The organism is Gemmatimonadota bacterium (genome assembly GCA_041390125.1).
Lineage (GTDB): Bacteria > Gemmatimonadota > Gemmatimonadetes > Longimicrobiales > Gaopeijiaceae > JAGQIF01.
In genome coordinates this window covers 230,686-288,356 of the sequence record JAWKQN010000004.1, presented here as the reverse complement: position 1 = coordinate 288,356, position 57,671 = coordinate 230,686, and the positions used below count along the sequence as shown (strand labels likewise).

General features: G+C 71.4%; 48 protein-coding genes (2 of these 48 only partly in view). 23 read left to right on the top strand and 25 right to left on the bottom strand.

What is annotated here, in order from left to right; genetic code table 11:
• Window positions 1–282 carry the 3' portion of a lipopolysaccharide biosynthesis protein gene (locus R3E98_04545; GenBank protein MEZ4422653.1) on the top strand. Its footprint begins 1,227 nt before the window's first position, so 282 of the gene's 1,509 nt are visible here — the last part of the coding sequence; its start codon lies beyond the left edge, outside the window; it ends in the stop codon at window positions 280–282.
• 440 nt (window positions 283–722) lie between these two features.
• Here the strand turns inward: R3E98_04545 and R3E98_04540 are convergent, their stop codons facing one another.
• The gene (locus R3E98_04540; GenBank protein ID MEZ4422652.1) at window positions 723–1,349 is read right to left on the bottom strand and encodes a sugar transferase; all 627 of its coding nucleotides are present in this window, start codon (window positions 1,347–1,349) and stop codon (window positions 723–725) included.
• Between the two features lie 611 nt (window positions 1,350–1,960).
• A complete protein-coding gene (locus R3E98_04535; GenBank protein MEZ4422651.1) occupies window positions 1,961–3,433 on the bottom strand; it encodes a sigma-54 dependent transcriptional regulator in 1,473 nt (490 codons plus the stop codon).
• Between the two features lie 417 nt (window positions 3,434–3,850).
• On the opposite strand from R3E98_04535, the gene R3E98_04530 reads away from it, so the two are divergent.
• Window positions 3,851–6,238: a polysaccharide biosynthesis tyrosine autokinase gene (locus R3E98_04530; GenBank protein ID MEZ4422650.1), complete on the top strand. Its 2,388-nt coding sequence runs from the start codon at window positions 3,851–3,853 to the stop codon at window positions 6,236–6,238.
• Window positions 6,239–6,326: 88 nt separating this feature from the next.
• On the opposite strand, the gene R3E98_04525 is transcribed toward R3E98_04530, so the two are convergent.
• Window positions 6,327–7,253 (bottom strand): response regulator, encoded by a 927-nt coding sequence (locus tag R3E98_04525; protein MEZ4422649.1) that lies wholly within the window; start codon window positions 7,251–7,253, stop codon window positions 6,327–6,329.
• A gap of 471 nt (window positions 7,254–7,724) precedes the next feature.
• On the opposite strand from R3E98_04525, the gene R3E98_04520 reads away from it, so the two are divergent.
• Both R3E98_04520 and wecB read left to right on the top strand, forming a co-directional pair.
• Window positions 7,725–8,525 (top strand): hypothetical protein, encoded by an 801-nt coding sequence (locus R3E98_04520; protein ID MEZ4422648.1) that lies wholly within the window; start codon window positions 7,725–7,727, stop codon window positions 8,523–8,525.
• 17 nt (window positions 8,526–8,542) lie between these two features.
• The gene (gene wecB, locus R3E98_04515; GenBank protein MEZ4422647.1) at window positions 8,543–9,658 is read left to right on the top strand and encodes a UDP-N-acetylglucosamine 2-epimerase (non-hydrolyzing); all 1,116 of its coding nucleotides are present in this window, start codon (window positions 8,543–8,545) and stop codon (window positions 9,656–9,658) included.
• A 33-nt stretch (window positions 9,659–9,691) separates the two neighbouring features.
• Here the strand turns inward: wecB and R3E98_04510 are convergent, their stop codons facing one another.
• Complete coding sequence (locus R3E98_04510; GenBank protein MEZ4422646.1) at window positions 9,692–11,239, bottom strand: hypothetical protein; 1,548 nt, start codon at window positions 11,237–11,239, stop codon at window positions 9,692–9,694.
• A 132-nt stretch (window positions 11,240–11,371) separates the two neighbouring features.
• Between R3E98_04510 and R3E98_04505 the strand changes: the two genes are divergently transcribed.
• The 3 genes from R3E98_04505 (at window position 11,372) to R3E98_04495 (ending at window position 13,032) form a co-directional block, all read left to right on the top strand.
• A complete protein-coding gene (locus R3E98_04505; protein ID MEZ4422645.1) occupies window positions 11,372–12,277 on the top strand; it encodes a glycosyl transferase in 906 nt (301 codons plus the stop codon).
• A gap of 72 nt (window positions 12,278–12,349) precedes the next feature.
• Window positions 12,350–12,712, top strand: a complete 363-nt coding sequence (locus R3E98_04500; protein MEZ4422644.1) for a hypothetical protein — start codon at window positions 12,350–12,352, stop codon at window positions 12,710–12,712.
• A 23-nt stretch (window positions 12,713–12,735) separates the two neighbouring features.
• Entirely contained in the window at window positions 12,736–13,032 is a 297-nt protein-coding gene (locus tag R3E98_04495) for a hypothetical protein (GenBank protein ID MEZ4422643.1), read from the top strand.
• A gap of 31 nt (window positions 13,033–13,063) precedes the next feature.
• Here R3E98_04495 and R3E98_04490 read toward each other — a convergent pair whose 3' ends face one another.
• The 10 genes from R3E98_04490 to R3E98_04445 form a co-directional block, all read right to left on the bottom strand.
• Complete coding sequence (locus R3E98_04490) at window positions 13,064–14,674, bottom strand: GMC oxidoreductase (GenBank protein MEZ4422642.1); 1,611 nt, start codon at window positions 14,672–14,674, stop codon at window positions 13,064–13,066.
• A complete protein-coding gene (locus tag R3E98_04485) occupies window positions 14,671–15,102 on the bottom strand; it encodes a hypothetical protein (GenBank protein MEZ4422641.1) in 432 nt (143 codons plus the stop codon). The genes R3E98_04490 and R3E98_04485 overlap by 4 nt, the downstream gene beginning before the upstream one ends.
• Window positions 15,099–15,986: an NAD(P)H-binding protein gene (locus R3E98_04480; protein MEZ4422640.1), complete on the bottom strand. Its 888-nt coding sequence runs from the start codon at window positions 15,984–15,986 to the stop codon at window positions 15,099–15,101. The genes R3E98_04485 and R3E98_04480 overlap by 4 nt, the downstream gene beginning before the upstream one ends.
• Before the next feature lie 8 nt (window positions 15,987–15,994).
• Window positions 15,995–17,026 (bottom strand): glycosyltransferase family 2 protein, encoded by a 1,032-nt coding sequence (locus R3E98_04475; GenBank protein ID MEZ4422639.1) that lies wholly within the window; start codon window positions 17,024–17,026, stop codon window positions 15,995–15,997.
• Window positions 17,027–17,098: 72 nt separating this feature from the next.
• The gene (locus tag R3E98_04470; GenBank protein MEZ4422638.1) at window positions 17,099–18,613 is read right to left on the bottom strand and encodes a hypothetical protein; all 1,515 of its coding nucleotides are present in this window, start codon (window positions 18,611–18,613) and stop codon (window positions 17,099–17,101) included.
• Window positions 18,613–19,518 (bottom strand): hypothetical protein, encoded by a 906-nt coding sequence (locus R3E98_04465; protein ID MEZ4422637.1) that lies wholly within the window; start codon window positions 19,516–19,518, stop codon window positions 18,613–18,615. The genes R3E98_04470 and R3E98_04465 overlap by 1 nt, the downstream gene beginning before the upstream one ends.
• A gap of 16 nt (window positions 19,519–19,534) precedes the next feature.
• A complete protein-coding gene (locus tag R3E98_04460; protein MEZ4422636.1) occupies window positions 19,535–20,599 on the bottom strand; it encodes a Gfo/Idh/MocA family oxidoreductase in 1,065 nt (354 codons plus the stop codon).
• 24 nt (window positions 20,600–20,623) lie between these two features.
• On the bottom strand, window positions 20,624–21,619 hold the full coding sequence (locus R3E98_04455) for a lysylphosphatidylglycerol synthase transmembrane domain-containing protein (protein ID MEZ4422635.1): 996 nt from the start codon (window positions 21,617–21,619) through the stop codon (window positions 20,624–20,626).
• A complete protein-coding gene (locus R3E98_04450) occupies window positions 21,616–22,608 on the bottom strand; it encodes a glycosyltransferase family 2 protein (protein ID MEZ4422634.1) in 993 nt (330 codons plus the stop codon). Before R3E98_04450 ends, R3E98_04455 begins: the two co-directional genes overlap by 4 nt.
• A gap of 12 nt (window positions 22,609–22,620) precedes the next feature.
• Entirely contained in the window at window positions 22,621–24,018 is a 1,398-nt protein-coding gene (locus R3E98_04445) for an FAD-dependent oxidoreductase (protein MEZ4422633.1), read from the bottom strand.
• A gap of 472 nt (window positions 24,019–24,490) precedes the next feature.
• Between R3E98_04445 and R3E98_04440 the strand changes: the two genes are divergently transcribed.
• The 9 genes from R3E98_04440 (at window position 24,491) to R3E98_04400 (ending at window position 35,512) form a co-directional block, all read left to right on the top strand.
• On the top strand, window positions 24,491–26,107 hold the full coding sequence (locus R3E98_04440) for an NAD(P)/FAD-dependent oxidoreductase (protein ID MEZ4422632.1): 1,617 nt from the start codon (window positions 24,491–24,493) through the stop codon (window positions 26,105–26,107).
• 16 nt (window positions 26,108–26,123) lie between these two features.
• Entirely contained in the window at window positions 26,124–27,296 is a 1,173-nt protein-coding gene (locus tag R3E98_04435) for a glycosyltransferase family 1 protein (protein ID MEZ4422631.1), read from the top strand.
• Window positions 27,293–28,555 carry a glycosyltransferase family 4 protein gene (locus R3E98_04430; protein MEZ4422630.1) on the top strand — a complete coding sequence of 421 codons (1,263 nt, stop codon included), beginning with the start codon at window positions 27,293–27,295 and terminating at the stop codon, window positions 28,553–28,555. The genes R3E98_04435 and R3E98_04430 overlap by 4 nt, the downstream gene beginning before the upstream one ends.
• Window positions 28,552–29,526: a GDP-mannose 4,6-dehydratase gene (locus tag R3E98_04425; GenBank protein ID MEZ4422629.1), complete on the top strand. Its 975-nt coding sequence runs from the start codon at window positions 28,552–28,554 to the stop codon at window positions 29,524–29,526. Before R3E98_04430 ends, R3E98_04425 begins: the two co-directional genes overlap by 4 nt.
• Before the next feature lie 7 nt (window positions 29,527–29,533).
• On the top strand, window positions 29,534–30,271 hold the full coding sequence (locus R3E98_04420; protein ID MEZ4422628.1) for a polysaccharide deacetylase family protein: 738 nt from the start codon (window positions 29,534–29,536) through the stop codon (window positions 30,269–30,271).
• Window positions 30,268–31,305 (top strand): glycosyltransferase family 2 protein, encoded by a 1,038-nt coding sequence (locus R3E98_04415; GenBank protein ID MEZ4422627.1) that lies wholly within the window; start codon window positions 30,268–30,270, stop codon window positions 31,303–31,305. Before R3E98_04420 ends, R3E98_04415 begins: the two co-directional genes overlap by 4 nt.
• A 108-nt stretch (window positions 31,306–31,413) precedes the next feature.
• A complete protein-coding gene (locus R3E98_04410; GenBank protein MEZ4422626.1) occupies window positions 31,414–33,333 on the top strand; it encodes a diguanylate cyclase in 1,920 nt (639 codons plus the stop codon).
• Window positions 33,334–33,672: 339 nt separating this feature from the next.
• Window positions 33,673–34,308, top strand: a complete 636-nt coding sequence (locus R3E98_04405; GenBank protein ID MEZ4422625.1) for a sugar transferase — start codon at window positions 33,673–33,675, stop codon at window positions 34,306–34,308.
• 40 nt (window positions 34,309–34,348) lie between these two features.
• Entirely contained in the window at window positions 34,349–35,512 is a 1,164-nt protein-coding gene (locus tag R3E98_04400) for an aminotransferase class I/II-fold pyridoxal phosphate-dependent enzyme (GenBank protein MEZ4422624.1), read from the top strand.
• 67 nt (window positions 35,513–35,579) lie between these two features.
• Here the strand turns inward: R3E98_04400 and R3E98_04395 are convergent, their stop codons facing one another.
• On the bottom strand, window positions 35,580–36,761 hold the full coding sequence (locus tag R3E98_04395) for an HD domain-containing protein (protein MEZ4422623.1): 1,182 nt from the start codon (window positions 36,759–36,761) through the stop codon (window positions 35,580–35,582).
• Window positions 36,758–38,800 carry a hypothetical protein gene (locus R3E98_04390; GenBank protein MEZ4422622.1) on the bottom strand — a complete coding sequence of 681 codons (2,043 nt, stop codon included), beginning with the start codon at window positions 38,798–38,800 and terminating at the stop codon, window positions 36,758–36,760. Before R3E98_04390 ends, R3E98_04395 begins: the two co-directional genes overlap by 4 nt.
• 178 nt (window positions 38,801–38,978) lie before the next feature.
• Between R3E98_04390 and R3E98_04385 the strand changes: the two genes are divergently transcribed.
• A complete protein-coding gene (locus R3E98_04385; GenBank protein MEZ4422621.1) occupies window positions 38,979–39,500 on the top strand; it encodes an SRPBCC family protein in 522 nt (173 codons plus the stop codon).
• A 40-nt stretch (window positions 39,501–39,540) separates the two neighbouring features.
• Here the strand turns inward: R3E98_04385 and rho are convergent, their stop codons facing one another.
• Window positions 39,541–40,683, bottom strand: coding sequence for a transcription termination factor Rho (gene rho / locus R3E98_04380; GenBank protein MEZ4422620.1), 1,143 nt, complete (start codon window positions 40,681–40,683; stop codon window positions 39,541–39,543).
• A 448-nt stretch (window positions 40,684–41,131) separates the two neighbouring features.
• Here rho and R3E98_04375 point away from each other — a divergent pair, with 448 nt between their 5' ends.
• Together R3E98_04375 and R3E98_04370 are read left to right on the top strand one after the other, a co-directional pair.
• Complete coding sequence (locus R3E98_04375) at window positions 41,132–42,787, top strand: hypothetical protein (GenBank protein MEZ4422619.1); 1,656 nt, start codon at window positions 41,132–41,134, stop codon at window positions 42,785–42,787.
• The gene (locus tag R3E98_04370) at window positions 42,774–43,676 is read left to right on the top strand and encodes a polyphosphate kinase 2 family protein (protein ID MEZ4422618.1); all 903 of its coding nucleotides are present in this window, start codon (window positions 42,774–42,776) and stop codon (window positions 43,674–43,676) included. Before R3E98_04375 ends, R3E98_04370 begins: the two co-directional genes overlap by 14 nt.
• Window positions 43,677–43,680: 4 nt before the next feature.
• Here the strand turns inward: R3E98_04370 and hutI are convergent, their stop codons facing one another.
• The gene (gene hutI / locus R3E98_04365; protein MEZ4422617.1) at window positions 43,681–44,892 is read right to left on the bottom strand and encodes an imidazolonepropionase; all 1,212 of its coding nucleotides are present in this window, start codon (window positions 44,890–44,892) and stop codon (window positions 43,681–43,683) included.
• 47 nt (window positions 44,893–44,939) lie between these two features.
• Here hutI and R3E98_04360 point away from each other — a divergent pair, with 47 nt between their 5' ends.
• Entirely contained in the window at window positions 44,940–46,301 is a 1,362-nt protein-coding gene (locus R3E98_04360) for a formimidoylglutamate deiminase (GenBank protein MEZ4422616.1), read from the top strand.
• Window positions 46,302–46,413: 112 nt separating this feature from the next.
• On the opposite strand, the gene hutU is transcribed toward R3E98_04360, so the two are convergent.
• From hutU to R3E98_04340, 4 genes are all read right to left on the bottom strand, one after another.
• Window positions 46,414–48,075, bottom strand: a complete 1,662-nt coding sequence (gene hutU, locus R3E98_04355; GenBank protein ID MEZ4422615.1) for a urocanate hydratase — start codon at window positions 48,073–48,075, stop codon at window positions 46,414–46,416.
• Entirely contained in the window at window positions 48,072–49,604 is a 1,533-nt protein-coding gene (gene hutH / locus R3E98_04350; GenBank protein MEZ4422614.1) for a histidine ammonia-lyase, read from the bottom strand. The genes hutU and hutH overlap by 4 nt, the downstream gene beginning before the upstream one ends.
• Entirely contained in the window at window positions 49,601–49,888 is a 288-nt protein-coding gene (locus R3E98_04345) for a hypothetical protein (protein ID MEZ4422613.1), read from the bottom strand. The genes hutH and R3E98_04345 overlap by 4 nt, the downstream gene beginning before the upstream one ends.
• A gap of 81 nt (window positions 49,889–49,969) precedes the next feature.
• Window positions 49,970–50,215, bottom strand: a complete 246-nt coding sequence (locus R3E98_04340; protein MEZ4422612.1) for a carboxymuconolactone decarboxylase family protein — start codon at window positions 50,213–50,215, stop codon at window positions 49,970–49,972.
• 225 nt (window positions 50,216–50,440) lie between these two features.
• On the opposite strand from R3E98_04340, the gene R3E98_04335 reads away from it, so the two are divergent.
• The 3 genes from R3E98_04335 to R3E98_04325 all read left to right on the top strand — a co-directional run bounded on the left by R3E98_04335 (window position 50,441) and on the right by R3E98_04325 (window position 54,501).
• Window positions 50,441–51,115: a helix-turn-helix domain-containing protein gene (locus R3E98_04335; GenBank protein MEZ4422611.1), complete on the top strand. Its 675-nt coding sequence runs from the start codon at window positions 50,441–50,443 to the stop codon at window positions 51,113–51,115.
• Window positions 51,116–51,259: 144 nt separating this feature from the next.
• On the top strand, window positions 51,260–53,530 hold the full coding sequence (gene ppk1, locus R3E98_04330) for a polyphosphate kinase 1 (GenBank protein ID MEZ4422610.1): 2,271 nt from the start codon (window positions 51,260–51,262) through the stop codon (window positions 53,528–53,530).
• Window positions 53,531–53,574: 44 nt separating this feature from the next.
• Window positions 53,575–54,501, top strand: a complete 927-nt coding sequence (locus R3E98_04325; GenBank protein ID MEZ4422609.1) for a zinc dependent phospholipase C family protein — start codon at window positions 53,575–53,577, stop codon at window positions 54,499–54,501.
• Here R3E98_04325 and R3E98_04320 read toward each other — a convergent pair.
• The 3 genes from R3E98_04320 to R3E98_04310 all read right to left on the bottom strand — a co-directional run.
• A complete protein-coding gene (locus R3E98_04320) occupies window positions 54,482–54,874 on the bottom strand; it encodes a hypothetical protein (GenBank protein MEZ4422608.1) in 393 nt (130 codons plus the stop codon). The genes R3E98_04325 and R3E98_04320 overlap by 20 nt on opposite strands.
• Before the next feature lie 131 nt (window positions 54,875–55,005).
• Entirely contained in the window at window positions 55,006–57,063 is a 2,058-nt protein-coding gene (locus tag R3E98_04315; GenBank protein MEZ4422607.1) for a hypothetical protein, read from the bottom strand.
• Between the two features lie 244 nt (window positions 57,064–57,307).
• Window positions 57,308–57,671 carry the 3' end of an ATP-binding protein gene (locus R3E98_04310; GenBank protein MEZ4422606.1) on the bottom strand. The gene runs 2,195 nt beyond the window's last position, so the window shows 364 of its 2,559 coding nt (coding positions 2,196–2,559); its start codon lies beyond the right edge, outside the window; it ends in the stop codon at window positions 57,308–57,310.

The window sequence follows — 57,671 nt, the reverse complement described above, 5'->3', positions numbered from 1 at the left end:
ACGCGCTTCCTGGGGCTGGCCCGCGTCGCCCACCGCCTCGAAGTGCCCTTCTGGTCCGCTTTTCCCTGGCGTCCCCTGGCCCTCTCGCTGGTGCTGGCCACCGGCACCTCGCTGGCGCTGTACCTGCCGCTCCGGGGGCTGGAGAGCCCGGCGCTGAGGCTGGCGATCGGAGTGCCCGTGGTGGCCGTGCTCTACGGCGTCCTCGTCACGACGACCCGGCTCGTGCCGAAGGAGGAGACCCTGGAGCTCCTCCGCAAGCTGCGCCTGGTGCGCCGGTCCTGACCGCCGATCCCCGGAACGTCGTGGGACTGGTGCAGGTCCCCGCGCAGCTCCGTAGCCCTCCGCCGCTCCGCAGGTCCTGGCCGTATCCCGAGCCGGCCCCGAACGGCCTCCCGTGACCCCCGCAGCGCCACCCGACTCCCGTCCCGCTTCTCCCGGGTCCGGTCTGCGGACCGTCCCCGCCCCCTGGGATCACGCCCCTGCCGCCGACCCGCCCAGGCCGCGCCTGCGGGGGGGGGCGGCAGGCGAGGGGGGCGGGCGCGCACGGCCCGGGCGGCGGCTCGGCGGGCACAGCCGACACCCCCGAGCCCTTCCCGGATCCCCATCCACGTCCCGCGGCCCGGCCACCCGAGCGCCCGGAAACGCCGAAGGACCCGGCGCCCCGTATCGGGCACCGGGTCCTTCGGACGGACGGGGGCGGGACCGGGGAGCCCCCGGAGCGGCTAGCGCGACCCCTTCCCGAACAGCATCACGGGGATCGTGCGGACCATGATGCGGAAGTCGTTCCAGGCGGAGCGTTCGGAGATGTACTCCAGGTCCAGGTCCACCTTGCGGGCCACGTCCTCGATGCACTCGTCGTACTTGTGGTTGACCTGTGCCCAACCGGTGATTCCGGGCAGAACGCGTTGCCGGGCGGGATACTGCGAGACCTCCTGGCGGAGGCGTCGGAAGATGTCGGGCTGCTCCGGCCGCGGACCGACGAGGTTCATGTCACCCCTGAGGATGTTGAAGAGCTGCGGCAGCTCGTCCAGCCGCGTGCGCCGCAGGAACCGCCCGAGCGGGGTGATCCTGGGGTCGTCTTCCTGGGCCCAGACCTGCGGGGCATCCTGCTCGACGCGCATCGTGCGGAACTTGAAGATCGTGAAGACCTTGCCCCCCCGATCCCGCCGCCGGCGATCGTGCCCGCTGCGGTTGTCTCCCCGTCGATCGATCCCGTTGCGCTGGTCGAGCCCTACACGGGGCTGACGGTAGAGGACGGGACCCGGCGAGGTGACCTTGACCAGGAAGGCGATCAGCAGCATCAGGGGCGCCGCCACGATCAGCAGGAGCCCGGCGGCGATCACATTCACGATCCGGCGGGCCCGCTCGTGGGTCGCGGGCTGGGGATCCGACCCCAGGGGCCGGACCGGCCCCCGTGCCCGCGGGAAGAGGGGGCGCAACTCCGTCGGGGATTGCGGGGCCCAGGGGCCACGTTCGGCCCCGGTCCGGGAGCGCGCGGGGGAGGCCAGTACATCCATTGGCGATCCGTCCTCTCGTGTGCGGTCGACTCGGTCCAATCGTCTCGACCCTCGGTAACCTCAACGCGATTTCGGAGGACCGATCCGGTCACGGCCTCCGAGGGGTCGGGCTGGTGCAAGCGCCGTGCGGAGGGAGCGCGGAGGGAGCGGATCGCGCGATAACGGCGTGGTTGAGCCATATCCAGACGTTTCCCCTCGCCCCCCCGGGTGCGGGATCCGTGCATTCGTGCACCGATCCGTGTGGCTCCCGCACGACACGGGAGGGATCCGCGCACGCATGGACGGGGAAGGGACCCGCGCGGGCGGGGCGCCGCTGGACACCGTTCCCGACGACGAACGGGTCCGGACGATGAACGGGCTCCGGCGTGATGCCGGAGCCCGTCCAGGGTCGCGCCCGCCTGCGCCATCCAAGCCCCCTGCGGGGGGCGACGGAGCCTGGCGCGTCAGTCGCCGCGGGTGAGCAGGTCGTGCCGATCCAGCCCGTGCTTCTGCATGAGCCGATAGAGCGTGGTCCGGTCCACCCCGGCGATCCGGGCGGCGTCGGACATGTTCCCGCGCGCCGTCCGCACGATGCGCTGGAGGTAGCTCTTCTCGAACTCGGCCAGCACCTGCTCGCGCGCCGTGTGGTAGTCCTGGTTGAGCGGGACCTCGCGCAGCAGGTTCCCGCCCGTGGAGACCTCGCCGCCTTCGGCGCGATCGATGAACGGGATCTGGTCGGCCTGGATGTCCACGCCCGGCTGGAGCAACACGACCGAGTGCTCCATCACGTTGCGCAGCTCACGGACGTTCCCGCGCCAGGGGCAGTCGAGCAGCGCGTCGATGGCCTCGTCCGTGAGGCGTGGCGCTTCCTCGTTGGCACCCCGGTGCTGCTTCCAGAACTGCTTGAGGAAATGCTCCGCCAGCACCGGGATGTCCTCCGGACGCTCCCGGAGCGGCGGGATGTGGATGGGCACCACGCGCAGGCGGTAGTAGAGATCCCGCCGCAGCTTGCCCTTCTCCACCGCGCCCATCGGATCCTCGTTGGTGCCGGCCAGGAAGCGCACGTTGACCACCGCGTCGGTGGAGGTGCTTCCGAGGCGGCGCACGACGCCGTCCTGGATGACGCGCAGCAGCTTGGCCTGGATGGGCAGCGGCATCTCCGTGAGCTCGTCCAGGAAGAGCGTGCCCCCGTTGGCGGCTTCCAGCAGGCCGATCTTCTCCTTCACGGCACCCGTGAACGCACCCTCCACGTGCCCGAACATCTCGGACTCGAGCAGCGTCTCGGGAAGCGCGGCGCAGTTCAGCGGAATCATCTCCCGGCTGCTGCGGCGGCTGTTGTGATGGATGAACTGGGCGATGACCTCTTTGCCGGATCCGCTCTCGCCGGTGATGAACACCGATGCATCCGTGCGGGCCACCTTGCGCGCCAGCTCCACGACGCGCTGGAAGGCCGCCGACACGCCGAGCAGGGTGATCTTCCCTTCCGGACCGACCGCCTTGAGCGGGTCGCTCTGGCCCGCCCGGCTCTCCCGGGCCACGGTGACCGCGTGGGCGGCCCGCCCCATCAGGATCTGGAGGTGTGTCGCCGAGAACGGCTTGGGGATGTAGTCCCAGGCTCCCGCCCGCAGCGCCTCGATCGAGGACTCCACGCTCGGGTTGCCGGTCATGACGATGACGATGGAGTCGGGATTGGCCTCGAGCGCGGAGCCCAGGATCTCCATGCCCGGCACCTGGGACATGTAGAGGTCGAGGAGCACGAGGTCGAAGGGCCTCCGCCGCAGGAGCTCCTGCGCGTCGTCGCCCCGACCACACATCTCCACCTGGTAGCCTTCGGCGCGGAGGAGGCCGGCGCAGCTTTCCCGGAGGGTATGCTCGTCGTCGACCACCAGGACGCTGATCGAGCTCTTGACTTCCGCGTCGACGAGCTGGTTCGCCATTTCTCCCGATCCCGCAGTCCCCAGGGGACGCGGCGAGGGTCGGCCGGGGCCCACGCGCGTCCGGGTCGCTGTATCTTCCATGATCCTCTTCTGCCGAGCCGACGGTAAAGAGGTCCCGACAGAACCCGGAACGACCCCTGGATCGGGGGCATCCGGCGCCGGACCTCGGAGCCGTGGTGGCATTTGGCAACAACTGTGCCGCGCCCCCGCAACACGACGGACGGAACCCGGGATGCTCCGGCACGCCCCGGCGTCCGGTCGGGGGCGATACTTTCGCCGTTCCAGGGGATCCGCGCACCCCCCGCGGATCGCGGTATCCAGATTGCTGAAGCGGAACGGGTCGGTCGGAGCCGGGTGAAACACCGGACCCCCCGACGAGGGTACGCATCAAGCGAGAAACTCCAGCTGGCAAAGGCCATGTCCGAATTGCTACCCGCCGGGTCCCACGGGCCCATCCATCCGGCGCCGCACGACCCCCGCCTTGCCGGGCCGGTCTTCGACGCCGGGCAGGAGGAGGAGGGAGGGGTCTCCTGGCGGCGCTACGTATCGGCGGTGATGCGCCAGAAGTGGCTGCCGGCGGTGACGCTGCTCGTCGGTGCCCTGGTCTCCGTCGGGGTCTGGATGTGGATCCAGCCGGAGTACACGGCCTCCGCCAGCCTCTGGGTGGAGCCCGAGACGGATCCGCGACGCGGGCCCATCCAGTCCCAACAGCTCCTCCAGGAGTACGCCTGGGTGGACCTGTTGACGTCGCCGCCCGTGGTCGAGCCGGTCGTGCGGCGGCTGCGCCTGTACATCCTCCCGGCGACTGCCGCCGACTCGGCGGTCGTGGCCGGGCTGAACATCTCCGAGAGCCCCCTCACGGGGACCTTCCGTCTGTCCGTGGATCCGGCCGGGGAGCGCTACACCCTCGCCCGGGACGACGGCGCGGTCCTGGAGGAAGGCAGCACGGACCAGCCGATCGGTCGGGCGCTGGGCTGGGATTGGCGTCCCGGACCGGGGCAGCTCACCGCGAACCGGATCATCGACTTCACCGTCCGGGACCCGGTCGGGGTGGCGCGTGAGCTCGGTGGACGGCTGACTCCGGAGGTGCGGGGCCCTGCCTCGTTCATCCACCTGACGTTGAGGGGCAACGACCCCCGCCTGGTCTCCCAGATCGTCAACGGGGTGGCCGAAGAGCACGTGCGCATGGCCACCGAGCTCAAGCGTGCCAAGGCGGACGATCTCACGCGCCAGCTCGCCGAGCAGCGGGACCGCGTCTACCAGGAGCTCCAGGAGAAGGAGCTGTCGCTCGAGCAGTTCCGGATCCAGACCATCACGGAGCCCAACGAGCGGGCCGTGGTGGCCCCGGGGCTCCAGATGACCCAGGGCCCGGTGATGCAGGACTTCTTCACCAAGCGCCTGCGGCTCGACCAGATCGACCAGGATCGCCGCCGCATCCGCGCCGCCATGGCCGCGACGCCCCTGAATATCGAGGCGCTCGAGTTCGTGCCGGCCGTGCAGAACTCGCGGCCGCTCATGGGCGCGATGTCGGAGCTGACCACCGCGAAGGCGGACATGCGCACCCTGCTCTACCGCTACACGCCCGAGGATCCGCGCGTGGTGGAGAAGCAGAACATCGTCACGACCCTGGAGAACCAGGTCATCCCCACCCTCGCCGGCCAGGTGCTCGAGGGGCTGGCCGCGGAGGAGCGCCATCTGCAGCAGGATGTCGACCAGGCGTCGGCCAGCCTGCGCAGCATCCCGGAGCGCCAGCTCCAGGAAGACCGGCTGACGCGGGACGCGACGAGTGCCCAGGCCTTGTTCCAGGACATCAACAACCGCTACGAGACCGCCCGCCTGGCCGCAGCCAGCACGGTGCCCGACGTGCGGGTGTGGAGCCGCGCCAGCCCCATTGCCACCCCGATCCCGGACCAGCGCCTCAGCCTGGTGATGGTGATCCTCCTGGGCAGCCTGGGCGTCGGCCTGTTGGGCGCCATCCTCCTGGACCGGATCGATCCACGGGTCCACTATCCGGAGCAGGTCACCTCCGAGATGGGCCTGAGCATCCTGGGTGCCGTTCCCCCCATCCTGCGCGAGCCGGGCAAGAAGGGCGAAGAGAACACGCTCCAGGTGGTGGAGGCCTTCCGCGAGCTGCGCCTCAACCTGCTCTACGCGTACGGAAGCGCCGGCCCCGGGCCGTTGTTGCTGACGATCACCAGCCCCGGGAGCGGCGACGGGAAGTCCCTGATCACCGCCAATCTGGGTGTGGCGTTCGCCGAGCTGGGTCGCAAGACGCTCATCATCGACGGCGACACCCGTCGTGGAGACGTGCACCAACTGCTGGGGCGGTCGCGCAAGCCCGGCTTGACGGACTACCTGGCCGGGAACGCGTCCCTGTCGGAGATCATCCAGAAGACCGAGTACGAGTCGCTGGACGTGATCAGCTCCGGCTCGCGCCTGGCGCACGCGCCCGAGCTGCTGGGCTCGTTGGAGATGCGTGAGCTGTTCGCGGACCTGCGCACGCAGTATGGCGTGATCCTGGTGGACAGCTCGCCGCTGGGCGCCGGCAGCGATGCGTTCCTGCTCGGGACCCTGACCGGAACGCTGGTCATGATCCTGCGCACCGGGGCCACCAACCGGGAGCTCACCCTCGCGCGTCTGGCTCCGCTGGCGCGTCTGCCCGTGCGCATCCTGGGAGCGATCCTCAACGACGTGCAGCCGGGCGGCGTCTACCGCTACTACACCTCCTACCTGCCGGGCTACGGCGCCACGGAGGAGGGGGACGAGTCGGGCCGGCACGCCCTGTCGGCGGCCAGCGAGACCTGACGCCTCGGGGCGCGGCCCCGATCCGCACAAACGACGACGGGCCCGGGAGCGCTGCTCCCGGGCCCGCGGCGTTTCGGGCCAACGGCAGTCACATGCGGTCGTATCCGAAGATCCGGCCGGCCTCGCCCTGGTCCTGCCCGCGGCGGAGGGCCAACGTGGCGCGCGTGAGCAGGTCCACCGGGATGACCGCATCCTCGTCCGAGCCGGAGACGGCGTAGACGCCCGCCCGCAGCCGCAGCGGCCGCTGGAAGACGTCCTCGGTGCTCGTGTCCAGCCGGTCGAGCAGGCGTTGGGCGAGCCGATTGGCCCCGACCTCGTCGGTGCCCGCCGCCACCACCACGAAGTCGGTCTCGCCCAACCGGCCCAGCGTATCCGAGAGCCGCGTGGTGGCCGTGATCCCCACCGCGATCTGCTCGCTCACGCGCTCCGCGGTCTGGCGGTCCCAGGTGGCGCTCTCGGTGTCGCGATCCGGACCCACGACCACGCACGCGACCGGACGCCGGTAGCGGGCGGCGTCCGCGGTGACCTCCCCCACCCGGCGCAGCACACCGCGGATGTTGTAGAAGCCGGTGGTCGGATCCAGCAGGCCCTCTTCGCGCGCTGCGTCGGCATCCAGCTTGGCCGCGACGAAGGCGCGCAGCTGGGGCACGAGCTGGCCCTGCTCGAACGGGGGCTCCAGGACCGCCCAGGCGCCGACCTCGAAGCTCTCGACCCGCGAGGCGGGGTCGAGCGGACGGTCGGAGACCATCGCGATGGGCGTGCTGGAACGGACCGTGGGGATGCGCTCGAGCGCCCGCACGACGTCCGGTCCGATGCCGTCGGGGAGCACGAGTCCGATCAGCAGCAGATCGGGACGCACCTTGCCGAGCAGCTCCAGGGCCTGCCGGGCCCCGCCCGCCCGGAGCACGGCGAAGCCGTGATTGCCGAGCAGGTCGACCAGCGTCGACGACAGGGACTCGTTTCCCTCCACGACCAGCGCCAAAGGCGTCCGGTCGAACGTCTCGTTCTCGGCCATGCGAGTCTGTACGGGGGTGGGACCCCACCGCTCACCCACGGCAGGTATCCGGTGCGCCTGCATCTTCCATGCGCGCCCGCCCCTCCGCCAGACCCCACGGGCCGGACCCCGGAATCCCGCCGGGCGGCGCGGAAGAGGTGCCCGGCGCGCCGCACGGCCGGCCCCCGGGCGTTGCCCCCGGCGTGGCGGCGGAGCGAGACTCTGTTGCGGCGACGCCACCACACCGGGGGCGTTCCCCGCCACCGACGGGCCTCCCGTGGCACGGATCCTGTTGCGTCGGCGTGGGTTTCGTCGAGGCCGGACCCCCGGCCGGGCTCCGGCCTCGAACTTGACCTGTGGCACCCGCGTTCCCCGCTACCGCGGGGGGAGAGGCCGTACGTCGGATCGGAACGTCCGACCGGACGTCGGACTACAGGAGACGGGTCGCTCCAACCGGCCACGGGTCCATCTGCACGGAGGATTGCAGCGAACATGACCAAGCACGGGGCCTTCGCCCTTCTGGCGCTCCTCGTCGGCACCTGGCTCGCGCCCACGGCGGCGTCCGCCCAGAGTCCGGCCCTCGCGGCGCAGATGGGCGGCCTGCAGCTCTCGCGGAGCGACCTCGAGACGCTGCTCGAGCGCAACCGCCAGGTGGTGGGCTCCTCCGCCTACTCGGGCTCCATGCGCGAGCGGGCACGCAAGGACATCGAGATGATCCTCCAGCGGCTCGACGAGGGCGACTTCCGCATCGGCGACCGCATCGTCCTGCTCATCGAGGGCGAGTGGCCCACCGCCGACACCTTCGTCGTCGAATCCGGCCCGCAGATCACGCTGCCCATCCTCGGCGTCATCCCGTTGAAGGGCGTGCTGCGCGCAGAGCTCGAGGAGCATCTCACCACCGAGCTCGCGCGCTTCATCCAGCAACCGATCGTCCACGCCGAGTCGACCATCCGCCTGATGATGACGGGACAGGTCGGCAGCCCCGGCTTCTACAACGTGCCGTCCACGCTGCTGGTGGGAGAGGCGCTCATGCGCGCCGGCATCCAGCAGACGTCCAACCTGGACGGGGTGCGGATCACCCGCAGGGAGGTGGACCGCGAGGTCGACATCTGGGAAGGCGACGCCCTGCAGGACGCGCTCGCGCAGGGCATGACGCTCGACCAGATGAACCTGAGGGCAGGAGACCAGTTCGTCGTGCCTGCCAAGGTCAGCTCCGCCGTGTGGGGGCGGGTGGCGCGCGGCGCAATCGTGCTGGGCAGCTTCCTGATCTTCGGCGTGCGCATCTTCTTCTGACGTCCACGCACGGATCCATGCCGCACATCCTGCACGTGGCCGGCGCTCGGCCCAACTTCATGAAGATCGCGCCGATCGTCGACGCTTTCGGTCGGGATCCCGACTTCCGGCAGACGCTGGTGCACACCGGCCAGCACTACGACGAGGCCATGTCCAAGGTCTTCTTCGAGGAGCTGGGGATCCCGCGGCCGGACGTCGATCTGGGTGTGGGCTCGGGGTCCCATGCGGTCCAGACCGCGCGTGTGATGATCGAGTTCGAGAAGGTCGTGTCCGAGACGCGTCCGGACCTCGTGCTGGTCGTGGGCGACGTGAACTCCACCGTGGCCTGCGCGCTCGTGGCGGCCAAGTTGGGGATTGCCGTCGCTCACGTCGAAGCGGGTCTCCGCTCCTTCGATTGGGGCATGCCGGAAGAGATCAACCGGGTCGTGACGGACCGGCTCTCCGACCTGCTGTTCACCACGGAAGAAAGCGGCAATCGCAACCTCGCCGCCGAAGGCGTTCCCGCCGACCGCGTGCATTTCGTCGGGAACGTGATGATCGACACGTTGCTGACGCACCGCGACCGCGCCCTGGCCACGGGCATCACGCAACAGCTCGACGTCGCGCCGGGCACCTACGGCGTGGTCACGATGCACCGGCCGTCGAACGTGGACCGGGAGGAGACCCTGGCTCCGATCGTCGAGGCGCTGGCGGAGGTGGCCCGCACGCGGCCCGTCCTCTTCCCCATCCATCCCCGGACGCGCTCGAACCTGGAGCGCTTCGGCCTGGCGGACGCGCTCGGCGGCGTACGCCTGTTGAGCCCGCTCGGCTATCTCGAGTTCCTGGGACTGGTCGCGCAGGCGGGCTTCGTGCTGACCGATTCCGGCGGCATCCAGGAGGAGACGACCGTGCTCGGCGTGCCGTGCCTGACGGCGCGGCCCAATACCGAACGACCGATCACCGTCACCCATGGCACCAACCGGCTCATCGAGCCGACCCGTGACGGGATCCTCGAGGCGGTGGCCGACCTGGGCCAGCGTGCGAAGGGAGCGACCCGCGCGCCGGAGCTCTGGGACGGCCACGCGGCCGAGCGCATCGTGGCTCGCGTGCGCACCTTCTTCGAGGCCCGCGCAGGGGCACCGGCCGGCCGCTGATCGGTCGCGCCGTGCCCCGCGTCCGTCAGCGGGTCAGGCGGGTCCGGGCAGGTCGCGCTCCGGTCGGATGCGGTAGAGCGCGAACGGTCCACTGCGCCGGACCAGCTCGAAGCGCTCCGGCGCGTCGACCACCAGGCGGCGCCACTGCTCCACCGAGGCATCCACCTCCCCGTCGAGGCTCCCGACCACGGCGTGGGTCAAGCCGAGGCTGGCCACCTCCGCGTAGACGGCCTCGTCCGTCGGGGCGCCCGCCAGCGGCGCAGCCGGCACGCCGGTCTCCCAGATGAGCGTGCGCGACTTGTAGAACGCCACGCGCACGGGCGCTCGCTCCGCTTCGGCGCGCACGGCCGCGAACATCGCCTGCACGTCCGCATCCTGCGCGATCGGCCGGGGGCCGGGACCGGCCACGACGCGCGTCAGCGTCAGGGCCACGAGGACCGACGCGACGCCGACCAGCGTCCGGCGCGCCCGAGCCGGCGACAGACGCGCGCGCAGCAGAGCCCAACGCACGCCCTCGACCATCCCGTAGGCGATGACCGGCGCGAGCGGCCACAGGTAGCGACTGGCGCGGAGCGACAGCAGCAGGAGCATCGCGATATAGGCGAAGACCAGCAGCACGCCGAAGCTCCGCCAGCGACGCGCGCCCCACAGCAGCGTCCCCAGCGCCATCGGCACCGACGCCAGCACATGGTACGCCTGATTGGCGAGCTTCCACGGGAACGGATAGAGCTGTAGCTCGAACGCGCCGCGGGAGTAGACCGCCAGGTTGTTGCGCAGGCCCCCCAGCGCCGGTCCGGTCTCCATGGGCCGCGCCGGCCGGGCGCGCGCCGCGCGCACCGCGTCCAGGACGTACTGGGGCGGCGGCGGGATGCGGCTCGCGCCGAAGACCGCGAAGACCCACCCGAACGAGACCGCGGAGGCCGCTCCGGCGAGGAACGGCTTGATGCCGTGCCGCCGCCAGTTCAACAATCCGAACGCGAAGAAGGCGGGCACGAGCGGAAGCGCAGCGATGCGGTAGAGCACCGCGGCCACCGCCAGCGCGGTCAGCGCCACCGTGCGCGGCCAGCTCCACGCCGCTTCGGTGTCCGCTCCGAACGCCACGGCCCAGAGCAGCGCGCAGAAGACCAGATCGGGGCCCGGCGTGGCCATCGCCTCCAACTGGATGAGGGCAGCCGCGGTGATCAGCGCCACGAGCGCTCCCCCCACGGGCTCCAGGCGCGCGAAGTAGGCCCCGGCCAGGCCCACGAAGGCCAGCCCCCCCACGAGCGAGAGAAGGCGGGGGATCCAGTCAGCGCGGCCGAACAGGGCGAAGAAGGGCGCCACGGTCAGCGGATAGCCGGGGGACTGCACCGGAGGCCCCACCCCCCACTGGAGCGGCGAGAAGATGTAGCCGGTGTCCGTGTAGGGCCTCCCGTCCACCAGCGCTTCGGCGTGGAGGAGGTACTGGGCGTAGTCGTCGGCCGTGGACGCGGGGCCGCGCAGGGCGTGCCAGGTCCCGAAGCCCAGCAGCAGGGCAAGGGTCACCAGGGCGAGGCGTCGGGCCGCGCGGCGCGCCTGCTCCGGATCCGGGTGCTGCGACATCCACGCTCCTTCCTGGGGGCGGCGGGCGCCGGCGGGGGGCCCGGGGTCGGTCCGGGGACCCGCCGGAATGGGGGGTACGAGACTTGCGACGAGGGTTCGCCGCAAGGAGCAGGCCCCCGCATCCCGCATCCGATGGATCCGAAATCCGACGCATCCCCACGACTTTCCGTCGTGGTCCCCTTCGTGAACGGCTGGAGCGACCTCGAGGGCTGCCTCGACGCCCTCGCGGCCCAGGACGTCCCGCTCGAGGTCCTCGTGGCCGAGCGGCACGGTGGGGGTATGGCCGAGCGCATCCGGGCCCGTTTCCCCGAGGCCGTGGTCCTGTCGGCCGCTCCGGGCACCACGATCCCCGATCTGCGCGCGCTGGCCTTCGACGCCGCCCGCGCGCCCGACGTGGCGGTGATCGAGGATCACGTGATCGTACCGGTGGACTGGGCGCGCCGGCTCCTGGAGGAGCGGGCGCGGGGATCGCGCGTGGTGGGCGGGGCCGTCGCGAACGTCGCCACGGACAGCTGGGTGGACGAAGCCGCCTTCCTCTGCGAGTACAGCCACCTGCTGCCACCCATCCCCGGGGGCCCGGTCGACGGTGTGACCGGCAACAACACCATCTACGACCGGGCGCTCCTGGAGCAGCACCGCGACGTCACGCACGCGGGCCTCTGGGAGAACCACCTGCACGACGCCATCCGCGCGGATGGCGTGGCGCTCGTGTGCCGGCCCGACATCGTGGTCGGCCACAAGATGCACTACTCGGTCGGGCTGTACCTGTCCCAACGCTACCTCTACTCGCGCTCCTATTCGGGGGCGCGGGCACAGGGCGCGCCGCTGCCGCGGCGCCTGGCGCTGGGCGCGGCGTCCATGGCCCTGCCTCCGGTGTTGTTGTACCGGATCGTCCGGCGCTGCCTCGACAAGAACGTGGATCGTGCGCTGTTGCTGCGCTCGCTCCCTCTGCTGGCGCTGTTCGTGTGCGGCTGGGCGTGGGGCGACGTCGTGGGCTCCTGGTTCGGACCCGGCGACGCGCTCTCCCGGATCCGCTGAACCGCGTTGCCCAGGGTCCTCATGCCGCCGATATTGAGCCGTGATCTCCGAGTCCCCCAGACCGAGGCTCCCGTGACCCAGGAACTCGATCGCATCCCACCGTCGCTCGCGCTCGCGTTCGCGCCGTTGCACAAGCGCGCCCTCGGCACGGCGATCGGGCTGGCGTGCGCGCTGGTCCTGTTCCTCGTCACCGCGCTCTATCTCGTCCGACAGCCGAGCCCGGGCTTCGACCTGTGGCTGCTGAACCAGTACTTCTACGGCTACACCGTCACCTGGCCCGGAGCCGTGGTGGGCGCTGCCTGGGGCTTCCTGGTCGGCTTCGTGGTGGGCTGGTTCACGGCCTTCGTCCGCAATCTCGTGCTGGCGGTCTCGATCTTCGCCGCTCGCACGCGCGCCGAGATGACCGCCACCCGCGACTTCCTCGACCACATCTGATCATGGCGGAGAGAACCCTGCACGTGACTACGCAACCGGACTCCCAAGCGCTCGAGGTCGCGCTGCGGAAGCTGAACGCGCGAGCCTGGGGCTGGGCCTTCGGGCTGATGCTCGGCTTCGGCCTCTTCTTCGCGACCCTGTTCCTGGTCCTGAAGGGCGGCGCCAACATGGGCCAGCACCTGAACCTCCTGGGCATCTTCCTGCCAGGCTATTCGGTGTCCTGGGCCGGAGCCTTCATCGGCTTCATCTACCTGTTCGTGCTCGGCTACGGGCTTGGACGCCTGGTCGGGACGGTCTACAACAAGCTCGTCGGCTCCTGACCCGAGCGGCGCGCGCACCCCGGGGACGCCCTCAGTCGCGGAAGGCGTCCCGCGCGACCCGGACCGCGTTGGCCATGAGGGTGAACGTTCCGTTCTTCGCCGGAAGGAACGGGAAGCCGATCCCGTCGACCAGATAGAGGTTCTCGATGTCGCGGCTGCGTCCGTCGGGCGTGCTGGTCCACGGCGCCTCCTCCCGCGTCATCGGAAGCAGACCGGCATAGTGCACGCTCGCTCCCATCGGGCGCACGTGGACCTGGCGCCGCGGTGCGAAGCAGCCCAGCGCGCGTAGCGCTTTGCGGACGCGCCCCACCGCCCGTTCCATGCGCTCCGCCTCCCCGGTCGGCGGACGATACTCGATCTGCAGCACCGGCTGTCCGCTCTCGTCGATGTCCCCCAGCCGGACGCGATTCTCCGGACGGCGGGTGTCGTGGAAGTTGACGTTGACCACCCCGAGCGCCGCGTGCAGCAGGTTGACGATGCGCAGGCCGCTGGCCAGGCCCACCGGGAGCTGCTGGGCCACCGGGTGGAGCAGCGCCGTCTTCAGCGTGGTGATCTGACAGTGCACGTAGTGCCGCGGATCGGCGGCCGTCAGACCCATGCCCAGCAGATGGTACTGGTAGGTCCGCGGCTCGTACGCCTTGCCCAGCATGGCGGGGCTCATGAACGGGACCAGGACCTGCCGGTTGTCCATGAGACCGCCGAGGGCCGGAGCCCGCCCGTCGCGGGCCTGGATGGACCGCAGGAAGATGCGGGCGCTCGACAGCGCTCCTGCGGCCAGGGCCACCCGGTCGGCCGGGATCCGGACCGGGGCTCCCGTGGCCAGCTCGACACCCACGAGGGCACGGGGCCGGCGGCCGTCCAGCTCGATGGCGTCCACCCGCACGCCACCCCGGTAGGTGAAGCTCCCATAGCGCCGGCACTCGGCCAACGTGGCCGAAGGCGTGTACAGCGCACCCGTCGGACACCCCCACAGACACCGACCCAGACGGGAGCAGGCGGGCCGGCCCGCGTGCGCCCGACTCAGCGTCGCGACCCGCGTGCGCCCCACCCAGCATCCCATCCGGTTCAACCGTTCCCGCTTGCGGTCGTAGGCGCGCAGCAAGCGCTCCGAGTGCTCGTCCAGCGGCAGGGGGTCCTGGAGGTGGCCGTGCACGGGAAAGAAGCGTGAGAGGTCGTCGACGTCCCCGCTGACTCCGATGCGTTGGGCCACCTCGTCGTATGCGGACTCGAGCGCGGAGACCGCGAAGGGGAAGTCGGAGAGCTCCGCCGCGTTGAGCGGGTAGCAGCCGGCCGTCCACGTCTCGGCCAACCCCCCCTGCGCGTACGAGAAGAGCGCATCGAAGCCGCGGCTCTCCACCTCCAGGCCGGGGGGGCGGCGGAAGATGTAGTCCTTCCCCGGAGGGAATCCATAGAACTCGCTGTCGTCGTCGGGAAGCACGACGCCCTCGAGACCCGCTCCCAGGAAGTAGCCGGCCGGATCCGGTAGCTGCTCCTTCAACTCCACGAGCCCGAGCTCGGGCGCGACCGGCGCCGGGGCCGGGTGGCCCACGTCCACAAGCGTGACGCGCACGCCGCGCTCCAGGAGCGTACGCGCAAAATGGACGCCGCTCGGCCCGGAGCCCACCACGATCACGTCGCTCATGGGCGCGATCTCCGTTCGCGCAGGTGGACAGGACCGAAGCGGAGGAGCGCGAGCCCGAAGCGCACGCCGGCGGCGACGCCGGTGGTGACCAGTCCCAGCACCGCCGCCGCGATCCCGGGGCCGCCCGCTTCGAACACCCGGTGATGGGGAGGCAACGTCTCGGCGAGCGCGTACAGGAGGACGAGCTTCCGCCGCAGGAGCCCACGCCGATCCAGCAGCGCCGCGTACGCATCCGCCTGCCGGGCGCCGGCCACCGATCCCCGCGCCGCCGACAGCAGCGCCCGGTCGAGGCGGCTCGGCGTGACCGCGAAGGACGGATGGGCATGGCCGGCGACGTAGGCCTCGACCAGGGCCGGCGTCGGCTCCGCGCCGGTGAGCGCGCGGCAGAGCATCGCGGCCTCGGCGGTCAGCGCCTCGTGCCCGCTCACGCCACGAGCGCCTCGGTCAGGGTCGTGTCCAGCGGGCGGAGCCGACCCACGCGCTGCTCGGTCCAGGGATGGGGCTCGGCCACCGCGTCCTCCACGAACGAGAGCAGCTGGGCGGGCGTCACGGGCGCGCGCGCGCCCAGGACCCGGGCCGCGAGGCCCACGCCGGCCTGGACGGGCCCCAGTGGGATGGGGAGTGCCGGTGCCCCGCCCCGCCCCGTGGTCCGGCGGATCCGGGTCAACAACGCGCGCATCGTCAGCGTCTCCGGCCCCCCGACCTCCACCACGTCGCCCAGCGGACCCGACTCGAGGGCGTCCAGGAGAAGCGCCGCGAGATCCCGGGCGTCGACCGGCTGGAGTCGGGCCCGGCCGCCACCGAGCAGGGGGACGACCGGAAGGCCGGCCAGCGCCGCCAGCTTCTGCAGGTTGGGCGCTCCCCGCCCCAGCACGAGCGTGGGCCGCACCACGGTCCACGCGAGGCCGGAGTCGCGCACCCGGTCCTCCGCGATCTGCTTGCTGCGCGCATACGGGTAGCGGTCCAGCCCGGCGAAGCGCACCGCGATCGTGGAGACGAAGACGAACCGGGGAACGCCGACGCGGGAGGCGGCCCCCAGCAGGGCCTCGGTGCCGGCCACGTTGACCTGTGTGTAGACCGCGTCGGGCGCCGCTCCCGTCCGGGCGGCCAGATGCAGCACGGCCTCGCAGCCCTCGAGAGCGGCCCTCCACGTGTCGGGGCGCTCGAGCGCTCCACGCACCCACACCACACCGGGGTGGGGGGGTCCGGGCTCGCGCGCCAGCACCTGCAGGGTGTGGCCCGAGCGGGCGGCCAGATCCAGGACGGCCCGGCCCACGAGGCCGGTCCCTCCGGTCACGAACACGGTGGCCACGTCCGCCGTCAGCCGACCACGTGGGGCTGGGGGCGTGCCGGTGCGGACCCGGGCTCCAGGTTCAGACGCTCGGCCACGACGTACATGGGCCGCGGTTTGATCTCGTTGAAGATGCGGCCGATGTACTCGCCCAGGATCCCGAGACAGATCAGCTGCACGCCGCCCATGAAGAGCATGGCGACCATGATGGTGGCCCAACCCTCCACCGTCACGCCGAAGGCCTTCTGCACGAAGACGCTGGCCAGGTAGAGGAACGCGAAGGCGGAGGCCGCATACCCCAGCCAGGTGGCGAGCTTGAGCGGCACGGTGGAGAACGACGTGATGCCGTCCAACGCGAACTTGAGCATCTTGCCGACGGGATACTTGGTGGCCCCGGCGAACCGGGCCTCCCGGCGATACGGCACCCCGATCTGGCGGAAGCCGACCCAGCTCACGAGGCCCCGCACGAAGCGGTCCTTCTCGCGCATGGTGCGAAGCTCGAGCACCGCCCGACGGCTCATCAGCCGGAAGTCCCCCACGTCGACCGGGATCTCGATCTTGACCAGGCGCTTGAGCAGCCGGTAGAACACGGCCGCGGTCCACAGCTTCAGGCGGGTCTCCCCTTTGCGGTCGACGCGCTGGCCGTAGACCACGTCGTAGCCTTCCTCCAGCCGCGCCACCATCTCCACGAGCACTTCGGGCGGATCCTGGAGATCCGCGTCGATGACCGCGACCGCGTCGCCGCTGGCATGGTCCACGCCAGCGGTGATGGCGATCTGATGACCGAAGTTCCGGGAGAAGCGGAGGACCTTCACCCGTCCATCGCGGCGCGCCAGGTCCTGGAGGAGGTCGAAGGTCGCGTCGCTGCTGCCATCGTCCACGAACACGAGCTCGAGATCCCAGTGCTCGAGGGGAGCCAGCGCTTCCGTGACGCGTGGGAAGAACGCCGGCAGCACGGCCTCCTCGTTGAAGACCGGCACGACCACCGACAGGACGCGGCGGTCGGCCTGCTCCCGATGGGATGCGGCCCGGATCCTCGTGGTCTGGATGTCGGCACTCATCTGCGTCCCTCTCGCCTGCCGGGGGCCCCTCCACCCGGGCCGGGCCCCGTCCGTCCGTCGGGCACCTTCACGTTAGCGGGCCGGGGAGCGCGACGCGATGTGCTCCAGCCGGCGCCACATCCACCAGACGCCTCCGCATACCGTCACGAGGAGCACGATCGGCAACCATGCGCTCGAGATGACCGGCGCACCTTCCGGTCGGGTCATGCGCAGGACCGTGAGCCAGGGCAGCTGCACCCCGTCCTGGAGCAGGAGCTGCCAGGACTGAAGCGCGGCCTCCCGGACCGAGGCGATCACCCAGGAGTGGATGAGCGCCAGCCCCGCCAGCACGGCGACGACCTGCCGGGGCATCCGCTCCAGATGGTCGACGGCGGCCAGGAACACGAAGGGAACCAGCGGGAGCAGGTAGCGGAAGCCCGTGTTCCACTGCATACGCGAGTACTGGTTCGCCGCGCAGAAGATCAGGTAGGCGAGCACGAATCCGAAGACGAACCAACGCTCCGCGCGGGGCAGGACGAGGCGGTCGCGGGCATACCACCAGGCCGGCACGAAGCCGAGCAGCAGGAGCGGCGCGAAGGGGAACATGCCCCATTCCAGCGAGAACAGGTTGAGCCAGAAGAGATCGGGCGCCGGCCACGCGAACCCACGCCAGCCCTGATCGGTGTAGTTGACCTCCGGCATCCAGTACTGGCCGGGCAGGAAGGGGTTGCCGAACATCGCCCACTGCGAGAACAGCAGGAACAGGACGGGGGGCACGCTACCCAGCACGAACGGGATCGACTCCGTGAAGGAGCGCACGAAGCCCACCTCCCTCCAGCGCACGCCCACCAGGTAGCCGTAGAGCGCGAGCAGCGGGATCACGCCGCTGTAATCGGAGGCCAGCGCGATCCCGGCCAGCACGCCCGCCCATACGCGACGATCGAAGGGCGCCGGCGCACCGGGCTCCCGAGGCCACATCAGCCAGAACGACCCGAAGGTCGCGTACATGGTGACCATGTTGTGGCTGAGGGCCGAAGTGCGGAAGAAGATGGGCGTGGCGAACCCGAAGAGGAGCGCGTAGGCCGTGGCCCGCCCTCGGGTCACGCCCCGCGTCAGCAGCATCTGGAAGAACAGCACGACCATGAGCGCCGACAGCGGCGCCATGAACAGGGCCGTGGTGATGGCGGTGGCGCCGCCGAAGCGCAGGTCCAGGCCGCGTTGGGTCACCGTCTCGAAGAAGGCCTTGCGGTTGGGGTGGTGCTCGTACGTGCGGTACTCCCCGACCGGGGCTTCGCCGCTGGCCAGGTCGCGCTGCCGCATCCGCTCCAGCACGTCCAGGGGTGCGTCGAAGAGATAGAGCGGCACCGCCGCGAACAGGGCCGCGATGACGTTGTTTCCGATGTAGGCGTGTCCGTCGGTATGGACGAAGATGTCCGAGTGGAAGCCGGCGTATTCGTCCACCCGCAGGTCATGGTGATCGACGAGGGAGAACGCCGGGTAGTGCTCCCGCTCCACGTTGGTGGCGAAGAAGGCGCTGAACAGCACCCAGGCCGCCAGGAAGAGCTGGACGGCCCGGCGTGAGCCCAGGTCCACGCGATTCAGGGACATCAGGCACTCCGTCCGGTTGCGGTTCCCGTGGCCTCGCCGAGGCACCACGCGGTCAGGAAGAGCAGGATGGCGGGGGTCGCCGCCAGGAACGGCCCCAGCGAGCGGCCGTTCCGCTGCAAGCGCTGCCCCAACAGCCGTGCCCACAGCACCAACGGCAGCACCGGAGCAGCCAGCGTGTGCAGGGCGCGGGCTGTGAGCGAGCCCGTGCGCGCCCGCGTGTACCCGAAGACGCGTCCCCAATGGAAGCGTTCGGACAAGCCGGCCGCGAAGCCGAGGCTCCCACGTCCATGTCCCACGACCACGGTGGGATCCAGGACCAGCGGTCGACCTTGCTCCTGCAAGGCCCAGTGCACGACCGTCTCGTGATAGCGGTCCTCCCAATGCGAGCGGGTCGCCTCCAGCGCCGGGCGCGCGTAGGAGACGTTCACGTCGCTCACCCAGGCACGGGGCCCGGCTGCGAAGGGAAGCTGGTAGCGGCCGTAGTCGCAGAAGTAGACGGCCCAACCCAGCATCCCCTGCACCGCCGGCTCGACGGCTCCGCCCACGGCCCCGGCGTCCGCCCGGCCGTGGGCGCGCATCACGCTCCGGGCCCAGTCGGGGCGAGGCACCGATCGATCCTCGAGAAGCGCCACCACCGCGCCGCTGGCCTGCGCCAGCCCGGCGGCGCGCCGGCGGTCGTACAGGGCGTGGCGCTCTCCCTCGTGGGTGGCGGGCCCTGCGTCCGGGAGCGCCACCGCACGCACCCCGGCCCGTCCGGCCACGCGGGCCGGAACGTCCGGCACCGTCGGGTCCCAGGGAACGAGGACCTCCAGCACCGGCGCGTCCACCTGCTGCGCCAGGGCGTCCAGGCAGCGCTCCAGCACCGCCCCGCTCTCGACCACCGTCACGACCACGGACAACTCCACCGGACCCATCCGGATGTCAGCGCACCACCGCGGGCATACGGCCCAGGGCCGGCAGCTGCACCGCCTGCCGGGTCTCGGTGCTCGCGCGGACGGCGGCCGCGATCTCCACGGCCCGCAGACCGGCATACCCGTCCGCGAGCGCCACGTCCGCGTCGCCCTGCAGGCGTCGCAGCAGATCCGCCAGCTCGTCCTTGAACGACAGGAGGGCGGTGGACGTCCAGCTCTTCAGCTTCTCGCGCACCATGATCTCGGGGTAGTACTTCTTGATCTTCTTCCGTGGCGCCCCCGGCCGATCGTGCGTGATCAGCAGGTTCTGCATGGGCGCGTAGAACCCACGCACCATGCCCAGATCGCCGTACGCCTCGACGTAGAAGCCGTAGCCACGCCACTCGTTCCAGGTGGCGAGGTACCAGACCGGCACGCCCTCGGGGCTCCGGAAGACAGCGACCGCATCATCCTCCGAGCCGTCCACCTTCCAGACCCGGTTGGACATGACCCCGTAGACGTCCGTGATCTCGCCCACCACGTACCGGGCCAGATCCGTCATGTGGATCCCGACGTCCATCATGGCTCCACCGCCCGAGTCCGGAGCCTTGTACTGCCAGTCGGCGCGGAAGTTGTGCAGGCCATCGTGCCCACCGAACACCCGCACGTGCTGCAGCTGGCCGATCTTCCCCTCGTCGACGGCCTGCTTGAGGAACTTCATGGACGGGTAGTACCGATGGTTGAACCCGACCGCGAGCACCCGACCCGCCTGCTCGGCGGCCTCGACGATGCGGCGACAGGACTCCACGGTGTTGGAGAGCGGCTTCTCGCACAGCACATGGACGCCCGCCTCGAACGCGAGCACGCACGCCTCTTCGTGATGGTGCACCGGGGAGGAGACGATCAGCACGTCCAGACCCTCGGCGAGCAGCGCCTCCAGGGAGGGCATCACGCGCCCGCCCGTGCCCTGCACCGCGGCCTCGGCGGCCTCCCGCGAGGGATCGAACACGCCGACCAGGTCCGCCCCGGGCTGCTCGTGGACCGACTGCGCGCGCAGGCGACCGATGACGCCCGCTCCCACCACTCCGAACCGCATGACGACTCCTTTGTCGATTTGTGCTCAGGCGAGCGTACCCGCCAACGCAGGAGCGGCGCCTTGGCGTCGCCCCAGCAGGAATGCGATGAGCCCGCCGACGAGCCCGCCGCTCAGGATGACGGCCTGGAAGACCAGTCCCGCCGCGAAGGCCAGGACGGGTGCGACGCCGAACGGCGCCAACAGCGCCGACAACGCCGCTTCACGGATCCCGATCCCTCCCTGGGTCACCGGGATCAAGGCCGAGATCTTGGCCATGGGCCATGCGAAGAACCAGGCGTGCAGGGCGATGTCGATCCCGCAGGCGTGGCCCAGCCATGCGTTCAGGCACACCAGCGCGGCTTGCAGGCCCAGCCCCAACGTGAAGGCCGCGGCCACCTGCACCGGCCGCCGCGCCAGCTCCCGCACCGCCCCCCGCAGACGGGCGAGGATGCGGCGGAGCCGGAACGGGAAACGACGCGCGGGCAGGAGCAGGATCGCCACCACACCCGCCACCCCGGCAAGCGCTCCCAGCCCGGCCAGCCACCAGAAGATCGTGCGGGCCTCGGGACCGAGCGCGCCCGGGATGACGAGCGCGCCCACCGCCGCGAGCGTGGCGAGACCGGCCACGTCGAGCATCCGGTCCAGCACGCTGCCCAGGAGCAGACCCGCCTTCCCGCGTGCCAGGCGGAGCGCCAATCCGGCGCGCACGGCGTCGCCGCCCACCAGGGAGGGCAGGAAGGTGTTGCCGAAGAGACCGTAGTAGTAACAGCGCACGGCGTCCGTGAAGCGGAACCCACCCCCGGCCGCATTGACCATGAGGTGCCACTTGGTGACGCCCAGGAGGTGCAGGCAGAGGTAGACCGCCAACGCCGCCGCCCAGGCGAGCGGGGGGATGCGCCCCAGCGCGTCCTTGAGCTCGTCGAACGGGAGGAACCAGAGCAGCGCGCCGAGGATCGTCACGCTCCCCAGCACCCGGAACGCCAGCCGGCGACGGCCACGTCGGCGGGCGGCAGCCACCTCCGCGGGGCTCACGCCGCTCACGGGGCCTCGTCCGCCAGGCCGTCGGCGGCGGGGCCGCGTTCACCGGGCGCGGCCATCTCCAGCACGCGGATCCGGTAGAGCAGCTCCTCCAGGAGCTTGCGGCTCGAGCTGAGCAGATCCGCCAGCAGCCCGATGAGCAACACCTGGAAGCCCACGATCACCAGGATCGCCGTGAGGATGAGCGACTGGATGTGCCCCGTGCGCTCTCCCGTGACGAAGAAGAACCAGAGGAAGCGCAGCCCGGGGATCAGTCCCGCCACGATGAACGCCACGCCCAGCCACCCGAAGACGCGGAGGGGACGGTACGTGGTGTACGCCCGTACGATCGCCACCGAGGAGGACCGGATGTAGTGGCTCATGGACTTCATGAGCCGCGAGGGGCGGGTCTGCGGATTCACGCGGACGGGAACGAACTCGACCGCCCGCCGGCGCGACCCGGCCTGGATGAGCGTCTCCAACGTGTAGGAGTAGCCGCCGTGCACGATGGTGTGCAGGGCGGCCTCACGCGTGAAGGCGCGGAAGCCGCTCGTGGCGTCGGGCGTGTGCAGTCCGGACGCCTTGCCGATCACCCAGCTCCCGAAGTTCTGGAGGCGACGCTTGATCCAGGAGAAGTGCGCCAGCTCTCCGGGGCGGCGGTCACCCACCACGATCTCGGCGCGTCCTTCGAGGATGGGATCGATCAGCGCCTGGATATCCTCGGCGTTGTACTGGTTGTCCGCGTCGGTGTTGACGATGATGTCGGCGCCGGCACGCACGCAGGTCTCCAGGCCCGCCCGGAAGGCCGCCGCCAGCCCGAGGTTCTTGGGAAAGCGCACCACGTGGTGGACGCCCAACCCCCGCGCCACGGCGGCCGTCTCGTCGCGGCTGCCGTCGTCGACGATCGCGATCTCGATCGTGTCGACACCGCGCAGCGTCTTCGGCAGATCGGCGAGCGTGGGCGGAAGCGTCTCGGCTTCGTTGAAGCACGGGATCTGGATGATCAGCTTCATCGGGCGGGCGCCTCAGTCCTCGACGACGTGGGTCTTGAACACCTCACGATACTCCGCCCAGCGGGCGTCATCGAAGCCCGTGCCGCGCAGGCAGTCCACGGCGGAATACGCCATGTACAGTGCATGGTGCGTGTTGTCGTGCGCGAACAGACCCTGGCGCCCGTAGCTCAGCAGTCCGTCCACACCCTCGACCCACTGGTCCAGCACGCCCAGCGGGACCTCGTACCCGAGCGGATAGATGGGGTAGGCCTGCCGGAGCCGACGGGAACGCACCGCGACCGGCGGACGCGCCAGCGCGAGGCCCGCCGTGGCCATGTCCGCGGCCACCCTCCGGCCCAGGGCCTCGTCGTCCATGCCCCAGACCTCGTCGTCCGGCGAACAGGGGATCTCCGCGCAGAGCACGGTCCGCCCCTTCGGCTCGGTCGAACGGAAGTAGTTCTTGGGCTCCGAGAGGCGTGTGAAGCAGACGTTCTCCTCCGGGAAGTAGTGCGCGTCGGTGGTCGTGAACTGATCCACGTCCAGCGTCAGGTACGCGAGCACCATCGCCCGGTAGTCGATCTGTCCCGCCGCCTCGAGGACCTCGGGAGGGGGAGCCGGGTCCATGATGCGGGCCACGATGGTCACCGGGATGGTGGACCAGACCTGGTCGGCCTCCACGGACACCCGCTCGCTCCCGTTCGAGGCCTCCACGGTCCAGCCGGACCCGTTGCGGGCGAGGCGCTCCACCCGCCACCCGAGCCGCAGGTCCGCCCCCAGGGCCCGGGCCTGGTCGGCATAGGCTTCACTGATCTGCCCGTAGCCCCGCCGCATGTAGTAGTAGCCCCCCTTCCCGGGCGGGCTGGCCAGCCGCTTCAGGAGCTTCTTGAAGGTGCCGGCGGTGACCCGTTTGCGCGCCTGGATGCCGGAGAGCCGCTCCGGCGGCTGCCCCCACATCTTCCGGGCATACGGGAAGTAGAAGTGCTCGCAGATGGTGGGGCCCAGGTTGGCCCGCAGCACGGAGGCGAAGGTCTCCCCCTCGGGCGGCCCGCCGGGGAGCGCCTTGGTGACCATGTCGCGGAAGGCCCCCAGCGCGAACCCCTTGTCCAGGCGCAGGAACAGGTCCAGCGGCTTGAGCGGGAAGTGGAGCCAGCGACCCCGCAGCCGGATCCGACCGTGGCGCTCGAAGAACCCGAAGTCCTCCCCGAGCATGGACTCGATGTCCGCCAGGATGGCCGGATCGCACGCGGCGTGCAGCCGGTGGCTGCCGAAGTCCACCCGTACGCCGTCCACGTCGAAGCTGCCGGCGTTGCCGCCGACCCCATCGTTCTGTTCGAAGAGGACGGCCTGGCCCTTCCCGCTCCGATGGAGCTGATAGGCGGCGCCGACACCGGCCGGGCCTCCGCCCAGGATCACCACACGAGGAACGGTCACGCGCTCGGACTCTCGGGTTCGGGGGTCGCTCAGGCGGCCGCGGCGACGCGGCACCCAGGAGCACATCGCACCGGCCGGGGGCCGGACGGGTGGGGCGGGTGCAACCGATGTGCCGCCCCGGCCGCCGCCCCCACGGAGGGCGCAGCGGCGGGCCGCCGCCGGCCATGCGATTTGACGGGCCCCGCGACGGGACACACAATTTCACCCGTCCGGCGCGCGACCTGAACCCCCGGAGAGACGCCGCCGCCCCGACCCCCGCCTGTTGCGGCCGCGCACCCCGTGTCGCGGTTCCGCGACCGGGCCGGAACCCCGTGGTCGCACCCCTTCTCCGGGCGGATGACCTTTTTCCCGGCGCTTTTTCGCGTCCCTTGCGAGGGCCCCTGGTTGGTCCGGTCCTTGCCCCGCGTCCAGGTCCGTCGGCGGATCGCCCCGAAGGTCCGGAAGTCCCTGCGAGCGAAGAGAACGAGCGTTCATGGCCTCCACACCCCCCCAGGACCCGAACGCCGAGGCGGTCAGCCGCTTCGTCGAGCCCCACCGACCGGGCGACCACACCGTGGTCGTCGGAGGAGGGCCGGCCGGCCTTACCGCCGCCTACCTCCTCTCCAAGCGGGGGTGCCGCGTCACCGTCCTGGAGGGGGACGACATCCTCGGGGGCATCTCGCAGACCGCGGAGTACAACGGCTTCCGCTTCGACATCGGCGGGCACCGCTTCTTCACGAAGATCGAGCCGGTCGAGCAGATCTGGAAAGAGATCCTGGGCTCCGAGTTCATCTCCGTGCCACGGCTCTCCCGCATCCACTATGACGGGAAGTTCTTCGACTACCCGCTCAAGGCCTCCAACGCCCTCCTGGGGCTGGGGCCGTTCCGGGCGGCCGCGATGTTCCTGTCGTACCTCAAGTGGCATTTCCGGCCGTACCCGATCGAAGAGAACTTCGAGCAGTGGGTCACCAACCGGTTCGGCAAGAAGCTCTACGAGACCTTCTTCAAGACCTACACGGAGAAGGTGTGGGGCCTGCCCTGCACCGAGATCCGGGCCGAATGGGCGGCCCAGCGCATCCAGGGGCTGTCGCTCGCCAAGGCCATCCTGTCGGCGGCGTCCCTCAACAAGCGCTCGACCAAGATCAAGACGCTGATCAACGAGTTCCAGTATCCGCGTCTGGGCCCGGGGCAGATGTGGGAGACCTGCGCGGAGAAGATCCGCGAGATGGGCAACGAGGTCCTGATGGAGCACCACGTGGCGGCCATCGAGACCACACCCGCGGAGGACGGCTCGCTCCGCGCCTCGGCGGTACGCGTGAAGTCTCCCCAGGGTGAGATGCGCATCGAGTGCGATCACGTGATCAGCTCGATGCCGCTGCGCAACCTCGTCTGGGCTCTGGACCCGCGGGTCCCGACCGACACGCGCGCCGCAGCCGACGGGCTCCGCTACCGCGACTTCCTGACCGTGGCCCTGATGCTGGACAAGGACGGTCTCTTCCCGGACAACTGGATCTACATCCACACGCCGGGCGTGAAGGTCGGCCGCATCCAGAACTTCAACAACTGGAGCAAGGCCATGGTGCCCATCGAGGGGCATACCTGCCTCGGCCTCGAGTATTTCTGCTTCGAGGGCGACGGGCTGTGGGCGTCCTCGGACGCGGACCTGATCGAGCTCGCGACGCGGGAGCTGGCCGAGATCGGCGTCGCCGAGGGCGCCACGGTCAAGGACGGGTGCGTCATCCGCATGCCCAAGGCCTATCCGATCTACGATTCGGCCTACAAGGGCCACGTGGATTCCATCCGCGCCCATATCGACCCGATCGCGAACCTGCATACGGTCGGGCGCAATGGCATGCACAAGTACAACAACCAGGACCACTCCATGCTCACGGCCATGATGGCCGTGTGGAACATGTTCGGCGCGGAGCACGACATCTGGGCCGTGAACACGGACTTCGAGTACCACGAGGAGCAGCGTCTGGAGGACCCGGAGGAGACGGCGGCCCGCGCCGCCGGCGCGCCCCGGGCCCGCATCGGGTCCCTGCCCCCCTCGGGACCACGGGCGTCCACGCGCAGCGACGGCTCCGGGGCGCGCCTGGCGCACTCCTGATCCGGGCGGCCCGGCCGTGCGCATCGGGGTCGACGCCACCTGCTGGGCCAACGCCCGCGGGTACGGCCGCTTCACGAGGGAGCTGCTCCAGCACCTCGTCGAGCTGCCGTCGGACCACCAGTTCGTGTTCTTCCTGGACGGTGCCTCCGATCCCGTCTTCCACCTGAACGGGCCCCGCACCCGCCGTCACCGGGTGCGGCTGTCCGAGGCCCCCACGCAGGCCGCCTCGGCCGAGGGCTACCGCAGCCCTCTCGATCTGCTCCGGATGACCCGTGCCGTCGCGCGCGAGCCGCTGGACGTGTTCTTCTTTCCGTCCGTCTACACGTACTTCCCGCTGCCGCTGGATCTTCCGGCCGTCACGACCATCCACGACACGATCGCGGAGCGCTTCCCCGAGCTGACCTTCGCCACCCGTCGGGCCCAGGCCTTCTGGAATGCCAAGGTCCGACTGGCGGTCCGGCAGTCGCAGCGCGTCTTGACGGTCTCCGATTTCTCCCGCCGCGACCTCGCGCCCCGACTGGGGATCGACCCGGGCCGGATCGACGTCACGGAGGAGGGCGCGGCCGCGGCCTACGCACCCGGGGCGCCGGAGGCCGTCGCCGCCGCCGCCGCCCGTCAGGGGCTGGGCCCGGACGATCGCTGGTTCACCTACGTGGGCGGATTCAATCCCCACAAGAACGTGGAGGACCTGGTGCGCGCGCACGCTGCGGTCTGCCGCGCCACCCCGCGTCCACCCCACCTGCTCCTGGTGGGCACCGTCGACGCCGACGTCTTCCACGGTTCCGTGGGGTCCATCCGCGAAACCATCGCACGCGAGGGCACCGGGGCGTGGGTCCACTGGACCGGCTTCCTGCCGGACGAGGAGCTGGCCCTCCTGCACACCGGAGCATGCGCCGTGGTCCTGCCCTCGGCCTGCGAGGGATTCGGGCTGCCTGCGGTGGAAGGAGCGGCCTGTGGAGCACCGGTCATCGCGACCACCGAGAGCCCGCTGCCCGAGCTGCTGGAGGGCGGGGGCCGGTTCGTGACGCCTGGAGACGTCGCCGGGCTGACCCGGGCGCTCGCCGACCTGGCGTCCGACCCCGCCCGCCGCGACGCCCTGGGGCGGGTGGCCCGGGCGCGGGCGAACGCGCTGTCCTGGCGTCGCGGCGCCGAGCAGGCGCTCGCCTCGCTGGAGCGGGCGGCGTCGTGAACGGCCTGCGTTTCGCGTTCCTCACGACCTTCTACCCGCCGTACAACTTCGGCGGCGACGGGATCGGCATCCAACGCCTGGCCCGCGGGCTCGTCCGTCACGGCCATCATGTGACCGTGATCCACGATGCCGACGCCTACCACATGCTGAACGGGGGGCCTCCCGGCGGGCGCCCCACACCGGAGGATGGCGTCGAGGTGGTCGCGCTGCGCAGCTCCGCGGGCGCCCTCTCGTGTCTGCTCACGCAGCAGACCGGACGACCGGTCGTGCATGGTGCGCGGATCCGGACGCTTCTGCGGGAGGGGCGCTACGATGTGGTGAACTTCCACAACGCGTCCCTGATCGGCGGCCCCGGGCTCCTGGAGTACGGCGAAGGCGCACTGCGCCTCTACATGGCGCACGAGCACTGGCTCGTCTGCCCCACCCACGTGCTGTGGCGGCACGGACGCGAGCGCTGCACGGAACGGCAGTGCATCCGCTGTCAGCTGCACTACAAGCGCCCGCCCCAACTGTGGCGAGCCACCGGGGCGCTCGAACGGGCCCTCGACCACGTGGACGCCTTCATCGCCGTCAGCGACTTCAGCCGGGACAAGCACCGCGAGTTCGGGTTCCCCAAGGACATGGAGGTCCTCAACTACTTCCTGCCCGACCCGGAGCCGGGGCCGGATCCCGTCCAGGGGTCTTCCCCGCATGAGCGCCCCTACTTCCTGTTCGTGGGACGGCTGGAGAGGATCAAGGGCCTCGACGACGTGATCCCCCTGTTCGAACGCTATCCGGACGCCGACCTGGTGATCGCGGGGGACGGCGAGTACGGCGCGACGCTGCGCGACCTCGCCGCCGACAACCCGCGGGTTCGTTTCCTGGGGCGGCTGGACCACGAGGCGCTGGAACGCTACTACCGCCACGCAGTGGCACTGATCGTGCCCTCCGTGTGCTTCGAGACGTTCGGGATCATCATCATCGAGTCCTTCAAGTACCGGACCCCGGTGCTGGCCCGGCGTCTGGGCCCCTTCCCCGAGATCCTGACCCGGTCCGGGGGTGGGGAGCTGTTCGATTCGGAAGACGAGCTCGCGGCCGCGATGGCGCGACTGCAGCAGGACCCCGGGCGCCGACGGCAGCTCGGGGACGCGGGATATCAGGCCTACCTGACCCATTGGGTCGAATCGGCCGCCATCCCCCGGTACCTGGACATCGTGCGGCGCACCGCCGCGCGGACGGGACACCCCTCGATCGAGCGAGCGCTGGAGGCAGAAGGATGAAGGTCTTCATCACGGGCGGAGCGGGCTTCATCGGCTCCCATCTCTCCCGGGCGCTGATCGAGCGCGGCGACGACGTCTGGATCCTGGACGACCTGTCGACGGGGTCCATGCGCAACATCGAGGATCTGGTCCCCAACCCGCGCTTCCACTACCGCATCGGGTGCTGCACCGACTCCCCCCTGGTGCGCGAGCTCGTCGACATCGCCGACGTCACCGTACACCTGGCCGCCGCGGTGGGGGTGCGACTGATCGTGGAACGGCCGGTGCACACCATCGAGACCAACGTCACCGGCACGGAGGTGGTGCTGGGCGCCGCGGCGGTGAAGCAGAAGCTCGTGGTGCTCGCCTCCACGTCCGAGGTGTACGGCAAGAGCACCCAGATCCCGTTCCGCGAGGACGCCGACATCACGCTGGGGCCCACGACGCACTCCCGCTGGGCCTATGCCTGCAGCAAGGCGCTGGACGAGTGGCTGGGCCTGGCCTATTGCCGCGAGCGCAAGGTTCCGGTGATCCTCTGCCGCTTCTTCAATACCGTGGGCCCCGGACAGACCGGCCGCTACGGCATGGTCCTGCCGAACTTCGCCCAGCAGGCGTTGGCCGGCGAGCCGCTCACCGTGTTCGGCTCCGGGGAGCAGTCCCGCTGCTTCGGGCACGTCCGCGACACCGTCGAGGCCGTCCTGCGGCTGATCGAGACGCCGGCCGCGGTCGGTGAGGTCTTCAACATCGGCTCCGACGAGGAGATCTCCATCCGCGCGCTCGCCGAGCGCGTGAAGGCCGCGGCGGAGTCCTCCTCCGAGATCCGTCTGATCCCGTACTCCGAAGCGTACGCGGAAGGCTTCGAGGACATGCAGCGGCGCGTGCCCGACGTGCGCAAGCTGGAGCGGACCATCGGCTTCCGTCCGCGCACCGGGCTGGACCGCATCATCTCCGACGTGGTCGCGCACGAGCGCGCGCGCCTCGCCACCCCGTGACGGCGCGATGCGCGCCATCCTCACCTATCACTCCCTCGACACGTCGGGATCGCCGATCTCGCTCCCTCCCGACGCCTTCCGTGCGCACGTGCGCTGGTTGGCGCGGGCGCCGGTCCAGGTGTTGACGCTGGACGCGCTCGTGCAGGCCCCGCCGGACCGACCCGCCGTGGCGCTCACGTTCGACGACGCCTTCGCCAATTTCGAGACGGAGGCGCTGCCGGCGCTGCGCGAGCACGGCCTGCCGGTCACGTTGTTCGTGCCCACGGGCCATGTGGGAGGAAGCAACGCGTGGGGCGGACACTCCGAGGCGGGCATCCCCACGCTGCCCTTGCTGGACTGGGATGGGGTGGGCCGCGTGGCGGAAGCCGGCGTGACCCTGGGCGCCCACACGGTCTCGCATCCGCATCTGACGGCCTGTGCCGACGATCGGCTGCTGGACGAGCTGACCACGGCGCCGCAGGTGCTGCGCCAGCGCACGGGACAGACGGTGGACACCGTGGCGTACCCGTACGGCGATGCCGACACGCGCGTGCGCAGCGCGGCAGAGCGGGTCTACCGCCTCGCGTGCAGCACACGCTTCGCGCTGCTGGCCGGCGACGAGCCCCTCGATCTCCCGCGTCTGGACGCGTTCTACTTCCGCGAAGGCGCGCGCCTGGAGGCATTCGGCACGCCCGCCTTCGCGCGCTGGGTGCGGTTCCGCGCGCGGCTGCGCGCCCTGCGCCGAGCGCTCGGGAGGCACGCGTGACTCCCGCGCTCAGCGTCATCGTACCGGCGCACCGGGCGCAGACGGTGCTTCCCCGCTGCCTGGCTGCACTCACCGCCAGCGACCTTCCGCGGGCGGAGTGGGAGCTCATCGTCGTGGACGACGCGAGCCCCGACGACACCGCGGCTCTGGCCGAAGGGGTGGCGGACCGGATCGTGCGCCTGGGCCCCCGCCCCGGCGGTCCGGCGCTCGCCCGCAACCGGGGCGTCGAACACGCCCGAGGTGGCGTGCTGCTCTTCGTGGACTCGGACGTCTGTGTGCACCCCGATGTGCTCCGCCGCGTGCGGGACGCCTTCGGGCAGGACCCCGCCCTGGCGGCGCTCTTCGGCGCCTACGACGAGCATCCGGGCGCACCCGGCTTCCTGTCCGAGTACCGCAACCTGCTCCATCGGTACCACCACCTGCGGGGCCGCGGAGAGGCGGAGACCTTCTGGGCGGGGTGCGGCGCGGTGCGCGCCAGCGCGTTCCGCGCGGTGGGCGGCTTCGACGCGGACCGCTTCCCCCGTCCCCAGATCGAAGACATCGAGCTCGGATACCGCCTGCGCGATGCCGGGGGCCGGATCGTCCTGGATCCCGAGGTGCAGTGCATGCACCTGAAGCGCTGGACGTGGAAAGGAATGCTCCGTACGGACCTGCGGGACCGGGGCATCCCCTGGATGCGCCTCCTGCTGGAGCGAGGAGACGCCGGCCGCGGCGACACGCTCAACGTGGACCGCACGGAGAAGGTCCGCACGGCGCTCGCCGGCGCGTCGCTGCTGGCGCTCGGGGTGGGCCTGGCATGGGGACACCTGGCGTGGGTCGGCGCCGGTGTGCTCGGCTTCGTGGCGCTGACCCTGTGGAATCGGGCGCTGGTGGGCTGGTTCGCGCGGGTGCGCGGGTGGGGCTTCGCGGCCCGGGTGATCCCCATGCAGATCCTCTACTACCTGCTCAACGGGGTGGCGGCCGGTCTCGGGATCCTCGCCCACCTGACGGGCCGCGACCGCCGGGTCGCAGCCCCGCGGAGCGAACCGGCCTGAGTCGACCGTGCCGGCCGCACGGCTGGCATGGAGCCTGCTTTCGTGGCGCACAGGCCGGTGTCGTCCGGAAGGACAGGCTCCTCGGGCCGGCCCGAACAGGCGGACGCCATGCGACATCCAGGAGACGATTCCCCACCGGCGGTCCGGTACGTCGTCCTGTCCCTCGTCGCCTTCCTGGTGCCCCCCGTCCTGGCGGGGCTGGCCCATCGGGGCGTCCCGGGCCTCGAGCCCCTGGTCGCCACGCTCATCCTGCTGCCGGCCCTCTTCCTGGGCTATTGGCGCGGTCCCCGCGGGGCCTTGCTGGGCGCGCTGGCCGCCCTCCTGTCGGGCGGCGCCGCGCACCTGGTGTCGGCGGGGGACCTCTTCGCCGAGGGCTGGAGCTGGGCCGCCTCCACCGCCGTCTTCGCGGGCGTGCTCTCCCTCCTGGGGGTGCGCTTCCGGGGCGACCTCGTGCGCGCCGAGACCATGGCGCTGACGGACAACCTCACCCGCCTCCCCAACCGCAGGCACGCGCTCACCTTCATCGAGAGCCGGTTCGCGGCCGCGGAGCGGGGCGCCGGCCTGTGCGTGGTCCTGTTCGACCTGGACCACTTCAAGCGCTTCAACGACGAGCTGGGTCACGGCGCCGGCGATCTGGCCCTGCGCGCCTTCGCCGACGTGCTGCGCGACAACACCCGCCGCATGAACCTGAGCGCCCGTATGGGGGGCGAGGAGTTCGTGTCGGTCCTCACGGATGCGCCCCTCGAAGGCGCCGTCACGTTTGCTCGACGGGTCCGGCGTGCGCTCGGCTCGGTGCGCTTCTCCGACCAGCCGTTGACCGTCTCGGCCGGGATCGCGGTCTACCACCCGGCCATGAAGGGGGTCGACGACCTCCTGGCGGCCGCCGACCACGCGCTCTACCGCGCGAAGCGCGACGGCCGCGATTGCGTACGGATCTTCGGCTCGGAGGAGCAGATCGCACCGAGCGCAGGGGACGAGGGCGAGCCCACCCGACCGGTCATCGAGCCGGTGGGCGCGGACCGGACCGTGCTCGTGGTCCATCCCGACGGAGAGCGTCGCGCCGAGCTCCTGGAGGCCCTGCACGCGGACGGGTTCGGCACGCTGCCCTTCGAGCAGGGGGCCGACGCGCTGGAGACGCTGGAGCGCCGACCGGACGTGCTGATCGTGGACCTGCACCTTCCCGACGGGGACGGACCGCGTCTGTGCCGGACGCTCAAGGCGCGCTGGCCCACGCTGCCGGTGCTGGCCCTGAGCGAGCCGCTCGACGAGCGGTCGCTGGGGGCCGTGGCGGAGGCGCAGGCCGACCGGTACCTGATCCAACCGATCGCCCCGGTGACCCTGCGCCACACCCTCGCGGAGCTGTTGGCGCAGCGGCGCCCGTCCCCCTCACACCGGGGCGGTGAGCGCTCGGCCGAACGCGAGTCCCTTCTCATCCAGCTCGCCGACGCCGTCGAGGAACGCGAGGAGTACGGTGCCGGCCATGGACGGCGGGTCCAGGCGGCCGCCGAGCTCCTGGGGGCCGCCTGGGCCCGGGCGGGCCACCCGCTCCTGGACCTCGAGGGCCTCTCCCTCGGCGCGCGGCTCCACGACCTCGGGCGGCTGGCGGTGCCGGCGCCGTTGCTCAACAAGGTGGTGCCCCTGACGGTGGAGGAGTTCCGCGCCATCCAGCGCTACCCCGTCGTGGGTCAGTCGCTGGTGGAGGTGCTCCTGGGCGGGACGGCGGCCCCGGCGGTCGTGCGCTGGCATGCGGAGCGGTGGGACGGCACCGGGTACCCGGACGGCCTGGCGGGCCGCTCCATCCCGCCCGAAGCCCGGATCTGTGCGGTGGCCGATACCCTGGATGCCATGACCACCTACCGCCGCTACCGCCCTCCGCTCGCCTTCAATGCGGCCCTGGACCACATCCGGGCCGCCTCCGGGCGCCATTTCGATCCCCGTGTCGTGGAGCTCCTGGACGAGGTCGCCGCTCCCCTGGCCGCCGTGCTGGAGTCGTTCCGGACCGAGCCGGAGTCCGTCCGGACGGGCTGAGGAGCGTGGCGCCGATCCCACAAACCGTTGACACGATTCGAGTTTGGGGGTATTGGTTCTTCGGTCGTCAGCCACGAAGTCCAGGTTCCCGGGTCCGCTTCTGCTCCCGCTCCTCCCACCTGACGGAGGGGGCGGGGCGGGCCTGTCCACCGGCTCCCCCGAAGCGAGCGCAAGCAGGTGTTGAGCGCGCACCAGCGGTCCGTACAAACCCGTGCCCGTGGAGACAGTCTCCGCGAGGCACCTCCGATCGTCCTTCCACGGCCCCGCCAAAAGGACGTCACGGCGCGCATCGCCCGCGATGCCCGGCGCCGCGCCCGTACCCGCGAGCGCGCCCGTCGCGTGCTGAACGTGCTCGCGGCGCTTTCGCTGCTGATGCTGGCCGCGCCCCTGATGCTGCTCATCGCGGCCCTCATCAAGCTCACCTCCCCCGGACCGGTGATCTTCACACAGACCCGGGTGGGCCTCGACCGGCGGGAGCGGGAGCGGGACTGGCACACGGTGGTGGACGGACCCGGGCGCGCCCGACGGCGCGTCGACTACGGGGGGCGTCTCTTCCGCATCTACAAGTTCCGTACGATGCGGGCCTCTGCTGACGCTCCACAGGTCTGGGCCACCCCGGACGACCCGCGCATCACGCCCGTCGGGCACATCCTGCGCAAGTACCGCCTCGACGAGCTGCCCCAGCTCTTCAACGTGCTGCGCGGAGACATGAACCTGGTGGGTCCGCGCCCGGAGCAGCCGGACATCGCCGTGGCGCTGCGCGCCCGCGTGCCCCTCTACAACGGACGGCATCGCGTCCTGCCCGGCATCACCGGCTGGGCGCAGGTGAACCACTCGTACGATCAATCCCTGGACGACGTGCGGCGCAAGATCCACCTCGACCTGGAGTACATCGAGCAGCGCTCGGCCGTGCAGGACTTGCGCATCATGATGCGGACGGTTCCCGTGATGCTCTTCCGGCGGGGCAGCCTCTGATCTGGGGACCCCGTCTCCGCCTCCCACAGAACAGGCCTTCATGACGCGTCCCCCGACCTCCCTGCGGACCCGGGACTTCACCGAGTCCGTCATCCGGGAGATGACCCGCGTCGCGCGCGAGCACGACGCCATCAACCTGGCTCAGGGCTTTCCCGACTTCCCCGCCCCGCAACTGCTCAAGGACGCCGCCTGCGCGGCCATCCAGGCGGACGACAACCAGTACGCGATCACCTGGGGGACACCCCACCTGCGTGAGGCGCTCTGCCGGCGCTACGCGGAAGCCTACGGGATGGACGTCCACCCCGAGCGGGAGATGACCATCACCTGCGGGGCCACGGAAGCCATGGTGGCGGTGCTGCTGGCCATCTGTGATCCGGGAGACGAGGTGATCGTCCTCGAGCCCTTCTACGAGAACTACGCCCCCGATGCCATGATCGCGGGCGCCAAGGCCGTGATGGTCCCGCTCGACGCGCCCGATTTCGCGCTCGACCTCACGCGGTTGGGCGCGGCGTTCTCCGAGCGCACCCGGGCGATCGTGCTGAACACGCCCAACAACCCCACGGGGCGGGTCTTCAGCCGCGCCGAGCTGGAAGGCGTGGCCGACCTGTGCCGGCGCTTCGACGCCATCGCCATCACGGACGAGATCTACGAGCACATCCTCTACGAGGGCGAGCACATCCCCATGGCGACGCTGCCCGGGATGCGCGACCGCACCATCACGGTCAGCGGCCTGTCCAAGACCTTCGCGGTGACCGGCTGGCGGATCGGCTCGGTCGTGGCGCCGGCCGACATCAGCACGGCCATCCGCAAGGTGCACGACTTCTTGACGGTCGGCGCGCCGGCACCGCTGCAGGAGGCGTGCGCGGTGGGGCTCGAGCGGCTGGGCCCGGACTACTACTCCGAGATGTGCGACGGCTATCGGCAGCGGAGGGACGTCTTCCTGCCGGCGCTGCGCGCGGCGGGCTTCACCTGCAGCGTCCCTCAGGGCGCCTACTACGTCCTGGCGGACTTCTCGGCCATCTCGGACGAGGACGATCACACCTTCGCGCGTCGCCTGACGCGCGAGGCCGGGGTGGCCCCGGTGCCGGGCTCCTCCTTCTTCTCGGAGCCGGTCCGCGGACGCTCGCTCGTGCGCTTCGCGTTCTGCAAGCGCATCGAGACCCTCGAGCAGGCCGGCGAGCGACTGGGTCGCTTCCGCGGTTGAGGGAATTGGTTCCGACCCCGCGCGTGCCGGACGGTGCGCGCGGGGTCGTCGCTTCTTCGGTGACCCGCTACTCCCGCAGGACGTCGGTCTCGGCGCGCAGCTCCACGATCCGGCTCTCCCAGCGACGCACCATGGTGACGAAGGCGTGCGTCAGCGCCTCGGAGAATTCCTTCCCCGCCCCCTCCTCCAGGTAGGCCAGGACGCGGTCGTTGGGCCAGGCGTTGCGATAGGGCCGATGCGTGCGCAATGCATCGTAGACGTCGCAGATGTGGACCAGGTCGCTGGCACGGTGGCACGGGCGGGCATACGTCCGGCGCGGATATCCACCCCCGTCGATGCGGATGTGGTGCTCGTACGCGACCACGGCCGCCATGTCCAGGGAGGCCTCGCGCTGGATGAGGATCTTGGCCCCCTCGACCGGGTGCCGATTCATCACGTCGCGCTCCCGGTCGGTCAGCTTCCCCGCCTTGTTGAGGATGTCCCGCGGCACCCGGATCTTGCCGATGTCGTGGAGGAGCCCCGACACCCCGAAGCGGCGGACGTCGCTCGGCCCGAGCCCGATGAACTCCGCAAGGGCCATGCTGAGCACGGAGACGTTCAGCGAGTGGGTGGTCGTGTACTGATCGAAGTCCTTGAGCTTGAGCAGCGGGATGATGACGTCACGATCCCCGTGCATCGCCACCGCGAGGGAGCGCACGATGGTGTCCGCCTCGAGCATCTGCAGCTTGCCCCGGTCGCGCAGCTCGTCGTGCAACCAGCGGACGGTCTCTGCCTCCTCCCGCAGCGAGAGCTGCAGGCGCCCCGTGACCAGCGAATCCTCATCGACACCCGTCGAGCCTCCGCGCAGGCCCACCGGTCCCCACCGGATGGTGGTGTTGGCCATCTGACGGGCGCTCGCGCTCCCCTCTGCCTGTCCCACCAGCTTGTGGTAGACCTCGAGGAGGAAGGCCTCGAACTCGGGCCGCGTAGCCGGACCGGTGAATTCCAGACGCTCGACGCCGGCCTGCGCCAGACGAGCGCTCCACTCCCAGTTGCGCAACGCGTGGAGCGGCCGGCTCTGGAAGATGACCTCTTCTCCCAGGAACGTGAGGATGGGTCGGGACTGAAGCTCCTGGAGCCGGAAGAGCGCCTCGTAGGCCGTGTCCACCGCGCGCTGGACCGCCGGATGCTCTTCGTCGTACAGCGAGAGGGTGGACAGCGCCTGCGCGAGCCCGGTCAGGAACCGGGCAGCCTGCTCCTGTTCGCTCATTCCGGGGCCTGCCCGGCCGCGGCGGCCCGCACGGCGGCCACCCGGGACCGGCGTGCGGCGTGCAGCAGGGGCTTGACGGCCGGATCGTCGGGGCAGGCCGTGGCCAGGGTTGCGAGCGCGTCCAGCATGGCGGGGGTCGCCTCCTTGAGCTTCTGGCGGCGGAAGAGGCCGGTCCCGGCATCGACCAGCTGGCGGAGCGCGCGCCGCGCCAGCGGTGAGGCGGAGCTTCCGAGCAGACGGATGGCCGTGCGGCGCTGCGGATTCGCGGCCGGTCGCACGAGGTGGTCGATCAACACCGGGAGCACCGTTTCCGGGATGCCCTGCTGGAGGTCCACCAGGGCCATGTTGCGCATGCGCTCGTCCCCGCTCGTCAGCGCCACCACCAGCGCACGCTTTCGGAGGTCGTCGTGGGCCAACGCCAGCGGGAGCGCCTCGCGCTGCACGCGCACGTCGGGGTGGCGCAGGTACGACTCCGGCGTGAAGCCGGCCGGCGTGGCGCCGGTACGCTGCAGGAGGCCCAGCGCGTTGCGCACCACGTACCAGCGCATATCCTCGAGGTAGGGACCCATGTGGCGGCCGATCATGGGCCCGAGGTCGATCAGTCGGCTCAGCACCTTGCGGCGGATGGCCCGCGCCGGAGCGTCCGCGAGGACGCGCAAGAGCGCCGGGATGGCCTGATCGGGCCCCGCGAGGTTCACGAGCAGTGCGAGCGACTCCTCCCCTACGTCGTCCAGTCCGACGAGCGCTTCGATCTGGCGGACGTCGCTCAGCCGGGCCCGGAGCAAGCGGCCCGTCTCGGTCATGTGCGCACCCTCGATCAGGGGCACGATGTCCGGCAGCTCCCCGGCGGTGATGACAGCGTCGAGCGCCGACTCGACCATGGGACCGTAGGCGTCCACCTCCAGCGCCATCTGCAGCACCGAGATGCCCGACAGGGTCGCGTCCTCCTCCGTCAGATCGAGGAGGGGCTGGGCCCGCGACAGCTCGTCGAGGATGCGGGTATGTGCGCGGGCGTTGGCATCGGGGAGCGTCCAGTCGGACATCAGCTCCTCGACCTTGCCACGGAGGTGATCCAGGGCGATCGGACGGAGCCGGTCTTCCCCCTCGCGCGCGTGGAAGGCGAGCTTGGTGAGCAGGCGCACGAGCCCGGGCGAGATCTCCTGCCCGGACGCCTCCGCGGCCGCTCGCAGCAGCTTCATGATGGCGTCGTCGCCCAACGTCTCCACGGTGTCGGCCACGAACCGCCGCCGCTGCGTCAGGTCTCCCCCCATCTCCAGCAGGCGACGCAGCGTGGGATCGTCCAGCTCCTGGATCAGCCGGCTCACGTTCTCGCGGACCTTCAGCAGGTCCGGGCTGTCGCCGGCCCGGATGTCCTCGGCGAGCTGCAGCAGATACCCGACGATCACCTGGTCGTAGGCGGCCGAGCGCTCGTGCTTGCGGATGGAGTCGGCGATCTCCTCGGGCGGCGGTGCCTGCTCGCGGCCGAACGGGCGCTCGGCCGCGGTCGCGGCCTGCGCCAGTTGCAGCCAGAGCCGCATGGCGCTCCCCGTGGGTTCCGTGGCATGGCGATCGAGCTCGAGCGAGTCGTAGCCCACGGGCACGAGCCGGATGCCCTGGAGCCGGGGGATCTCTTCCTCGGGACGCAGGCCGATCGGGGTCGCTCCACCGCGCTCGGCCTCGGTGGCGAGCGCCGCGAAGAGCTCGCGGAGCGAGTCGACGCTGATCTCGCGATTGAACGTCAGGGCGCCCAGCTGGTGCATGTGCAGGCGCCGCGCCAGGTCCTGCAGGACGGGGTTGCGTTGGTCGGTGGCGACGCCGTCGATGACCAGCTGCTTGTTGGCGATCCCGAGCGAGATGGACGTGCGGGTCTCGAGCAGGCGGCGCAGGATGCGGAAGAGCGCGTCACCCACCGGAGCCAGGGACGGGTGGTCCGGGGGATACATCGCGTAGCGATGGACGGCGATGGACAACTCGACCAGGAAGTTGCTCAACTCCCTGGAGAGCACCACCTCCGTGCTCCGGGCGCCCGGATTGCTCATCGGCCCCGCGATTCTCCCGGCCATCGGTCGGTTGACGGCTTCGCCATGCGCGGCGAAGCTGGTCCAGCGCCGACACCCCGGCCCGGACGCCCCAATCTCTCGCCTGCACGTGACTTCCACCACCCGACCGCCTTCCGGGCCCGACCCCGATCCCCTCGACGGCACCGACGAGCGTCGGATGCTCCCCGCCCTGCGACTGGCCTGGGGGGTCGTGGCCCTGCTGGCGCTGACCGGGATCGCCTTCCTGGGACTGGGTTGGATGTTTCCGGGCACCTGGCAGGCGGAGGCGTCACGGGTGCTCCCCGTGGAGCCCGCACAGGTCTTCCCGCACCTCGCGGACGTACGGGCGTGGGATGCGTGGACGCCCTGGGACGGCCTGCGGGACGCGGCCGGAACCGCGGCCACGGCGCGCGAACGGCACTGGGATGACGCCGACGTCGGTACGGGGTCACTTCGCCTGATCGAGGTGGATCCCCCACACCTCGTACGGTACGAGGTGCAGGTGGACGGGGGACTTTCAACCTCCGGCACGCTGCGACTCGAGCCCGTGGCCGGCGGTTCCCGCCTGACCTGGCTCGAGGCCGGGGACTTCGGGCGCAACCCACTGCTCGGCTGGTTCGCGCTCGGCATGCCGCGCATGCAAGCGAACGAGATGAACAAGGCACTGGACCGACTCGAGGCCCTCCTCCAGCCGTCCTGACCCCGACGGTCCACGCCGGGGGCGGTGACCCGCGCCCGACCTACGCCCCCTGTCGCGCCAGCGCCAGGAGATCCCGGTTCGTCTCCGTGCGCCGCATGGCGCCGAGCAACTCGCTCATGGCGTCGGAGGCGTTGGCTCCGCCGAACTGACGGCGGAAGGCATGCGACAACGCCAGGGCCCCTTCGTCCAGCAGGAGCTCCTCCTTCCGCGTGGCCGAGGCCTGGAGGTCGATGGCGGGGAAGATGCGCCGATCCGCCAGCTCACGGCTCAGCACCAGCTCGCTGTTCCCCGTGCCCTTGAACTCCTCGAAGATCACCTGGTCCATGCGCGACCCCGTGTCGATCAGCGCGGTGGCCACGATCGTGAGCGATCCACCACCCTGGCGCGGATCGATCTTGCGCGCGCTGCCGAGCAACCGCTTGGGCTTCTCGAGCGAACCGGCATCGAGGCCGCCCGACAGCGTGCGGCCGCTCCCGTCGTGCAGCGTGTTGTATGCGCGAGCCAGCCGCGTGATCGAATCCAGGATGATGACGACGTCCTCGCCCGACTCCACCTGACGGCGCGCCCGCTCGAAGATCATCTCCGCCACGGCGGCGTGACGCTCGGCGGGCTGGTCGAAGGAGGAGGCGACCACCTCTCCGAATCCACACATCTCCATCTCCGTCACCTCCTCGGGACGTTCGTCCACGAGCAGGATGACCAGACGGCACTCGGGGTGGTTCTTGGTGATGCCTTCGGCGATGGCCTGCAGCACCATCGTCTTCCCGGCCTTGGCCGGGGCCACGATCATGGCACGTTGACCTTTGCCGAGCGGGCAGAAGAGGTCGATGATGCGGTTCGTCGGATCGGGCTTGCCCAACCGGCGCAGCCCGCATTCCAGACGCAACTGCTCGTCGGGATGGACGGCGCTGAGGCGGTTGAACTCGGGTCGGCCCTTCAGGTCCTCGGGCGGCTTCCCGTTGACGAGAGCCAGGTGGGTGAGGGGCGGGCTCTTGCCGTTCTTGGGCCGCTTGCCGACCGACCCCCACAACTCGTCACCCGTCCGCAGGCCGAACTTCTGGATCAGCCTGCCACCGACGTAGATGTCGTCTTTTCCAGGGATGTACCCGGCCTCGGCTCTGCGGATGAAGCCCGATCCGCTGCCGAGGACCTCGAGGATCCCGAGCGGTCTTTCACTACTCACGTTTGCATGGGGGTTGATCCATGAAAGCCTGGCCGGCGGGCGCGAGAACGCCCCGGCACCTGTGAAACATCGTCCTTCGGGGAAGACGGAACCGCGAGCCGCATGAACCGGCACCACGCGGGAGTCTCCAGTGAACCGTCCGTCCCGTTCGGCCTGCGCACCCGGGGAAGATCTCGTGGGGGTGCACCGATGCGACCGTCCTTGGGATCGGACGTTCCTTAAAGAAACCCCAACGCCCGCGGCGAGGCAAGGCCCTCGGGCGGGGCCGGCGCCTGCGCCGCGGGAGCGGGTGTCCGCCCTGGGAGACCGCCGCTGTCCCCCGGCCCGGACGGCGCGGGCGCCGCCAGGCGGGAAATCCGCCGGATCACGCGGGTTTACGGGCTCGGTCGCGTGGCATGTGCCCTGCCCCTACATTGCCCGAACCCGCGTTTCAGCAGGAGGTCGTCCCGTGCGCACGATGCTTCATTCCGTCGCCGCCGCCACCGCCCTGGTGTTGGCCCCGCTCTCCGCGGATGCCCAGTCCTGGTCGTCCACCGACGTCTCCGTCTCCGCTGGCGTCGGCTCCCTGTGGTCCGGTGTGGGCTTCGGCCTCGCCTATCGCAGCGTCAGCACCGGTTCGGCCTTCCACGCCACCGGGTCCGCGTTCGGAGGGGTCGCAGGCGGGACCTACGACGACGGGACCTACGACCCCGGCTCCTACGACGACGGGGCCTACGGCGACGCGTACTACGACGACGAGTACTACGACGACGGGTACTACGACGACGGGTACTACGACGACGGCTACGGGTACGGCGACGGCTACTACGGGGACGGCACCCGTGGGGCCTACCACGGCTACCTCTCCGCCTGGAATCGTTTCTCGCGCCGCTACCCCTGGTTCATCCGCGGCTTCAGCTCCTGCTGGCAGGTGCCGTGGTACGACCGCGACTGGTGTTGGGCGGTCGCGTGGCGTCCGTATGGATTCGGTGCCCACGCCTACGGCTACGATCCGTACTGGAGCCTGGGGTGGAGCCCCGGCTTCGGGGTCTCGCTGCACTTCGGCAGCTCCTGGGGCTGGGGGCGCGGTGGATGGGGTTGGGGATACTGGAACCGCCCGCGCTACGCGATCCTCTACCCGCAGGCCATCTACCTGCGGCCGCGCACGGCCTACGTGGGCACCGGCTACCGCTACACCGGCGCGCGCACCCGTTGGGTGGACTACGCGCCCCGCCGAGCCTGGTCCACGACGGCCTTCAAGGAGGATCCGCGCGGCGTGCGTGAAGGCCGCTCGGCGCAGGCCCGCGGCGCCCGGCAGGGCACCCGCGTCCTTCCGCTCGCGAGCGACGCGCGCGGCTCCGTTCGCCGTCCCGCACCGGCGCGCCGCGGAAGCGATGCGGTGCGCGTCGAGCCGCGCAGCGCACGCACGTCGCCCAACGTGCAACGGGCGCCCCGCCCGCGCGTCGACACCGACCGCCGACCGGAGGCGGCCCCCCGCCGTCCTACCGACCGGGTCCGCGACCGCGCAGCGCCTCCGCGCTCCGCACCGCGCGTCGAATCGCGCGGCCGGCCTTCCGGCGCGCGTGTCGCACCCGCGCCGCGCACCCGATCGAGTGATCCCGCGCCACGCGCCAGCCGTCCTTCCGAAAGCCGGGGCCGGGTGTTGGCGCCGCCCCGGGCGGCGCCGGGTCGAGCCGCACCCCCCCGCGCGGACGTCCGCACCCGCACTGCGCCGTCGCGACCGCCGGCTGCGTCGGACCGGCCCTCGGTCCAGCGGCGCGGCGGGGATGCGCGCAGCCCGTCCCGGAGCGTGAGACCGCCGGCGGATCCCCGCGCCCCGTCGCGAGCCGCGCCCTCGCGCGCCCCCGAGGCGGGCCGCAACCGTCCCTCGGCACAGCGGGCCCCCCGGAGCCGCCCGTCGGCCGCGCGCACTCCGAGCGCATCCCGCAGCCGCCCCTCGGTACAGCGCGCGCCCGCCCGCAGCGCCCCCTCCGCGCGGAGCACGCCGTCGGCGCGGCCCGCGCCCAATCGCCGTCCGCCCTCGGCTCGGCGGGCGCCGGCCCGTGCGCCATCGCGTGGCAGCGCGCGTCGCCCCTCGCGCGGAGGACGGGGTGGAGGGCTCTGACGGATCCGGTGGCTCGGGGCCCTCGCCGGTCCCGAGTCCGTACCTCGTCCCGTTCGATGGATCGTTCGACGTCGGCGCCGCACCCACGGCGCCCCCCTCCGACGCACCGTCGGAGCGGGCGCTGGAGAAGAAGCAGGAAGAGCTCGTCGAGCAGCTGAGCGACCTGCAGCGCATCCTCTACGCGCACGACAAGCACGCGGTCCTGCTGGTCTTCCAGGCCCTCGACGCCGCCGGAAAGGACTCGACCATCCGGCACGTCCTCAGTGGCGTGAATCCCGCCGGCTGTCAGGTCTACTCCTTCAAGCAACCGTCGCGCGAGGAGCTCGACCACGATTTCCTGTGGCGATCCGCGATCCGGCTCCCCGAGCGCGGCCGCATCGGCATCTTCAACCGGAGCTACTACGAGGAGGTCCTCGTGGTGCGGGTGCATCCGGAGTACCTCGAGGCGCAATGCCTCCCGCACCGCCCTCCGCTCGAACAGCTCTGGGAGGAGCGCTTCGCCTCCATCCGCGATCACGAGCGCCATCTCGCGCGCAACGGCACGCTCGTCCTCAAGTTCTGGCTCAACGTCTCACGCGCCGCGCAGCGCGAGCGCTTCCTGTCGCGTCTGAAGGAGCCGGAGAAGAACTGGAAGTTCTCCGAGGGCGACCTCGAGGAGCGGCGTCACTGGGATGCCTACCAGGACGCGTACGGCGCGGCGTTGACCGCCACCTCCCGCCCCTGGGCCCCGTGGTACGCGGTGCCGGCCGACGACAAGCCCTTCATGCGCTGGGAGGTCACACGCATCCTGGTGGAGGCGCTGCGCGGCCTGGGCCTCCGCTACCCGTCCGTCTCGGGCGAGGACGCCGAGCGCTTCCGTCGCCTCCGGGAGCGGCTGGAGCGCGAGTAGCCGCTCACACCGGCTGCTCCACCCCTTCCACCACCCTCCCAAGCCCCGGCCGCCCGCCGAGCCAATAGACCAGGTCGCGCGGGTGCTCCACGGCCCACAGGGCGAAGTCGGCGCGCGCCCCCGGCGTCAGTACACCCCGGTCGGCCAGCCCCAGCGCCCGGGCCGCGTGTGCGGTGACGCCGCGCAGGCACTCCAGCGGGGTCAGCCCGAAGTGTACGGCGGCCAGGTGGGCGGCGGCGCGCAGGGAGCGCAGCGGCGACGTCCCCGGGTTCAGGTCGGTCGCGACGGCCATCGGCACCCCGGCCCGGCGCAGCGACGCCACCGGCGGCCGTCGGGTCTCGCCCAGCGTCTGGAAGGCGCCCGGCAGCAGGACGGCCACGGTCCGGCTGCCGGCCAGGGCCTCGACGCCGGCTTCCGACGTGTACTCCAGGTGGTCCGCGGAGTGGGCGCCCAGACGGGCGGCGAGCGCGGCGCCTCCCCCGTCGCTCAGCTGATCCGCATGGAGCCGCAACCCCAGGCCGGCCGCGCGGGCGGCGTGCAGGAAGCGTTCGCACTCGGAGGCATCGAACGCCAGATGCTCGAGGAAGACGTCCGCCTGGTCGGCCATCCCTTCGGCGACCACGCGCGGCAGGAGCTCCTCCACGGCGTGCGCCACCCAGGTCTCCCGGGTGACCCCATCCGGCACGGCGTGCAGCCCCAGGAACGTGGTGCGCACGGACACCGACCCGCGCGCGCCCAGCCGGCGTGCGACCCGGAGCTGCTTCAGCTCGGTCTCGACATCGAGCCCGTAGCCGGACTTGATCTCCACCGTCGTGACGCCGTCGGCCTCGAGGTCGCGGAGCCGGAGGCCCGCATCTTGGAGCAGCGCGTCCTCGGACGCGGTGCGCGTCGCCCGCACGGTGGCGCGGATGCCGCCGCCCGCGCGCGCGATCTCCGCATAGCTGGCGCCCGCCAGACGGCGCTCGAACTCGTCCGCCCGATCTCCGCCGAACACCAGGTGGGTGTGGCAGTCGATGAAGCCGGGCGTCAGCCACGCGCCTCCTCCCTCCACCACCTCCGCTCCGGGCAGGGTGGGCAGGTCGGCGACCGGACCGATCCAGAGGATCCGACCGCCGCGGACGGCGACCGCCCCATCCCGGAGGATGCCCCACCCGTCGACATCGCCCTGGAGCGTACACAGGTGGACGTCCCTCCAGATCCGAACCGGTCCCGTCACACCACCTCCGTTGACGTGTCCTTGCAGGACATTCTAGAGTCCTGCCCGTGTCCACGCTCTTCGCCGAAACCGCGCTCCTCCCCGCCGGCTGGCACCGCAACGTCGTGCTGCACTACGACGAGGCGGGCACGCTGGTCGCCGTACGCCCCGACGCGGACCCCGCCGACCACCCGCGCGCGGGCGGCGCGGTGCTCCCGGGCGTGCCCAACCTGCACTCGCACGCCTTCCAGTGGGGGCTCGCCGGCCGGGCCGAGCGCGGCCAGCCGGACGGCGATTCGTTCTGGTCGTGGCGCTCGGAGATGTACCGCTTCCTCGCGGAGCTGGACCCCGACGCGGTCGAGGCGATCGCCACGGCGCTGTATCTCGAGATGCTCGAGGCCGGCTACACGACGGTGGTGGAGTTCCACTACCTGCACCACGCGCCGGACGGACGACCGTACGACGACCGCGCCGAGATGGCGCTCCGGCTGGGGCGGGCCGCCGAACGGACCGGGATCCGACTGACGCTGGTGCCCGTCGTCTACGAGGCCGGCGGCTTCGGTCAGCCCCTCGCACCCGAGCAAGGCCGCTTCCGCCTCACGCTCTACGAAGCCCTGGGGCTGCTCGAGCGGCTCGAAGCCGCCGGGTTCGCCCATCCCCTGGGCCTCGGCCTGCACAGCCTGCGCGCGGTACGCTCCGAGACGGTGCGGGACCTGGTCGAGGATCGCACCCTGCTGGCGCGGCCGCGCACGCTGCACATGCACGTGGCGGAGCAGCGGCAGGAAGTGGAGGAATGCGTGGCGCGGCTGGGCGCACGCCCCATCGAATGGTTGTTGGAGGCGGCGGACGTCGACGCGCGCTGGTGCCTGGTGCACTGCACGCACGCCGATGCCGCAGAGGTCACGGGCCTGGCCCGCTCGGGTGCGGTCGTGGCGCTCTGTCCGACGACCGAGGCGAACCTGGGCGACGGGATCTTTCCCTTCGCGGAGTACGAGCGTGCGGGGGGACGCTGGGGGATCGGCTCCGACAGCCACATCTCCGTGGACCCGGTGGAGGAGCTGCGCTGGCTCGAGTACGAGCAACGCCTCGTGACCGGGCACCGCAACGTGCTCACCGCGGGCACGTCCCGATCGACCGGGCGCGCGCTCGTGGATGGGGCCCTCGCGGGTGGATGGTCCGCTGCCGCCGACAACGTGGGCCGTCTCGAGCCGGGAGGGCGCGCGGACCTGATCGTGCTCGACGCCGACCACCCGCGACGGCGAGGCCGTATGGACGACGCGCTGCTCGACGCCTGGATCTTCTCCGGGGGCGACAGCGCGCCGGCGCACGTGATGGTCGGAGGTCGGTGGGTGGTGCGGGAGCGCCGTCACGTGGAACGCGAGACGCTGGCCGCCGCGGTCGACCCGGTGCTGGCCCGCCTGCCCCGCTGAGCGTCGGCAGGACGAGCCGCCGCTCCACGCCCGGCGGCGACGCGGGCGCTCCGGATGCACGCGACGGCGTCCACGCGTCGCCCTGTCCCCTGCTCGTCCGCGGGCGATCCGCTCAGCCTTCCTGCATCGGGAGGCGGAGTCCATGGGCCTCCGCCGTTCGGGTCGCCTCCGCGTAGCCGGCATCGACATGCCGCACGACGCCCAGCCCGGGATCGTTCGTGAGCACGCGCTCGATCCGCACCGCCATCTCGGGCGTGCCGTCGGCGACCAGGACCTGACCGGCGTGGAGCGAGTTGCCGATCCCCACCCCGCCCCCGTTGTGCACCGATACCCAGCTCGCGCCCGAGGCCGTGTTGAGCAACGCATTCAGGATGGGCCAATCCGCCACCGCGTCCGATCCGTCCTTCATGGCTTCGGTCTCCCGGAACGGGGACGCCACCGAGCCGGTGTCCAGGTGATCCCGCCCGATGACGATCGGAGCCAGCACCTCACCGCGCGCGACCAGGTCGTTCAGCGCGAGACCGAAGCGGGCACGCTCCCCCTGCCCCAGCCAGCAGATGCGGGCCGGGAGCCCCTGGAAGCGCACCTTCTCCCGGGCCAGCCGGATCCAGCGGGCGAGGTGCTCGTCTCGGGGGAACAGCTCCAGCACGAGGTCGTCCGTGCGGGCGATGTCGGAAGCCTCGCCCGACAGCGCGGCCCAGCGGAACGGCCCCTTTCCCTCACAGAACAGCGGACGGATGTAGGCGGGCACGAAACCCGGGTACGCGAAGGCCCGCTCGAAGCCGGCATCCTTCGCTTCACCGCGGAGGTTGTTGCCGTAGTCGACGGCGATGGCCCCTCGCTCCTGCAAGGCCACGATGGCCTCGCAATGCCGGCGCATGGAGGCGCGCGCGCGGGCGACGTAGGCGGCGGGATCGCGCGCACGCAGCTCGAGCGCGTCCGGCAGCGCGATCCCGTCCGGAACATACCCGCCCAGGGGATCGTGGGCGGACGTCTGGTCGGTGACGATGTCGGGCACGATGTCGCGCTCCACCAGCAACGGCAGCACCTCGGCGCAATTGCCGACCAACCCCACCGACAGCGCCTCCCCGGCCGCCGCCGCCCCTCGCACCCAACCGAGCGCTTCGTCGAGATCCGCGGTGGCACGGTCGCACCAGCCGGTGCGCACCCTGCGCTCGATGCGCGCGGGATCGACCTCCACGACCAGGATCGCGCCGTCGTTCATCGTGGCAGCGAGCGGCTGCGCCCCACCCATGCCGCCCATGCCCCCGGTGAGCACCCAGCGTCCCCGCAAGCTGCCCCCGAAGTGTTGCGCGGCCATGGCCCCGAACGTCTCGTACGTGCCCTGCAGGATGCCTTGCGTGCCGATGTAGATCCACGAGCCGGCGGTCATCTGCCCGTACATCATCAGGCCGGCCCGCTCCAGCTCGTCGAAGCGCTCCCAGGTGGACCACCGCCCCACCAGGTTCGAGTTGGCGATCAGCACGCGCGGGGCGTGCGGGTGGGTGCGGAAGATCCCCACCGGCTTGCCCGACTGGACCAGCAGCGTCTCGTCGTTCTCGAGGGTCTCCAGGCTGCGCACGATGGCGTGGAAGGCCTCCCAGCTGCGGGCGGCCCGGCCGCGCCCGCCGTAGACCACCAGGTCCTCGGGTCGTTCGGCCACGTCCGGGTCCAGGTTGTTGATCAGCATCCGCAGCGCGGCCTCCTGCGTCCACCCGCGACACCGCAGCCGCGCGCCGCGGGGAGCACGCACCTCCCGGTCGGACCTGCTCATGGCGCTCCTCCATGGGGTACGCGGCCGACGGCCTCCACCAGTCGGCCGCTGCGGATCAGGCTGCGGATCGCTTCCAGGTCGGGGCTGAAGGAGCGGTCCTCCGACAGCGCCGGCACCTCCGTCCGCATACAGGCCACGACGCGCTCCAGGGCCGGTGCGGTGCGCAGCGGCCGGCGGCGCTCGATGGCCTCTCCGGCGCACAGCAGCTCGATGGCCAACACGTATTCCAGCAGCTCGACCGCACGACGTGCCTTGCGCGCGGCGGTCAGACCCATGGAGACGTGGTCCTCGCGGGCAGCGCTCGTGGATACCGAATCCACGCTGGCCGGGTGCGAGAGCACACGGAGCTCGGCCCCCAGGTCGGCGGCCGTGACCTGTGCGATCATGAAGCCCGACTCGATGCCGGGCCGCACGGCCAGGAACGCGGGCAGCTCGGACAGGTCGGGGTTCAGCAGACGCTCGACGCGCCGCTCGCTGATGGAGGCCAGGTCGGCCAGCACGATGGTCATGAAGTCCAGCGCCTGGGCGACGACCTGTGCGTGGAAGTTGCCGCCGCTCAGGATGCGGTCCTCGTCGGGAAAGACGAGCGGGTTGTCGGTGGCGCTGTTGGCCTCGATCTCCAACACGCGGCGCGCGTGCGCGAGCGCGTCCCGGGCCGCGCCATGCACCTGCGGCATGCAGCGCAGGCAATACGCATCCTGAACCCGCGCGTCGCCTTCCCGGTGGGATTCGCGGATCTCCGATCCTTCCAGCAGCGCGAACAGGCGGGCGGCGCTGTCGGCCTGGCCGGGGTGGGGTCGGACGCGCTGCAGCTCCGGGCGGAAGGCCTCGGGCGTTCCCCGCAACGCATCCAGGGACAGGGCGCCGGCCACGTCCGCGAGGTCCACCGCGCGCAGCGCGCCGTCCAGGGCGAGCAGCCCCAGCCCGGTCGTGGCCTGGGTGCCGTTGATCAGGGAAAGCCCCTCCTTGGCCTCGAGCACCAGGGGGGCCACCCCGACCGCCGCCAGGGCCTCGGCGGAGGGAACGGTCCGCCCGTCCCATTCGACCCGTCCCTCGCCCAGGAGCGCGAGCGCGATGTGCGCGAGCGGCGCGAGGTCGCCGCTCGCACCGACCGACCCGTAGGACGGCACGACCGGATGGACGCCCCGGTCGAGCAACGCCAGCACCGTGTCGATGACGATGGGCCGGCACCCGGAATGGCCGAGCGCCAGCGCATTCGCGCGGAGCAGCATCATGGCCCGCACCGCCGGCACGTCGTACGGCGTACCCACGCCGGCCGCGTGGCTGCGCACCAGATTGCGCTGCAGGTCCTCGCGCTGCTCCTCCGAGATCACCACGTCCGCCAGGCGGCCGAAGCCGGTCGTCACGCCGTAGACCTTGTCGCCGCGGGCCACGACCGCCCCCAGGTAGTCGTGGGCACGTTGGACCCGCCCGCGGGCCTCCTCCGAGAGGGCTGGAGCCTGCCCCCGTCCCGAGGCCACCTCCGCGACGCGCTCGACCGTCAGGCCGCGGCCGGTGAGGGCGCTCACACGCCGCCTCCCTGCATGCGGCCCTTCCACTCGCTGAACTCGGCAGCGCCCACCGTCAGGTCCTCCTCCGCCCACCCGGGCTCGAGCTCGATCGCCAGGCCCTCGGCGAGCCGGTTGACATAGTTGTAGTAGGCGGTGACCTGGCAGATGTCGAGGATCGCCCGGTCGTCGAAGCCCTGTGCGCGCAGGGCCTCCACACCCCCCTCCGCGCTGGCCCGTGGGCTGCGGGTGAGCGTCAGCGCCCAGCCCAGCATCGCCCGGTCGGCCGCCGCCAGGTCGGGCACGGACCGGTGGTCGAACGCGAGGGCGCGAACCCAGGGGCGCGGCCGCCCCAGCCGACGGAGACCCGCTCCGTGATGGTTGATTCAGTAGAAGCAGTCGTTCGCCGCCGACACCACCACGGCGAGCATCTCGCGCTGGATCCGGCTCAGCGGCGAGGGGCCCCGCATGGCATGCTCGTACAGGCGGACATGGTGCTCCAGGCTGGGCGGATCCAGCGCGTGGAGCCGCAGGATGTGGTCGGAGGGCGACCCTGCCCATCCGAGCCGGCCGAGCGCGGCCGCCCAGGCGGGGGCGCCCTCGACGGAAGGATCGTACGGCACGTGGCCCACGGGATCTCCGGCACGAGGGGATGCATCCGGCACGGCGGCAGTCTCTGCTGCCGGTCCCCCGGAGGCAAGCGCGTCACGGCGTCAAGGACGGATGTCAAGGCGGAGTAACGGCTGCGGTGCGGTCCTTGCGGATGGTTCCGGCGTCCCGTAAACGTTTCGTGAGTCCCGTAAACATCCAACGTCGGAGGCGGGGGGACCCGCCTTTCGGTCGGGAAGGAGTCCCCCGTGTACGCCCAGGCCCCCAGCCCCCCCCGGGCGACGGCCGGCGCGCCCCCTGGCGGGGTGTCGCGCAGGCTCGAAGAGGTCCGCCTGCGGACGGGTCGTCGCACCCTCCGCGACTTCTGGCGCGAGATCACCGAGGACGGACGGTTCCGGGTCAGCTACGAGGCCGTCCGCAACTACCACACGGACCGCGACCCCCCGGTCGACTACCTGGTCCGGGTCGCGGAGCGGTTCGGAGCCAGCCTGGAGTGGCTGGCCACCGGGCGCGGCCAGCCCTGGCCCACCGACCCCCAGATCCGGAAGACCGCGGAAGCGGCTCCCGAGGCGGGCGGGGTCGTGGAGTTCGAGGGCGCGCTGCGGGAGGTGTTCTGGCACTACACCAATCTGCCCCCGCTCGCGACCGCCATGGTGCTGAAGACCTGCGAGCGGCTGCACCGCGACGCCGAGCTGCGAGCACGCCTGGCGGGCAAGACCCCGCCCACGCGCCCGTACGTCGGCCGGTTCGTGGGCAAGGCGTTGGCCGGCCCTCTGGTCAACGCAGTCGCGGGGACGGTCCGTACGTCCGAGTTGCACCAGTGGCAGATGGAGAGCTACGTGCTCGGGATCTGCCAGGCGCTCCACGCGCTCATGCCCAATCCCAACTGGTCCGAGCCCCTGGTCACGGATCCGCTGCATTGACGCCCCCGGTGGCGGCCGGACCGCATCCGGCCGCCCGCGGGTACGGGGGTTGCTGACCGGCTCCCGGACAGCAGGCTTCGACCCACGGCCCGACCGCCGCCCGGGTCCTGTCCGGAGCGCCCGCGCAGGCGAGGAGCAACGCCCATGAGCAGTGACCTTCCCCTTCCCCGGACCGACGCCGAGGCCGTACCGGCCCCCGAGGCGCCCGAGGGTCGGCTGCGCCTGGTCCCGCCCAGCCCGGGAGCGTCCCTGCCCACCACGCCGGCCGAGCTGGATTCGTCGGTCGACGCCCAGGTCCCGCCCGATCTCTCCGCGGCCTCGCTCTACCTGAATCGCGAGCTCACGCTCCTCAACTTCTACTTCCGCGTCGTGAACGAGGCGGAGGATCCCCGCAATCCGCTGCTCGAGCGCATCCGCTTCGCCGCCATCGTCGGATCCAACATCGACGACTTCGTCATGAAGCGGATCGGCGGTCTCAAGCAGCAGTTGGGCGCCGGCGTGAGCGAGCGCACGGTGGACGGTCGCACGCCGGAGGAGCAGATCCACCAGTGCTTCGCGCTGATCCGCCTGCTCGACGCCCGTCTCCGCACCATCGTTCGCGACCTCGAGGCGCTCCTGCTCGAGAAGGGGATCCGCTTCCTGCGACCCTCGCAACTGCCGGAGGAGCGACGCAAGGCGCTCCGCCGCTACTACCTGACGCACATCCACCCGCTGGTCACGCCGCAGGCCACCGACCCCGCGCACCCGTTCCCCTTCATCTCCAATCTCTCGCTCAACCTGGTCCTGAGCCTGCGCGACCCGTCGAACGAGGAGGTCTCGCTGGCTCGCGTGAAGGTCCCGGTGGGCGCGGGGACGCCGCGCTTCCTGCGCCTGGAGGGCACGCTCGATTTCGTCCCCATCGAACAGGTGTTGATCGACAACCTGGACGTGCTCTTCCCGGGCATGTCGGTCGACTCCTGCTCCATCTTCCGCGTCACGCGCAACGCGAACACCGAGCGGGAGGAGGAGAGCGCCGAGGACCTGATGGAGCTGATCGAATCGGAGCTGCGCGATCGCAAGTTCGCGCCGGTCGTGCGCCTCCAGGTCAGCCGCAGCATCGAGCCCGCGCACCTGCGCCTGCTGACACACGAGCTGGGGCTCCGGCCGTCGGAGGTGTTCGAGATCGGTGGGCTGCAGGGACTGCGTGACCTCATGGAGATCGCAGACCTCGATCTCCCCGACCTGCGCGAGCCGGCGCACCATCCGACGGACCATCCCGCCCTCAAGCCGGACCGCTCGATCTTCAAGAGCATCCGGGAGGCCGGGCCCATCCTGCTCCAGCACCCGTACCAGTCCTACGCCACGTCCGTGGAGCGCTTCCTGAGCGAGGCGAGCCGCGACCCCGAGGTGCGGGCCATCAAGATGACGCTCTACCGCACGTCGGAGGACTCCAAGGCGGTGGACCACCTCATCGAGGCCGCCCGCAACGGCAAGCAGGTCGCGGTGGCCGTGGAGATCAAGGCCAGCTTCGACGAGGCCGCGAACATCCGCTGGGCCAACCGTCTCGAAGAAGTGGGGATCCATGTCACGTACGGCGTGGTCGGCCTGAAGACGCACTGCAAGGTGATCCTCGTGGTCCGGCAGGATCCCGACGGGATCCGCCGCTACGCGCACATCGGCACCGGGAACTACCACGCCGGCACGGCCCGTCGCTACACGGACTTCGGTCTGCTCACCGCCAGCCGCCGCATCGGTCAGGATCTGACCGAGCTCTTCAACTACCTGACGACCGGCTTCAAGCCCAAGCGGCGCTTCCGACGGCTGCTGCCGGCGCCCAAGATCCTCAAGGCCGCGCTCCTCGAGAAGATCGACCGCGAGATCGACGTGCACGGTGCGGGTCGGCCGGCCGGCATCCAGATGAAGATGAACGCGCTCGAGGACCCCGACATCGTCCGCGCGCTCTACCGCGCCTCGATGGCCGGCGTGCCCATCGATCTCATCGTGCGCGATACGTGTCGGCTCCGGCCCCACGTGCCGGGGTTGAGCGAGACCATCCGGGTCGTCAGCATCATCGGACGCTTCCTCGAGCACGGCCGCGTCTACTGGTTCCGCAACGGGGGGGACGAGGAGTACTACATCGGCTCCGCCGACTGTATGACGCGCAACCTCCAGGGCCGGGTCGAGGTCCTGGCCCCGGTGGAGGATGCGGATCTGCGCGCGCAACTGCGTTTCGTGCTGGACACGCAGCTCGCGGACCGGCGTGGCGGGTGGGAGATGCAGTCGGACGGCAGCTACGTGCTGCGGGCCCCGATGGAGGACCTGGAAGCGAAGAGCTCGCAGGCGCTCATGATCGAGCGTGTCTCCTCGCAGCGTCGCGAAGCCTCACGACTCCGACACCGTCGCTCCCAGCCGCTCGGACGGCGCAATCGCCGCTAGTCGCGTCCACCTCCGCTCCCGCTCCACGCTTCGATTCGATCATCATGCCGTGCGCCACCATCCATCTCGCGCTCGCCGGGCGCGCCCTGCGCGAGTGGGAATCCGCTCCCTCCACGGCCCCCTTCCGGATCGCTCCCCACACGGTCGACGCCTTCCTGCACGGCAGCATGGGGCCCGATCTGGGGTTCGTTCCGGGCACCGACCGGTTCCTCTCGGTGCTGGCCCACTATGTGGAGCCGGCAGGGCTGCTACGGGAGCTGGCCCGCGGCGCCCGTGACGAGCGCGAAGCGGCGTATGCGTGGGGCTGGGCGGCGCACCTGGTCGGGGATGTGGTCCTGCATCCGCGTGTGGGCCACGCCTGCGGCGAGGTGGTGCGGGGGGATCCCTCTGTACGCCTGAACGCGCTCGAGGATGTGGAGACCCACGTGAGCGTGGAAGTGGGCCTGGACATCCTCACGCTCCGCGCGGACCCCGACATCCCGCGCCCGCCCACCCGACCTCTGTTCGACGCACGCACGGTGGGCTTTCTCACCGACGCCTTCCGGCGCGCCTACGGGATCCCGCTCGAGGAGCGGATCGTCCTGGAGAGCCACCGCACCGCGACGGTGCGCACGGCACGCTGGCCCTGGGCCCTCCAGGTGCTCGACCGCGCCCGGGGGCTCTCCCGCGGGCGACCCCAGCTGGCCGTGCGTGGGTTGGTGGGTCTGGCGCGCCAGTTCACGCGAACGGGGAGCGCCCTGCGGGGGTTCCTCGCCCCGCGCCGTCCGCCCGCCTGGCTGGTCACCGAGGCGACCGAGGAAGCGGCGCGGTTCCCCGACCGCATGCGGGTGCTCATCGACACCGGCCTCGAGTCCCTCGAGAACCGGAACCTGGAGAGCGGCGAGCCCAACGGGCGCGACGACCCACACCCGGAGTCGGTCGCGGCCTACCGGCGGCTGGACGCGAGTCGCGTCAGCGGCCGCCCTTCGTGAAGACCTTGATCAGCCCGCCCGTGAAGCCGGTGCCGTAGCGCGTGGTGGCGTCGCTCGCGCTCATGAACACGAGCGAGTCGATGTCCTGAACCACGATGCGCTGCAACGCGTCGGGTCCGCCCGACGGCGCGTTGTCGATGAAGACCTGGGCAAAGTCGGCGCCGGCGCTCGGGCTCGACATCCCCCGCGTGCGCAGCCAGCGCGGCCGAAGCCGCTGCACCGCCTCGAACGCGCTGCCGTTCGGGATCTCGGCCAGCTCCTCCGGACGGATCACGTTGGGATTGCGGCTGGACCCACCGCCTCCACCGCTCGCGCAGGCGAGACCGAGCAACGCGAGGCCCAGGACCCACGCGGCTCCACGGAATCGGGACATCTTCGGACCTCCGGGTTCGGGGTGACGTGCCCTCAGTCTACGGGCGTCCCCGCGCCACGGCACCCCCGCGCTGCCCCGGCGCACGTCAGGGACCTACGCACCCGCGTGCCGATCGTGACAGGTCGTGCCCATCAACCCCCGGGGACGCCGCCCTGCGGCCGGCCCGAGGCGTCCACGGACACCGGCGCCCCGAGCCACACCTCGTCGCGGAATCCCGGTGCGCCGGGGACGGCCGGGAGACCGGGTGCCGGTGCGTAGGGCTCGGCCGCCGAGGCGTCGACCCCGTAGCCCAGGTCCTGGAGCGCCCCCAGCGACAGCAGGCTCAGGGGGTTGGGTCCCGGCGTCAGCACGGGTGTCATCAGCTCGCGCACCAGGACGGATTCCCGCCAGTGGACGTCGCGAACCCCCGCGCCCCCGGTGTTCTCGACCGGTGGGGAGCCGCTGCCGCCGAGCAGCGCCCAGGCCGCGGTGCCCTGCGTTCCGCGATAGAGCGGATCGGGGCCTCCCGCCCCGGTCAGCAGGTTGGCCGCGGGCCAGAACACCCCGAGTCCCAGGGCGTGGCCGATCTCGTGGCGGAGAAGATCGCCGAGGAGCCCGGCCGCGCGTACGGCGGCGAGGTCGGAGGCGTCGATGCGCACGGTGGAGACGACCGGCAGCAGCGTCCCGGACCGGATCCGGCAGACCCCCGAGCGGGCGGCTGCACCGCCCGGACCGTCGAGCGCGCCGATGTCCACCAGCACGAGCAGGTCGTCGACGCGGTGGGACACAACCGGATGGGACACGCCGCAGGCGCCCGCGGGGAGGGCCGCGGCGCCCGCGAAGGAGACGTCCGAAAGGTCCTGGGTGAGCGCCGCCTGCCAGGCGGCTCGCGCCTGGTCGAGCAGGGCCGCGTCGGCCACGCTCCAGACGCCGAGCGTCCAGACCTCGAGCGCGAAGCCCGCGCCACCGGGCGCCTCGGCCGTCGCCGTGATCTCCACCGCCGCGGGGACGCCCACCAGCGTGGCGCGCAGCCGCTGCACCCCCGGCGGGCCCAGGGTCCAGGCGCCGGCGCCGGCGTCCCCGGAGGCGTCGGTGATCGCGCTCTCGCGGCTGAGGGAGCCGCCGCCCTCGGCCACGGTGAAGTCCACGCGCACGCCGGGCACCGCGTTGCTCCAGACATCCACCGCGCGGACCCTGGGCTCGACGGGCAACACGGCGCCGGCCGCCCCCACCTGTCCCTGTCCCGCCACCACCCCCAGCCCCACCGGAGCGCCCGGCCGACCGGTCAGCGCGATCCGGGCGGTATCGGTGCCGGTCGCGAAGCCCCACACCGTCTGCGGGCCGGCTCGATGGCCGGGCGTCCAGACCACCCCGGCCCGGCCGACGCTGTCGGTCGTGGCCTCCAGGATCGGGGCGGCCAGGGCCGAGTCCTGGAAGCTCACGGGGACGCCGGGGACGGCGTTGCCGAAACGGTCGCGCACCTGCACGACGAGCGGCGTCGGAAGCGGCACGCCTACCTCCCCGCTCTGCCCGTCTCCCGCCTCGACCGCCACGGCGTGCGCGGATCCGGGCAGCCCGAGCGCGTGCGCCTCGACCGAGTCCCGGCCCGGCAGGACCACACGGTAGCGCTGGACCCCCGCGCGCGGCCCCAGGGTCCAGGTGAAGGCGGCCACTCCGTTCCCGTCGCTCCAGACCGTGTCGGTGGGACCGACGTCGACGGCACCCCCGACCAGTCGCACCCCGGGGGCGCCGTTGCCGAAGGCGTCGAGCACCCGCACCCGAACCGGGTCGTCCAGGCTGGTTCCGACCGCAGCGGTGGGCAGCGCGGCCGCAGAATCGCGGGCCAGGTGGACGGCGGGGCCCGCCACCAGGAGGACCGCTCGCTCGGCCCGGGCCACCGGGACGCTGGCCTCCACCCGCGCCGGGCCCGGCACGGTGCCGAGCTCCCACCGCGTGCGCGCGCGACCATCGGCTTCGGTATGGACGACGGATCCGGTGAGGCGGCCCCCGCCTTCGAGGATCCGGAACACGACGGGCGTCCCGGCCACCGGGTCGGTGCCCGCCCACGCGTGCGCCTCGAGGATCAGCTCCGACCCGACGGCCGCGGTGTCGGACGCAATCAGCGCCTCGAGGGTGAGGGAGTCGGCACGGGTGAGCGGTGCCGGAAGCGGAGTGTCGCAGCCCGCACCCGCGAAAGCGAACAGCAGCACGCCCGCCGCAGAAGCGTGGCGGGGCCGCCATGGTCCGCACCGCGCGGGGACGGCACCCCGCCCGCCTGCCGCACGACGCCGAACGCCCGGAAGCCGCATGGCTCCGGGGCGCGCCCCCCTCTCCCTGTGATCCGGCAACCGACCCGCCTTTCACGCCGACGACACCGACGCCGGGCTGCGGGACAAGTTCGGTGCCAGCGGCCAGGCCGCCGCCTTCCTGCACCTGCCGCGAGCGCGAGGCGGGCTAGATCCCCGCCGGCCGCATGAGGTGCGTGGCTTCGCGGAAGTCCGACATGGCCTGCTTGAGCTGGGCCACCCCCTGCACCGCCACGGTCAGGTCACCCTTGGCGAAGCGCGGCTCCAGCTCACCCGCCACCCGGTGCACCGCCCGGGCGCCCACGTTGGCAGCGCTGCCCCGGAGGCGATGGGCCACGGCCTTGAGCTCGTCGGCGTCGGCGTCCGCCAGGGCCTGGTCGAGCCGATCCTCCAGCTCCTCCCACCCCTCGAGGAACAGATCGACGATCGTCCAGAGGAGCTCTTCGTCCTCACCGACCGTGGCGAAGGCGCTGTCGCGATCGAAGGCATCCTTCACCGGACGGGTCTCGGCC

Bases quoted from the DNA above. Each gene is read 5' to 3' on its own strand.
- R3E98_04395 (MEZ4422623.1), bottom strand. From the start codon at position 36,761: ATGAGCGAACAGGAGCAGGCTGCCCGGTTCCTGACCGGGCTCGCGCAG.
- hutU (MEZ4422615.1), bottom strand. From the start codon at position 48,075: ATGAGCAGGTCCGACCGGGAGGTGCGTGCTCCCCGCGGCGCGCGGCTG.
- R3E98_04410 (MEZ4422626.1), top strand. From the start codon at position 31,414: ATGCGACATCCAGGAGACGATTCCCCACCGGCGGTCCGGTACGTCGTC.
- R3E98_04450 (MEZ4422634.1), bottom strand. From the start codon at position 22,608: ATGAAGCTGATCATCCAGATCCCGTGCTTCAACGAAGCCGAGACGCTT.
- R3E98_04325 (MEZ4422609.1), top strand. From the start codon at position 53,575: ATGCCGTGCGCCACCATCCATCTCGCGCTCGCCGGGCGCGCCCTGCGC.
- R3E98_04535 (MEZ4422651.1), bottom strand. From the start codon at position 3,433: ATGGCGAACCAGCTCGTCGACGCGGAAGTCAAGAGCTCGATCAGCGTC.
- R3E98_04505 (MEZ4422645.1), top strand. From the start codon at position 11,372: ATGGATCCGAAATCCGACGCATCCCCACGACTTTCCGTCGTGGTCCCC.
- R3E98_04425 (MEZ4422629.1), top strand. From the start codon at position 28,552: ATGAAGGTCTTCATCACGGGCGGAGCGGGCTTCATCGGCTCCCATCTC.
- R3E98_04525 (MEZ4422649.1), bottom strand. From the start codon at position 7,253: ATGGCCGAGAACGAGACGTTCGACCGGACGCCTTTGGCGCTGGTCGTG.
- R3E98_04390 (MEZ4422622.1), bottom strand. From the start codon at position 38,800: ATGAGCAATCCGGGCGCCCGGAGCACGGAGGTGGTGCTCTCCAGGGAG.
- R3E98_04460 (MEZ4422636.1), bottom strand. From the start codon at position 20,599: ATGCGGTTCGGAGTGGTGGGAGCGGGCGTCATCGGTCGCCTGCGCGCG.
- R3E98_04470 (MEZ4422638.1), bottom strand. From the start codon at position 18,613: ATGTCCCTGAATCGCGTGGACCTGGGCTCACGCCGGGCCGTCCAGCTC.
- R3E98_04520 (MEZ4422648.1), top strand. From the start codon at position 7,725: ATGACCAAGCACGGGGCCTTCGCCCTTCTGGCGCTCCTCGTCGGCACC.
- R3E98_04440 (MEZ4422632.1), top strand. From the start codon at position 24,491: ATGGCCTCCACACCCCCCCAGGACCCGAACGCCGAGGCGGTCAGCCGC.
- ppk1 (MEZ4422610.1), top strand. From the start codon at position 51,260: ATGAGCAGTGACCTTCCCCTTCCCCGGACCGACGCCGAGGCCGTACCG.
- R3E98_04420 (MEZ4422628.1), top strand. From the start codon at position 29,534: ATGCGCGCCATCCTCACCTATCACTCCCTCGACACGTCGGGATCGCCG.
- R3E98_04400 (MEZ4422624.1), top strand. From the start codon at position 34,349: ATGACGCGTCCCCCGACCTCCCTGCGGACCCGGGACTTCACCGAGTCC.
- R3E98_04385 (MEZ4422621.1), top strand. From the start codon at position 38,979: ATGCTCCCCGCCCTGCGACTGGCCTGGGGGGTCGTGGCCCTGCTGGCG.
- R3E98_04475 (MEZ4422639.1), bottom strand. From the start codon at position 17,026: ATGAGTGCCGACATCCAGACCACGAGGATCCGGGCCGCATCCCATCGG.
- R3E98_04320 (MEZ4422608.1), bottom strand. From the start codon at position 54,874: ATGTCCCGATTCCGTGGAGCCGCGTGGGTCCTGGGCCTCGCGTTGCTC.
- wecB (MEZ4422647.1), top strand. From the start codon at position 8,543: ATGCCGCACATCCTGCACGTGGCCGGCGCTCGGCCCAACTTCATGAAG.
- R3E98_04510 (MEZ4422646.1), bottom strand. From the start codon at position 11,239: ATGTCGCAGCACCCGGATCCGGAGCAGGCGCGCCGCGCGGCCCGACGC.
- R3E98_04490 (MEZ4422642.1), bottom strand. From the start codon at position 14,674: ATGAGCGACGTGATCGTGGTGGGCTCCGGGCCGAGCGGCGTCCATTTT.
- R3E98_04530 (MEZ4422650.1), top strand. From the start codon at position 3,851: ATGTCCGAATTGCTACCCGCCGGGTCCCACGGGCCCATCCATCCGGCG.